The 57,358-nt window shown below is 66.8% G+C and carries 50 protein-coding genes (1 of these 50 cut by a window edge); 13 read left to right on the forward strand and 37 right to left on the reverse strand.

Going from position 1 to position 57,358, the window contains the following annotated elements:
• Window positions 1–296 precede the first annotated feature (296 nt).
• The 7 genes from VGK20_04290 to VGK20_04320 form a co-directional block, all read right to left on the reverse strand.
• Entirely contained in the window at window positions 297–824 is a 528-nt protein-coding gene (locus VGK20_04290) for a hypothetical protein (GenBank protein HEY2773256.1), read from the reverse strand.
• Between the two features lie 149 nt (window positions 825–973).
• Complete coding sequence (locus VGK20_04295; GenBank protein HEY2773257.1) at window positions 974–1,789, reverse strand: SUMF1/EgtB/PvdO family nonheme iron enzyme; 816 nt, start codon at window positions 1,787–1,789, stop codon at window positions 974–976.
• Window positions 1,790–1,933: 144 nt separating this feature from the next.
• Window positions 1,934–2,962, reverse strand: a complete 1,029-nt coding sequence (locus tag VGK20_04300) for a PEP-CTERM sorting domain-containing protein (GenBank protein ID HEY2773258.1) — start codon at window positions 2,960–2,962, stop codon at window positions 1,934–1,936.
• A 433-nt stretch (window positions 2,963–3,395) separates the two neighbouring features.
• Complete coding sequence (locus VGK20_04305; GenBank protein ID HEY2773259.1) at window positions 3,396–4,088, reverse strand: NrsF family protein; 693 nt, start codon at window positions 4,086–4,088, stop codon at window positions 3,396–3,398.
• Window positions 4,085–4,624, reverse strand: coding sequence for an RNA polymerase sigma factor (locus VGK20_04310; protein HEY2773260.1), 540 nt, complete (start codon window positions 4,622–4,624; stop codon window positions 4,085–4,087). The genes VGK20_04305 and VGK20_04310 overlap by 4 nt, the downstream gene beginning before the upstream one ends.
• A 468-nt stretch (window positions 4,625–5,092) precedes the next feature.
• Window positions 5,093–6,781: an FAD-dependent oxidoreductase gene (locus VGK20_04315; GenBank protein ID HEY2773261.1), complete on the reverse strand. Its 1,689-nt coding sequence runs from the start codon at window positions 6,779–6,781 to the stop codon at window positions 5,093–5,095.
• A 50-nt stretch (window positions 6,782–6,831) separates the two neighbouring features.
• A complete protein-coding gene (locus VGK20_04320; protein HEY2773262.1) occupies window positions 6,832–8,976 on the reverse strand; it encodes an Ig-like domain-containing protein in 2,145 nt (714 codons plus the stop codon).
• 261 nt (window positions 8,977–9,237) lie between these two features.
• Between VGK20_04320 and VGK20_04325 the strand changes: the two genes are divergently transcribed.
• Entirely contained in the window at window positions 9,238–9,672 is a 435-nt protein-coding gene (locus VGK20_04325; protein HEY2773263.1) for a CBS domain-containing protein, read from the forward strand.
• 4 nt (window positions 9,673–9,676) lie between these two features.
• Here VGK20_04325 and VGK20_04330 read toward each other — a convergent pair whose 3' ends face one another.
• Window positions 9,677–10,381 (reverse strand): cytochrome b/b6 domain-containing protein, encoded by a 705-nt coding sequence (locus VGK20_04330; protein HEY2773264.1) that lies wholly within the window; start codon window positions 10,379–10,381, stop codon window positions 9,677–9,679.
• A complete protein-coding gene (locus tag VGK20_04335) occupies window positions 10,378–11,331 on the reverse strand; it encodes a cytochrome c3 family protein (GenBank protein ID HEY2773265.1) in 954 nt (317 codons plus the stop codon). The genes VGK20_04330 and VGK20_04335 overlap by 4 nt, the downstream gene beginning before the upstream one ends.
• 468 nt (window positions 11,332–11,799) lie before the next feature.
• On the opposite strand from VGK20_04335, the gene VGK20_04340 reads away from it, so the two are divergent.
• Window positions 11,800–12,114 carry a DUF3303 family protein gene (locus VGK20_04340; GenBank protein ID HEY2773266.1) on the forward strand — a complete coding sequence of 105 codons (315 nt, stop codon included), beginning with the start codon at window positions 11,800–11,802 and terminating at the stop codon, window positions 12,112–12,114.
• A gap of 55 nt (window positions 12,115–12,169) precedes the next feature.
• On the opposite strand, the gene VGK20_04345 is transcribed toward VGK20_04340, so the two are convergent.
• From VGK20_04345 to VGK20_04365, 5 genes are all read right to left on the reverse strand, one after another.
• Window positions 12,170–13,033: an enoyl-CoA hydratase/isomerase family protein gene (locus VGK20_04345; GenBank protein HEY2773267.1), complete on the reverse strand. Its 864-nt coding sequence runs from the start codon at window positions 13,031–13,033 to the stop codon at window positions 12,170–12,172.
• A complete protein-coding gene (locus VGK20_04350; GenBank protein ID HEY2773268.1) occupies window positions 13,030–13,683 on the reverse strand; it encodes a TetR/AcrR family transcriptional regulator in 654 nt (217 codons plus the stop codon). Before VGK20_04350 ends, VGK20_04345 begins: the two co-directional genes overlap by 4 nt.
• 82 nt (window positions 13,684–13,765) lie before the next feature.
• Window positions 13,766–14,596, reverse strand: a complete 831-nt coding sequence (locus tag VGK20_04355) for a hypothetical protein (protein ID HEY2773269.1) — start codon at window positions 14,594–14,596, stop codon at window positions 13,766–13,768.
• Window positions 14,597–14,664: 68 nt separating this feature from the next.
• On the reverse strand, window positions 14,665–17,748 hold the full coding sequence (locus tag VGK20_04360; protein HEY2773270.1) for a DUF4215 domain-containing protein: 3,084 nt from the start codon (window positions 17,746–17,748) through the stop codon (window positions 14,665–14,667).
• Window positions 17,745–18,584: a hypothetical protein gene (locus tag VGK20_04365; protein HEY2773271.1), complete on the reverse strand. Its 840-nt coding sequence runs from the start codon at window positions 18,582–18,584 to the stop codon at window positions 17,745–17,747. Before VGK20_04365 ends, VGK20_04360 begins: the two co-directional genes overlap by 4 nt.
• Window positions 18,585–19,367: 783 nt before the next feature.
• Between VGK20_04365 and VGK20_04370 the strand changes: the two genes are divergently transcribed.
• Window positions 19,368–19,658, forward strand: a complete 291-nt coding sequence (locus VGK20_04370) for a hypothetical protein (protein ID HEY2773272.1) — start codon at window positions 19,368–19,370, stop codon at window positions 19,656–19,658.
• 190 nt (window positions 19,659–19,848) lie between these two features.
• On the opposite strand, the gene VGK20_04375 is transcribed toward VGK20_04370, so the two are convergent.
• From VGK20_04375 to VGK20_04390, 4 genes are read right to left on the reverse strand one after another with little or no spacing between them, the layout of a single operon-like run.
• On the reverse strand, window positions 19,849–20,997 hold the full coding sequence (locus VGK20_04375) for a serine hydrolase domain-containing protein (protein HEY2773273.1): 1,149 nt from the start codon (window positions 20,995–20,997) through the stop codon (window positions 19,849–19,851).
• Window positions 20,994–23,057: a glycosyltransferase family 39 protein gene (locus VGK20_04380; protein HEY2773274.1), complete on the reverse strand. Its 2,064-nt coding sequence runs from the start codon at window positions 23,055–23,057 to the stop codon at window positions 20,994–20,996. The genes VGK20_04375 and VGK20_04380 overlap by 4 nt, the downstream gene beginning before the upstream one ends.
• A 3-nt stretch (window positions 23,058–23,060) precedes the next feature.
• Window positions 23,061–24,041 carry an MBL fold metallo-hydrolase gene (locus tag VGK20_04385; protein ID HEY2773275.1) on the reverse strand — a complete coding sequence of 327 codons (981 nt, stop codon included), beginning with the start codon at window positions 24,039–24,041 and terminating at the stop codon, window positions 23,061–23,063.
• A gap of 18 nt (window positions 24,042–24,059) precedes the next feature.
• Window positions 24,060–25,058 (reverse strand): phosphotransferase family protein, encoded by a 999-nt coding sequence (locus VGK20_04390; GenBank protein ID HEY2773276.1) that lies wholly within the window; start codon window positions 25,056–25,058, stop codon window positions 24,060–24,062.
• A 223-nt stretch (window positions 25,059–25,281) separates the two neighbouring features.
• Between VGK20_04390 and VGK20_04395 the strand changes: the two genes are divergently transcribed.
• Entirely contained in the window at window positions 25,282–26,892 is a 1,611-nt protein-coding gene (locus tag VGK20_04395) for a carboxylesterase family protein (protein ID HEY2773277.1), read from the forward strand.
• 58 nt (window positions 26,893–26,950) lie between these two features.
• Here VGK20_04395 and VGK20_04400 read toward each other — a convergent pair whose 3' ends face one another.
• From VGK20_04400 to VGK20_04435, 8 genes are all read right to left on the reverse strand, one after another.
• Window positions 26,951–27,415, reverse strand: coding sequence for a hypothetical protein (locus tag VGK20_04400; GenBank protein HEY2773278.1), 465 nt, complete (start codon window positions 27,413–27,415; stop codon window positions 26,951–26,953).
• Window positions 27,416–27,435: 20 nt separating this feature from the next.
• On the reverse strand, window positions 27,436–28,335 hold the full coding sequence (locus VGK20_04405) for a hypothetical protein (protein ID HEY2773279.1): 900 nt from the start codon (window positions 28,333–28,335) through the stop codon (window positions 27,436–27,438).
• A gap of 152 nt (window positions 28,336–28,487) precedes the next feature.
• Window positions 28,488–29,456 carry a fatty acid desaturase gene (locus VGK20_04410; protein ID HEY2773280.1) on the reverse strand — a complete coding sequence of 323 codons (969 nt, stop codon included), beginning with the start codon at window positions 29,454–29,456 and terminating at the stop codon, window positions 28,488–28,490.
• 24 nt (window positions 29,457–29,480) lie between these two features.
• Window positions 29,481–30,869 carry an NAD(P)(+) transhydrogenase (Re/Si-specific) subunit beta gene (locus VGK20_04415; GenBank protein ID HEY2773281.1) on the reverse strand — a complete coding sequence of 463 codons (1,389 nt, stop codon included), beginning with the start codon at window positions 30,867–30,869 and terminating at the stop codon, window positions 29,481–29,483.
• On the reverse strand, window positions 30,866–31,186 hold the full coding sequence (locus VGK20_04420; protein HEY2773282.1) for an NAD(P) transhydrogenase subunit alpha: 321 nt from the start codon (window positions 31,184–31,186) through the stop codon (window positions 30,866–30,868). The genes VGK20_04415 and VGK20_04420 overlap by 4 nt, the downstream gene beginning before the upstream one ends.
• A 31-nt stretch (window positions 31,187–31,217) precedes the next feature.
• On the reverse strand, window positions 31,218–32,348 hold the full coding sequence (locus VGK20_04425; GenBank protein HEY2773283.1) for a Re/Si-specific NAD(P)(+) transhydrogenase subunit alpha: 1,131 nt from the start codon (window positions 32,346–32,348) through the stop codon (window positions 31,218–31,220).
• 159 nt (window positions 32,349–32,507) lie between these two features.
• Entirely contained in the window at window positions 32,508–32,936 is a 429-nt protein-coding gene (locus VGK20_04430) for a hypothetical protein (GenBank protein HEY2773284.1), read from the reverse strand.
• Window positions 32,937–33,125: 189 nt separating this feature from the next.
• Window positions 33,126–33,521 (reverse strand): RNA-binding S4 domain-containing protein, encoded by a 396-nt coding sequence (locus VGK20_04435; protein ID HEY2773285.1) that lies wholly within the window; start codon window positions 33,519–33,521, stop codon window positions 33,126–33,128.
• A gap of 168 nt (window positions 33,522–33,689) precedes the next feature.
• Between VGK20_04435 and VGK20_04440 the strand changes: the two genes are divergently transcribed.
• The 6 genes from VGK20_04440 to VGK20_04465 all read left to right on the forward strand — a co-directional run bounded on the left by VGK20_04440 (window position 33,690) and on the right by VGK20_04465 (window position 39,654).
• Entirely contained in the window at window positions 33,690–34,124 is a 435-nt protein-coding gene (locus VGK20_04440; protein HEY2773286.1) for a rhodanese-like domain-containing protein, read from the forward strand.
• A 36-nt stretch (window positions 34,125–34,160) separates the two neighbouring features.
• Complete coding sequence (locus VGK20_04445; protein ID HEY2773287.1) at window positions 34,161–35,360, forward strand: GNAT family N-acetyltransferase; 1,200 nt, start codon at window positions 34,161–34,163, stop codon at window positions 35,358–35,360.
• 86 nt (window positions 35,361–35,446) lie between these two features.
• Window positions 35,447–35,788, forward strand: a complete 342-nt coding sequence (gene clpS / locus VGK20_04450; protein ID HEY2773288.1) for an ATP-dependent Clp protease adapter ClpS — start codon at window positions 35,447–35,449, stop codon at window positions 35,786–35,788.
• Window positions 35,789–35,854: 66 nt separating this feature from the next.
• The gene (gene clpA, locus VGK20_04455) at window positions 35,855–38,242 is read left to right on the forward strand and encodes an ATP-dependent Clp protease ATP-binding subunit ClpA (protein HEY2773289.1); all 2,388 of its coding nucleotides are present in this window, start codon (window positions 35,855–35,857) and stop codon (window positions 38,240–38,242) included.
• 135 nt (window positions 38,243–38,377) lie between these two features.
• Window positions 38,378–38,758 (forward strand): NFACT RNA binding domain-containing protein, encoded by a 381-nt coding sequence (locus VGK20_04460; protein ID HEY2773290.1) that lies wholly within the window; start codon window positions 38,378–38,380, stop codon window positions 38,756–38,758.
• An 11-nt stretch (window positions 38,759–38,769) separates the two neighbouring features.
• The gene (locus VGK20_04465) at window positions 38,770–39,654 is read left to right on the forward strand and encodes an MBL fold metallo-hydrolase (protein ID HEY2773291.1); all 885 of its coding nucleotides are present in this window, start codon (window positions 38,770–38,772) and stop codon (window positions 39,652–39,654) included.
• A gap of 48 nt (window positions 39,655–39,702) precedes the next feature.
• On the opposite strand, the gene VGK20_04470 is transcribed toward VGK20_04465, so the two are convergent.
• A complete protein-coding gene (locus VGK20_04470; GenBank protein ID HEY2773292.1) occupies window positions 39,703–40,347 on the reverse strand; it encodes a hypothetical protein in 645 nt (214 codons plus the stop codon).
• A gap of 196 nt (window positions 40,348–40,543) precedes the next feature.
• Between VGK20_04470 and VGK20_04475 the strand changes: the two genes are divergently transcribed.
• Window positions 40,544–42,091, forward strand: a complete 1,548-nt coding sequence (locus tag VGK20_04475; protein ID HEY2773293.1) for an MATE family efflux transporter — start codon at window positions 40,544–40,546, stop codon at window positions 42,089–42,091.
• Between the two features lie 51 nt (window positions 42,092–42,142).
• On the opposite strand, the gene VGK20_04480 is transcribed toward VGK20_04475, so the two are convergent.
• The 3 genes from VGK20_04480 to VGK20_04490 form a co-directional block, all read right to left on the reverse strand.
• Window positions 42,143–43,828: a transporter substrate-binding domain-containing protein gene (locus VGK20_04480; protein ID HEY2773294.1), complete on the reverse strand. Its 1,686-nt coding sequence runs from the start codon at window positions 43,826–43,828 to the stop codon at window positions 42,143–42,145.
• The gene (locus tag VGK20_04485; protein ID HEY2773295.1) at window positions 43,825–44,676 is read right to left on the reverse strand and encodes a class I SAM-dependent methyltransferase; all 852 of its coding nucleotides are present in this window, start codon (window positions 44,674–44,676) and stop codon (window positions 43,825–43,827) included. The genes VGK20_04480 and VGK20_04485 overlap by 4 nt, the downstream gene beginning before the upstream one ends.
• Before the next feature lie 155 nt (window positions 44,677–44,831).
• A complete protein-coding gene (locus tag VGK20_04490) occupies window positions 44,832–46,196 on the reverse strand; it encodes an FAD-binding oxidoreductase (protein ID HEY2773296.1) in 1,365 nt (454 codons plus the stop codon).
• Between the two features lie 137 nt (window positions 46,197–46,333).
• On the opposite strand from VGK20_04490, the gene VGK20_04495 reads away from it, so the two are divergent.
• Window positions 46,334–47,797, forward strand: coding sequence for a serine hydrolase domain-containing protein (locus VGK20_04495; protein ID HEY2773297.1), 1,464 nt, complete (start codon window positions 46,334–46,336; stop codon window positions 47,795–47,797).
• Window positions 47,798–47,810: 13 nt separating this feature from the next.
• On the opposite strand, the gene VGK20_04500 is transcribed toward VGK20_04495, so the two are convergent.
• The 3 genes from VGK20_04500 to VGK20_04510 all read right to left on the reverse strand — a co-directional run bounded on the left by VGK20_04500 (window position 47,811) and on the right by VGK20_04510 (window position 51,803).
• A complete protein-coding gene (locus tag VGK20_04500; protein ID HEY2773298.1) occupies window positions 47,811–48,962 on the reverse strand; it encodes an acyl-CoA dehydrogenase family protein in 1,152 nt (383 codons plus the stop codon).
• A 9-nt stretch (window positions 48,963–48,971) separates the two neighbouring features.
• A complete protein-coding gene (locus VGK20_04505) occupies window positions 48,972–50,183 on the reverse strand; it encodes an acyl-CoA dehydrogenase family protein (GenBank protein ID HEY2773299.1) in 1,212 nt (403 codons plus the stop codon).
• Between the two features lie 78 nt (window positions 50,184–50,261).
• Window positions 50,262–51,803, reverse strand: a complete 1,542-nt coding sequence (locus VGK20_04510) for a glycosyltransferase family 39 protein (protein HEY2773300.1) — start codon at window positions 51,801–51,803, stop codon at window positions 50,262–50,264.
• A gap of 175 nt (window positions 51,804–51,978) precedes the next feature.
• Here VGK20_04510 and VGK20_04515 point away from each other — a divergent pair, with 175 nt between their 5' ends.
• Window positions 51,979–53,301 carry a glycosyltransferase family 39 protein gene (locus VGK20_04515; protein HEY2773301.1) on the forward strand — a complete coding sequence of 441 codons (1,323 nt, stop codon included), beginning with the start codon at window positions 51,979–51,981 and terminating at the stop codon, window positions 53,299–53,301.
• Here the strand turns inward: VGK20_04515 and VGK20_04520 are convergent.
• The 4 genes in view from VGK20_04520 to VGK20_04535 are tightly spaced (at most 51 nt apart) and all read right to left on the reverse strand, a layout consistent with a single transcriptional unit that may run on beyond the window.
• Window positions 53,267–54,073 (reverse strand): endonuclease/exonuclease/phosphatase family protein, encoded by an 807-nt coding sequence (locus VGK20_04520; GenBank protein HEY2773302.1) that lies wholly within the window; start codon window positions 54,071–54,073, stop codon window positions 53,267–53,269. The genes VGK20_04515 and VGK20_04520 overlap by 35 nt on opposite strands.
• A gap of 19 nt (window positions 54,074–54,092) precedes the next feature.
• Window positions 54,093–55,502: a dihydrolipoyl dehydrogenase gene (gene lpdA, locus VGK20_04525; protein ID HEY2773303.1), complete on the reverse strand. Its 1,410-nt coding sequence runs from the start codon at window positions 55,500–55,502 to the stop codon at window positions 54,093–54,095.
• A gap of 51 nt (window positions 55,503–55,553) precedes the next feature.
• Window positions 55,554–56,879 carry a 2-oxoglutarate dehydrogenase complex dihydrolipoyllysine-residue succinyltransferase gene (gene odhB / locus VGK20_04530; protein HEY2773304.1) on the reverse strand — a complete coding sequence of 442 codons (1,326 nt, stop codon included), beginning with the start codon at window positions 56,877–56,879 and terminating at the stop codon, window positions 55,554–55,556.
• Window positions 56,869–57,358, reverse strand: partial view of a 2-oxoglutarate dehydrogenase E1 component gene (locus tag VGK20_04535; protein HEY2773305.1) — the 3' end only. Its footprint extends 2,312 nt past the window's final position; only the last 490 of its 2,802 coding nucleotides appear in the window; its start codon lies off the right edge, out of view; the stop codon is at window positions 56,869–56,871. The genes odhB and VGK20_04535 overlap by 11 nt, the downstream gene beginning before the upstream one ends.

The raw sequence follows: 57,358 nt of genomic DNA on the forward strand, positions 1-57,358 counted from the left end.
AACGAGGGGGATACGTGCGAAGTGCCATTCATTTTTTGCAGCCTTATCATTCCTGAGGGATGTAGTTCATCTTGCCGTCCTGCAGAACACCGCCCGAACGATCCGCATCGCCTTCCGATGCGACCCTGACCCCGCCAACCGTGTAGTGCCGTTCGACCCCAACGGAACAGCCGGACATGAACTCCTCGAGCGGAATCTCTCCCGGGTGAATCGGATCCAGAAACAACCTTCGCGTCGCGGCTGCCTGATCACAAATGTGATCGGCCTGGTGCGACAGGACGTTACTCCGTCGCGCTTCAAGCAAACAGAGGCCGGGGAATCACACGGATCAAGATCAGGAACGGCGCGACGACGTCGACGATGTTGTCCAGCAACAGCAGTCCTGGATTCGTCGAAGGTGGATGGCCAAACACCGCACGAACGATGAACAGTCCCATGAGCAGCGCCATGGAGCTCCCGACCATGATTGCCGGCCCTCGGATCGCCTCCTTCTTGCGCCAGAGCGCATAGACCAGCATCACCATGAACGGCGCGACGCAGACGGCGTAGAAGCCCATCATGAAACGGATGTGCAGTCCCAGCTCCGACGAGACGGGATCGATCCCGCTCGCAAGATAGTCTGCCAGGTCGAGGCGAAGCAGCTGTCGCAGCTCACAGTTGAAGGCACACAATCCGCTCGAGCAGGCAGCCGCGCACCCGCGGAGCGTCGGCGGATAGCCGAGCGCGACCGCCAGGTCGACGGTGTAGCCGACAACGACTCGAAAGACGGCGATGGGCACCAGGAGGATGTCGATTGCAGTCTTCCAGGTCGGCTGTCGGCTCATATGCGTGTCGTTGTACGACGCTCACGGCGTCGTCCGGTGCAGTGCCAGCCCTTGCGGATACCCTTCAGTGCGTCCCGTCGGTTACCCGGCGGAACCATCTTATCGAAGCCGCAGCTCCCTGCATCGGCCATTTAGCCATCGAGTCCCAACTAGCGCACGCAGCGAAACCCGATAAGCCCCGACGCGAAGGACGGCAGCCTGCCGCCGGAGACCGCGAGTGGGCCGGCTTTCGTCCCGGAGACGAGGGAGCCGCCGCGCGTCAGTGCACCGGGGCCTTCGCCGGTCGTGCTCGCGCCGACGAGGCACATCGCGTCGTCGCTGAAGCTGGCCCAGTCCGCGCATTGCGTAGAGCGCGGTACCCAGTCCGCCACCCACTCGTCGAGATTCCCGACCATGTCGAAAGTGCCGCGTGACGATACGCAGTTGCTGCGCGTACCGGTGGCGATCAGACCGGGACCGGCTGCAGAGGTATTGCAGTCCGTCGTCCCGTCGTCGGGACCGGCGTCCGGCGTGCCGTTCGCACCCACCTGCCACTCCGCGCTCGTCGGCAGACGCTTGCTCGAGTTGGCGCACGCCTCCTGGGCCTGGAACCAGCTGATGTGCGCCGATGGCAGCTCCGACGCCAGGCTCACGGCGTAGATGTCGTTTGCGCAGCTCTGGCCGTTCTTCGTGCACGGCGCATAGTCCTCTCCCGCCGTGCCGAGCTGCACGGCGCCGGCGCTCGTCAGCTCGTTGCGCGTGGCTCTGCCAAGTCGAATGTCGTTCACTACCATCGTGTTCGTGGCGGTCGGATCGGGCACGCGCCAGACGCTCTCTTCGTACTTGTCGATGCACACCGTTCCGGCCGACACGGCGTCCGCACCGCATCTGCTGCCGGGAAGTCTCGAAGAGCCGGCCGCCGTGCCCGCCACGCCCATCACCACTGTGCCGGCGAGAAAAATCTTCATTGCGTGCTGCTTCATCATCGTCGTGGTCCTCCTCGGTCGATCGTCATCTGTCCGCGAAATGTTTCCTCTGGACTCGTTCCATCTGGCCGGCAGTCCGGGCTGCCGCCGGTGGGCCTGCCTGCTGCGGCAGGCCCACCTTGCGGTTCGCCCCCGTGAAGCGCGCTAGTGCGATGTCCGCGACGCTCCCTGGTCGCAGAAACCCTTGAAGGTCTGCTGGAGCGACTTCACACTGGAAAATCCCAGCCCTTGCGCCGCCGCTTCGAGGCTCCCGAACTGCTGGACCAGCGCGAGCACGCTCTGGCCGTGACAGTTCACGGTACCGGGTAGTCCGACATCGGGAACGGTGTTGCCGGCGAGCGAGACGGTCATGTTGAACGTCCGCAGCGGAGAGTCGACGACGATGTCCGTGCCGATTCGCAGCCAGTCCGGCTGCAACGCCGAGTTGCGGATCCACGCCTGCAGGTCACCGACGAACGGCGTGCCCGGCGCCACGAGCGGCTTCGGCGCCGACAGGAACAGGAACTGGCCGCCGCTGACATCGACTTCGGGTCGGAAGAAGTAGTGATCCGCCGGCAACACGATCGGAGGCGTGAAGGTGATCGTGATCTGAACCGCCTGGCCACGCGCGACTCCGTCGCCATGGGTCACGTTTGCCGGTGCCGGATGGATTCCGTCCGTGACGGTGTTCAGGGCCTGGAAGCTCGGGTTCAGGACTTCTGCATGGAAGGAGAGGGTTTCCCTCTTGCCATCGCGAGTCGCTGCGCCGATCTCCACGTCCGCCGGCGAGTTGGCCCGCGACGGCACCTGGATCACGGGGAGCTCCACGGAGTCCCTGGGGAAGACGTGGTAGAGCTCGACTTCGACGTTGTCGATGTCCGTCAGCGCAGTCCCCGTCGGAATCAGCCCGACGATGGTCGCCCGGGTGATCGCCGTCGTGTCGCTGAGGATGAAATCATCGGCCGTTTCCGTCTCAAGGCTGTCCTTGCCGGCAGGCTGCGACAGCGTCCCGAGCAGCCCGTCGGGTGCACCGGTACTGAAGAAGTAGGGATCCGCCGACGCGGGCGTCGACAGCCACATCGATGCGATCACCGTGGCCGCCGCCACAGCGATACGAAGAGGGGACGGCGCAAACGCGGGCATCCGGTCGCCGGAGATCGTCCGCGTGGTGATGGTCATGTGTGATCGATTCATGATGGTCTCCTTCTGATCGCATTGGGTTGGAACTTGCAGGGAACTGAAAACTGCACGGCGCGGGCCGACTGCGGTCGCGAGCTCTTGCAACTCGCGGCGAGTCCACTCGAGAACGTGAGAAGCAGGGCACGGCGCGCGGCCTGGTACTCGTCGGCATCGCATTTCTTCATTCTGTCCTTCCTTCCTGCACGGCCGCTCGACCGCTCGACGCGCGGGTCCTGGTGCGAGCGTCACGCCGTCTCATCGACCGTGCCTTCGCACAGCCGAGCTGCGGCCGTCGTACCCGCGTGTCTGGTGGTGGCGTCTGCCAGTGCAGAGCCCGTGCGACGCCAGATCTGTTCGATCCTGCGTCTATGAAGAACTACGGATGGAGGGTCGGAAGGTTTCGCTCAGCTCGACGACGCGGCGCCGACTGCCGCGCGCTGCAGCACAGTCAGCGGCTTCGCGGCGAGAGCAGCACCTGTCCCAGCAGCGCGCCGACAGCAGCGAGTACGCCAAGCGGTAGCAGGTGGCCGATCAAGAGGTGCGACACGGACGCAACCGGGCACCACAGATCCACTCCGAACCACGCACACGCACCGGATGCGACGCCGATCGCCGCGCCATTGAGCGCGGGATGCTCCGGCGCGCTGCGGCGCGCGGCGAGAAATGCCAGCAGCGGACCGGCGGCGACGAGCAGCGACAGCGACAGGCATCTCAGCCCAGGCCGCGTGGGCCATGCAGTCATCGGATCGGCGAACACCAGGTCGCAGCCGACTTTCCATGCGAACAGCGCGAGCGGGATCAGGACGATCACGGAAAGAAGCCGGCTGCTCGATCTTCCGAGCATCGATCCGCCTCTGCGAAGTGCGAACCATAGTGCGGTCGCGGCAACGCCCAGCGCGCCTGTGGCCGTTGCCACGAGCAGCGAGACCGGTCGCTCCACGTACCGATGCGGGGCGATCTCGCCCGAGAGCCTCACGAGCTCGCCCTGCGACGTGAACATCGCAAAGATCACGAAGGCACTCACGCCGCTTGCGACTGCAACGATGCCGATGATCACGTTGCGGCGATGAACGGCGGCGCGCGTCGGCGAAGGCTCGGCAGCCACCGTTGCCAGCACCTGCGCCTTCAAGTCGGTGCTCACGATGCGCCTCCGTCTTCTCGAATCAGCGCACGCAGTGCCTCGTACGCACGGTGAGTCCTGAGCTTCACGGCGGGTACCGTCGTTCCCAGGAGCTCGGCGGCTCGTTTGAGGCTCAAGCCTTCCTGTTTGACCAGTTGGTACGCGGTGCGCTGCGACTCCGGGAGCGAGTCGAGGCGCTCCTGTACACGACGCTCCGTGCGCCGCGCGTCCACGACGTCGTCTGTGGAAATCGTCGCCTGGGACGTCATCCGGTCGTCGTCGGTTGGCACGTCCGCGAACACTGCCAGCTCCACGTGCTTGCGTCGGGCCCTGTCGATCATGAGTCGCTTGGCTACCGCGAGTGCCCAAGGCATCACGGGGGCGCCCGGGATGAACGACCCGCGCGCCCTGTGTATCTGCAGAAACGTCTGTTGCATCAGATCCTCGGAGGCAGCTTCGTCCCGTGTCGCCTTGCGCAGGTATCCGAGAAGGCGTGGCGCAAGCGCGTCGTACACTTCGGCAAATGCGGAATCGTCGCCATTGGAGTAGCGCTCCATGGCCGCGTCCGCCCTCTCGGCGCCCGGTTCTGTCGCAAGCGGCACAGGAGCCTCGCCTTTGTAAGACATACGGATCCGAGTCTCGGAAGTTTCGCTGCCAGCCGGGACAAAGCCCGGTCGGGGACCCCGGCGGGTTCTCTCGTTCCCATTTCCGGACCCGGGTGACCGGTGCAAGCCCTTTCGGATCGAGGGGAAAAGGCGGCCAATTGGAATCGAGGCCGGTGACCGTTCCGGTGTCAGTTGGCGATTGAACCCCGACCTGCATCCTTGGGCTCGACAGGAGCAGGCTCTCCGGGCACAACGTTCCGGCTCAGGGCCGGCAAGAAGTGGCTGCGGCCCGCGCGTTTTCAGGCTTTTTCTTACGCTCCCGACAAACCGGAACTTCGTTCGTCGCGGAAACAGGGACGAGCGGGCTGAGGGCTCACGCGAGTCGGATAGTCTCGGGCGATAGCCGGCTCGCCGAGGATCTTAGTTTCGGAGCGACCCGCGTACGCCCGCCTTCTCCCTCATTTTCCACGTCGTGAACCCGCCGCTCAGGTTGCGCGCATCGCGGCCGTTCTGGCGAAGAAAGCGCACCGCGTAGTACGCGCGCTGCCCGACGCCGCAGTACACGTCGATTTTATTCCCGCTCGGCACATCGGCGAGCCGCCGGCGGAGCTGCGACAACGGCACGTTGATCGCGCCGGGAACTGCCCCGGCAGAGAACTCCGACGGCTCGCGCACGTCGAGGATCACGTGGCCGTCGTGTCCGATGGCATCCCAGTCCGCCAGCGGCATGTCGCCGCTGAGCACGTTCACCGCGATCATGCCCGCGAGATTGACGGGATCCTTGGCTGCTCCGTATTGTGGCGCATAGCAGAGCTCGGCTTCGGCGAGGTCCTCGACCGAGCCTCCGAACTGCAGCACCGTCGCAATCACGTCGGTGCGCTTCGCGACGCCTTCGAGGCCGACGGCCTGGGCCCCGAGTACGCGCCCGTCGGGCACCGAAAACAGGAGCTTCAGGTGGATCGACTTTGCGCCCGGATAGTACGCGGCATGATGTCCGGGATGCAGGTAGACCTTCTCGAAACTCGTCACGCCGGCGCGGCGAAGACCTCTCTCGCTCGCGCCGGTCGTCGCCGCCGTCAGACCCATCACTCCGACGACCGCGGTGGCCTGTACGCCGCGAAAACGGACATCGCGTCCTGCAATCGACGCAGCCGCAACCCGCCCCTGGCGGTTTGCGGGGCCGGCCAGCGGAAGGATCACCTCCTGGCCGGTGATGACGTCGCGTACTTCGATCGCGTCACCCACGGCCCATATGTGCGGATCGTCCGTGCGCATCTGCGAATCGACGACGATGCCGCCGCGCGGACCGATTTTGAGGCCCGCTTCGCGCGCGAGCGTCGTCTCGGGCTTCACGCCGATCGCGAGAATGACGAGGTCGGCCTCCAGCGCGCTGCCCGACTCAGTGACGACGCGCAGGCCGTCGCCACCAGCCTCGATGCGCGCAAGGCCGTCGCCGAGAACCAGGTGCACGCCGTTGCTGCGGAGATGTTCGGCGATGGGCGCGGCCATCTCGGCATCGAGCGGCGGCATCACTTGTGGGAGCTTTTCGAGCACCGTCACGTCGATGCCGCGGTGCACGAGGTTCTCGGCCATCTCGAGACCGATGAATCCGCCACCGATGACGACGGCGCGCGCGGCGCGGTGCTGGTCGATCCAGGCGCGGATCCTTCGCGTGTCGGGAATGCTGCGCACGGCGAAGACTCCGTCGAGGTCGATTCCTGGCAAGGCCGGCCGTACCGGGACTGCGCCCGGCGCGAGCACGAGCGCGTCGTAGTGCTCTTCCCGGACCGCGCCGCTCGCGACGTCGCGAACGGTTAGCATCTGCCGCCCGCGGTCGATGGCGACCGCCTCGGTGCCGGTACGCACTTCAATGCGGAAACGGTCGCGGAACATCCCCGTCGATGCGACCAGCAGGCTTTTTTCTTCCGTAATGACGTTGCCGACAAAATACGGCAGGCCGCAGTTGGCGAACGAGACGTGCGGCCCGCGGTCGAGCAGCACGATCTCGCATGTCTCATCGAGCCGCCGCAGCCTGGCGGCGCAGGAGGCGCCGCCGGCAACGCCTCCGACAATGAGCACGCGGCGAAGAGGCGCAGCGGTTAGCGACATGACTGGTCGGCACTCCTCGCCGTTGTCCGGGATCGGGGCGCCATCGCTCCCTACGGACAGTTGGGACTGGAAGGCAGGCCTACGGCTGCTCGCAGCACCGCCAATGCATCGGACGCGGTCACGGCTCCACTTCCGTTGAAATCGCAAACCTGCAGGGCGCAGTTGAAAATGCCCACGGCGGCATGAAGCACGGCCAGCGCATCACCGGCGGAAAGCCGGCCGTCGCCCGTGCAGTCGCCGCACATGCGGCCGGCGACGTCGATCGTCACGGTGGCCAGATTCGAGTCGGTGGACCCGTCCCATGCAGCGAACGTAAACGAATCGGCGCCAGCGTAGCCGGGCTCCGGAATATAGGTTGCCAGGGTACCTTCGAGACCGGTCGTGCCGTGCAGCGGCTGCGAGACGATGCGCAGCGCGAGCGCATCACCGTCGGGGTCGTTTGCAACGAGCGGGACCTTCAGCGCCACGCCGGCAATGGCAGAAACAGAATCGCCGGTCGCGACGGCCGGCCTGTTCGGGTTCGCGGTGTCGTTGTGCGGACCGAGGTGACAAGTGTAGCAGCCGACCTGGAAACCGGCCCAGAGGCGCTTGGTTCCGAACTCGCCGTTGATCGTGCGATCGGTCTTCGTGCGAGACAGCACGGTCCCCCGATAATCGGTTCCGTGGCAGTCTTTGCATGGCGTCGTGTCCCCGCCGTCACCGATCAGATCGGGGTGGGCATTCACCCACGCCTGCCCGAGCGGATGCAGGCCATGAGGACCGCCGCTCATGGTCGCAGGCTGGTTTCCTCCGTGGCACGCGGCGCACTCCACGAGCATGCCTTCGTGCCCCTGGTGTTCGACGCTCTGCACGTTGTCGTTCGGATGGATCGATGCGAACTCGGCGTGCGTGGAGCCGTGGCATGCCTCGCACTTGAGGCCGCCATGCCCGGTCGAGAATCGGTACAGCGAGAGGCCAGCTGCGGGTGCATCGGCGGTGGTAGCAAAAGTTCCGTCGACCGCCTGGCGGACCTGCCCCGGCGACTCGAATACCGAGGTGTAGCGGAGCGCGCCGTTGTTGTGCGTTGCATTGCCGGTATGGCAGCTCTGACAGAGGGGCTCCTGCAGCCAGCCGAGGCGCCCCGCAGCACCGACAGCGTTCATCGGGCCGTGACACTCCTGGCACTGGATCGCGAGCGAACCGTCCGGTGCCACCGATGCTCCCATCACACCACGCAGACAGCGCGTCTCGGCCCCGGGATGACAGCGGTAACATGCACCGCGGTTGGTCGAAGCGTCGAGAGTCTGGCCGGATTGGGGATCGACGACAGTCGCATGCCTGCCGTGAACGGCCTGCGTCAGCGGCATCACACCGCTCTGGCCGGTGGTGCCGAGCGCGGCGGACGCATGACAGCTTGCGCAAAGAATCGGCTTGCCGTCGCTCGTCACGGTCGCGTACAGGCCGCTCGCATTGTAGCCGCCGGCGGTGAGCGCAGCCTGGAACGTCAGATCAGCCGCCTGCAGCTCGTCGTGCTTGCGAAGGATGTTCAGGCGCGTCTCGCGCTGGGCGTCCGGGTCGGTCACCCAACCTTGCAACGGCATGGCCGGCGCCGGAGTCCCGGCGGCCGGGCTGTGACAGCTGCGGCAGTCCATCTCGTCGGAGACCGGCAGCACGATGTCGATGAAAGCGAGCATCGTTCCTGCGCCGTCGCGCGCGACGAGACGCATCATCGGGTAGGCATTCCTGTTCATGGCATCATCGTACGGCGTCAGTGGAACGCCTTCGGCGATGAACCATCCCGACGCCGAATCCCACCTCATTGGCTGCGGCGTGTTGGCCGGGCCCGGCATGCGAACTCCGGTCAGCCCGACATCGATCGCCGGAGACGCGCCGAATAGCGGCTGCACGTACTGCCAGAAATTCGTCTTTCCCTGCGACGTCGTATTGATCGAGCCGGTGCTGTCCGCAACCGCCTCGTAGGTCACGGAAATTCCCGCAGCGGGCGGATCGGCGAGCATCACCCCCGCAGGATCGATCACCTGGGCATGAATGGTGTTGTACGGCGGCAGCAGCGAGAGGACGGAAAAATCCCCGTCCATGCAATGCATGCCGAGATTGTTCCATCCGACAATCGTGTAGTTGGCGGCGCCGGCAGATACGGCCACACCGACGAGAGAACTACCGAGAAGCAGCGCAAAGCTTCTTCGCCATGTCATGGCCTCTCTCCTGTCCTCCGCGCCCGTCCAGTCGCGATGCAGCAATCGTGCCGTGACCGTGGGGAACTTCCGGGTGAGAAAACCCCTGTTCTAACAGCACGTCAGGCGATTCCAGGCCGCCGGGGTCGCGATGCCTTACCAGGTTCGAGAAACGAGCCTCACCGGCTTTCGCAGTCACGCGAACTACCGTCGGAAGGACGCCGCCTCGCTTTCGCGCGAGGCCCCCCTATCCTCTCCCCGTCCACGTCAACGGAGGGAACAATGCTGCTTGTCCGTGACTGCATGACGAAAACCGTACGCACACTCGGTCCGCGCGACACGGTCGCGCATGCTCGGGAAGTGATGGTGCGCGAGCGGATCAACCAGCTCCCGATCGTTGCCCACGGCAAGCTCGTCGGGATCGTTACCGATCGCGACCTGCGCGAGGTGATGCCGACGGTTTTCGAAGCGGCGTCCCATGCAGCGCACCGGGATCGCAAGTGGACGGATCCATCCGAGCTGGCCGTAGAGGAGATCATGACTCCCGACCTGGTCACGATGGGTCCGGCCGATTCGGTTGCCGACGCGGCATCGCGCCTTCGGGCCGAACGCATCGGCAGTGCACCGGTCCTCGAGGACGGCAAGCTCGTCGGGATCCTGACGCGAAGCGACCTTCTCGACGCGCTCGTTGCCATCGAGCGCAAGCGCGGAGCGTGACTCGTCAGAGCTGATCGCTCGCGTCACTGCGAGAGACCTGCGCAGCAGGCGACACTGGTGGCCGCTGCGGCCCCTCGGCCGGCATGAGCGCGTCGCGCGGTATCGTCTGACCCCTCAGCATGCAACGGAACAGCTCGCCCGGCGTTTCGCCGGTGGTGCCGAGGTACGTGTGGATGATCATGAACACGGAGGCGAAGTAGCCGAGGTACGTGTGGACGATCGCCCAGAGCGCGATGCCGGGAAGGCCGAACAGGTTGCGTGGCAGGAATTCCGGAAACAGCAGCGCCCAGCCCGCAACGATGATCAGAGGAACGAGAGCAAACATGACGGCGAGATAGCTGAGCTTCTGGAGCGGGTTGAATTTCCGCTCGGCCGAGTGCGGGAAGGGGTGCGGCTCACCGAGGAACATTCCGAGCAGATAGTAGCGCACCTGGCGCAGCGCGCCCCAGGTTACGTCGTCCAATGACAGCCGGTAGAAGCGGCCGTTGCCGGTCCGGTAATTTCCAACGAGAAACACGACGTAGCCGGCGGTCAGAAGAATGCCGGCAACGTTGTGGCTCAACACCGACGCCCGGTAACCCGCCAACGGGTAGCCGGGAGTGGAATAGTGCATGGACAGGCCCGTGATGAGCAGCACCACGAAGAGCAGCGCGTTGGTCCAGTGCCAGATGCGAAGCCAGAGAGGATAGAGGACGACTTCGCCTTTCATGACATTTTTCTCAATCGCATGGCGATCCAGCGACCGCCACCGTGGGCGGCGACGCCGAGCACGACGAGGACGGCCAGGCCGAGCGTCGCCCAATCGAGCCAGACCTGCCGCGTCGCGCCGGTTACGTACGCGGTATTGAACAGCACCGAGTTCAGCCAGCCTTTCTCGCTGCGTTGGAGGGTGGCCTCGTGGGTGTAGAGCTCGGTGGCAAGCAGCGTATTGCTGGCATGGCACGCTACGCAGTCCGCCAGCGCCTCCCTGGCCGGCAGGATCTTGTGCATCGGCGCTTCCAGCGAAGACGTGGTGGGGCGACCCTTCAGGTCGGTGTGGCACGCGATGCACGGGCTGCTGCGCAGGTGGACCTCGGCATGGATCAGCCGCGTGTGTTTTTTCGCCAGCGCCGCCAGCGCGAGCTTCGGATCGTCGCGCGAGGCTTCATCGACGTGACACGCCACGCAGCTTTCGTTGGCGATCGTCATGCCGGCGAGCAGGTTGGTCACGCGGCTGGCCGGACTGAAGTAGTGCGGCGAATGGCACGTGGTGCATCGAAGCAGGGGGACCTTGTTCTCGTGAACGCTCCCGGCGACTGCGCCGGCGATGCCGTCCCAGTCGTGAGGCTCGGACCCCTCGTGACAGTCGGTGCAGTCCTTGACCGTGGACTGATCCGAGTCGTGGGGGAAAGTCGAAAAGCCTTTTTCGTGACACAGGTCGCAGGCCTGCTGACCGTGGACCGACGACAGGTAACGGAACTGATCGACGACTTCCTTGCGAGGTCGATGGCAGCCGATGCAGGTTGCCTCTTTTTGTACCGCCGTCGTTTGTGCGAGGGCCGCGGTCGCTGTGCCGCCCGAGGTGAGCACGAAGACGAGGAGGATCAGCCAGCCGATGACGCGACGTGATGCCGTCGCTTCTCCGGTCATGCTTTGCGCGAGCAGTGCCGACGCGCCCATGATGCTCCTCTCGATCCTCGTCCCTCTCCATGTGGAGCATTTTCCGTGCCGGAAGTTGCAGGCAACGCCGCTGCGCGGGAAGAACGTGCCGCGAACGACGAACGGATGGTTGTTGCAGCGGGTCCGAAGCGTTCCCGGGTCCTCGTCGCCAGGTTTCGAGGTGACGCAAAGTCGGCCGCGCCTTCGCAAAGCCGGGAATTCTGCCCCACGACGTCGTCGATCATGAGAACTCTCAAATCCTGACCAGTCTCGAGCGCGACCACGCACAGCGCTCGGCGCGATGGGTGATGGGGCGCAAGCGGGTCCTGCGGGGCTGCGTCGTGATGGATCGCGAGGGAATCGACCAGTCGTTCCCGGGCGCGCCGCTGCCGGACTGGCGGTGGCGCCGGCCGTTGGCTATTTCGGACGACAAGCCGCCAAAGCAGCGGCCGCTGCTGTATCCATCAACTCGACCAAGGAGAGAGGCCCATGAAGTACATGATCAGCTGGTACGAACGGTCACAGGGATCACCGATCGAATACGAGAACGCCCAGAAGCGGATCCTGGAGGTTTTCCGACCGTGGAAGGCGCCGGCCAATTTCAAGATCGAGGTCTTCGTCATACGGGTGGGCGAGTGGGGCGGCCATATGCTCGTAGACTGCGATGACCCGGCGGCGGTTCACAAGTTCTGCTCGATGCTCCCCGCATTCGAGTTCCAGGCTCGACCCGTGATTCCGGTCGAAGAGGCGATCCGCGTCGAGCTCGAAGCGATGGCCTGGCGCGACGGGCTGCAGGGCAAATAGCCACTGGACGCATGCCTCCGTGCGGGCGATCCGCTCGCGCCGAGGCTGCCGGCTTCTACTCCGCGGCCTTCGCCGTCTTGTCGAGCAGCGCACGGATCGTGCGCTGGTGATACTGCGTCGTGAACGTGTTCGGCTCGGCGAACTCCTCGGCGAGCATTGCCTGGTCGAATGTCATGTCCGCCGCCTGCCGCATGAGAGGCTTCGTCATGGAAACGACGTAGTCGGGCAGGCGGCAGATGCGCTCGCACCACTCGAGCGCAACGGCGTCCAGCTCCTCGCGCGGCACCGCGGCGTTGACGAGTCCCATCTCTGCAGCTTCCCTCCCCGTCACCGTCCGACCGGTGACGAACAGCTCGAATGCTTTCTGGTAGCCGATGCGCCGCGTGAGCACCCAGTTGGTGCCGACTTCCGGCACCAGTCCGATGCGGCCGAACGCGGTGACAAGGCGCGCATCCTCGGCGGCGACGATGAGATCGGCGTTGAGGGCCCACGCGAGCGCCACGCCCGCGGCATCGCCGTTGATCGCGGCAATGACGACCTTGTCACAGTGGACGATCGTGCGCGCGATGCCGCCGAACTGTTGCCGGATCCAGCGCCAGAGGTCGGCGGTTCCCTCTTCTCGATCGGCGAACGTGTGCGCGCGCTCCGTCATCAGCTTCCAGTCTCCGCCGACCGAAAACACGCGGCCGCTGCCGGTGAGCACGATGACGCGGACCTCGTCGTCGGCAACCAGCTCGCCGAGCGTTTGCTGCAGCTCGACGGTGAGCGGTCCGGAAAGGGCGTTGTTGTTGGCCTCGTCGACCATTCGCAGCACTGCGACGGCAGGCCGGGGCCGCTCCACTTTCACGCGCGTGCGAGGCTCGGCGCGAAGCGCCGCGACGTATTGTCTGGTGCCGATGCTGGTCGGGATCGTTGTCATTTGCGCGTCCTCCTGCTGGCCGCTGTCCGGCGTTTCGCTTCCATAGTGGTGGTGCTGCCTGTGGCGGACTCGGCGCGTACGGCGCGCCACACTGCCTCGGCCAGCGCATTGCTCTGCTCGGCGGCATCCTTCGGACGCGGGCCGCGTACCCATGCGGCCGCCAGGGCGGCGCATGGCGCCGCAAGCAGCGCCGTCAGCACGGCCGGCGAAAGCTCGCGCATCTCTGCGCTGGCGACGAAGCGCGCGAGCCTGGCGTGCACGAGCGCGAGGAATCGCCTGGTGGCCGCGCGGATTTCCTTCTCGGATTCGGCCACCTGCGGGGACTGCCTCGCCTCGAGAAGAAGGCGTGCGGCATCATGGTGCGCCGCCACCCATTCGAAGTAGTGGAGCACCGTCGTCTTGACCGCAGCTTCGCCGCTGGTGCACGCATCGAGCGCCTCCAGGTAGCTGTCGTGGTAGCGTTGGAGGACCTCGAGGTAGACGCGGCCGGCGATGCCGTCCTTGTCGCCGAAGTGATGGTAGATGCTGCCGACGCTGGCGCCGGAGACGGCGCGAATCTCGGCGATCGTCGTGTTGCCGACGCCGTGCTTTGCGAAACAGACGATTGCGGCGTCGAGGATCCCGGCGCGGCGATCCGTTCGTGGCGCCACCCGCGGCATGGGCGGATAGGAGACTAGAACATTATTCTAGTCAAGCCGCATCGCCCGTGCAGAAGCGCTGCCCGCCCGTGACTCAGCGGCAGGCGCAGATGCGACCGGTATCCGCGTTCGTGCTCGAAGCATCGGTAGGCGGCGTCTGACAGCGGGCGCGGAAGATGACGTCTCCGGGTGCGGTGAGCACGGCGCAGCCGTAGCCGCCCCCCGCGCAGTCGCCGGAAGCATCGAGCCCCGAGCTTGGAGCACCGGTTGCGTCGAGCAGTGCAATGCAGTTCGCGTCCGAGCCGTCGCTGCCGGCAATGATCGTGGTAGCATCGTCGTAGACGAGGCCCCTGGCGCCGCAGGTGCTCGTACAACTCGCGCCGTTGGCGCCGAGGAACCAGCATGCGTCGCCGTACGGAACGCCCGGAGACGGACACGCCGTACAACCCGTCAAGTTGAAGTCGCAGCCGCCCGTGCAGGCCAGCGTTCCGTGAAGTCCGAACGAGGCGCAGGAAAGTCCGCCGAGATCGGCGCCGTCGCATTTCTCTCCGGCGACGTCGATCGAGCCGTCGCCGCAGGCCGGGATGCTCCCGGTACCCGCGATGATCGCGGCCGCTGCCGTCGCTTGAGCGGAGAGGTAAGTGTCCATGTCTGCAGAGGTGGCGATATGGTCCGGACACATTCCGCCGCCGGCGGTATCGGCGGTACCCCACTTGTCGCCGAATTTCGCAATGCACGTCGAATAATCCGGCGTTGCGCTCTTGCTGGCCGCGACCGCGTCGGCCTTCTGCCGGCATGCGTAATAGGAGCCCGCGACCTTGTCCTTGGCTGCCGCGCACTTCTCGCCCGGAGTCGGCGCGGCGATGGCGGTAGCGGAGCTCCACACGATCGCGATGGCCATTGCTGTCCGAAACATCGTTTCCATCGGTTGTCCTCCGGCTGTTCGTCGTCCTCGGTCAGTTTTGCGGCAGCCGCCGGTCGTTTGAGGCCCGGTCATTTTGTCTGCGCCTTGAAGATCGCGGCGCTGTTGGTGCCGGTATCGGCCACCGCGAACTGGCTCATCCAGCACATGCCCGCGTCATTGACCAGCTGAACGGTGACGTTCGGCTCTTCGTGGAAGAACGTGGCGCCCGCGGGAGAAGGCAGCGTGAGGTTGGCGTGACCGGCAAGGACCTTCGCCTGGGTGCGACCCGCATTGCCGGAGCGCAACTGCACCTTCAGGACGCCCTCGGAGCTTCCCGTCTTGTCCTTGTACTGCAGGAGGGACGGCACCTTGCTTATCCAGTGCGTGGACGGGGCGATATCGATGGACGCCTTGAGCGAAGAAACCGTTGACGCCTCGTCGTAGATGCACAGCGTATAGTGCGTGTCGGTCCCGGGCGTGCCGAAGTCTTCGGGCGCGAAGGCATCGCCGTGGCTCCACTGCCACGACAGCTTGTCCTTCAGCTGGCCGTTCGAATTGTTGATCTGGAGCTTCGAAGCCGGCGCGACCAGGCAGGCGGCCGCGTCGCGCGGGACCGGTGCGTGCACGCAAGCAGCCAGATCCTCGCTGCACGAATCCTGGGTGCACGCGTCGGTGTCGGCACAGCTGTTCGGAACGCCGGTGACACAGTCGCCATTTCCGTCGCAGGTGTCGTTGATCGTGCAGAAATACCCGTCCTCGCAGGAGCTGCCGGCCGCTTCGAACTTGCACGTCGAAGAGCAGCAGTCGCCGTTCTCGTTGTTCCCGTCGTCACATTGCTCGCCCGCGAGCGGGTTGACGAAGCCGTCGCCGCAGAACAGGCACCCGTTGATTCGCGTACCGTGACAGGCCTTGTTGCTGCAGACGTCGTTGTTCGTGCAGCGGTTGTGGTCGTCGCACGGGCTGCTGTTGGCCGTATTCGAGCACCCGCTCGTCAGCGAGCAGAAATCATCCGTGCAAGGGTTGCTGTCGTTGCACGCGGAGTCGTCGGCGCTGTGCCGGCACGTGCCGTCGCTGGTGTTGCAGGAGTCGGTCGTGCAGGCCACGCCGTCGTCGCAGCTTTTGGGCGTGTGCTGGCAGGTCCCGTTGTTGACGGACGTGTTGCAGATATCCGTGGTGCACGGGTCGCCGTCTTCGCACAGCGGAACGGCAGGGTAGCCTGGCGCGGCTGTCTGCGAGAGGCAGTTCTCGTTCTGGCAGTCGGCGCTGCATCCGTCTCCGTCGACTGCGTTGCCGTCGTCGCAGGATTCGCCGGGATCGATCCTGCGGTTGCCGCAAAGCGGGCAGGGCGCCAGCGTGGCATCGGCCACGAGCGTCGCCGCGGGAGCAACCGTACCTTGCACCTGAGGCGGGTTGGCGACGCTTCGGTAGCGCAGCGTGTTGCTGCCGCTGGCGCCGGACGTCACCGTGCTTCCTGCCAGCAGCTTCATCGTGTCGTGGGAGATCAGCGTGTTGGCGCCATTGTCGACGTTGTTGTCGAGACTGCTGCCGCTCTGGAGCGTCAAACCGCAGGCTTCCGCACCAAGGCTGCCGCCGCCGGTTCCCGCCACCGACATGGCTCCGCTGATACTGGCGTCCTGCCGGGCGACGAGCACTGCGCTGCCTCCGGCGCCGCCGCTGCCGCCGCTGACGTCGGCGTCGCCGGCGAAGCTCAGATCTCCGCTGATCGATTCGAGGTCCAGGACGCCGCCGCCGGCGCTGCCGCCGCTCAGGTCGAAGGCCGCGGCAGGGCCGATGGTCGCGGTTCCGCCGTCGGCGGTGATCTGTGCGAAGCCGCCGTCGCCCTGGGCTCCTGCGGCCTTCGCGGTGACGTCGCCGTCGATTTCGAGGCCGGCGCCCGACTCGATCGTAACGTCCGAGCCCTCACCGTCCGGAGTAGAGCCATTGCCGATCAGCCGCGTGTTCGCGTCGAGCAGCACGTTGCGCAGGGCCTCGAGATCCTGGCTGCCACCGTCGCCGGAATCATTCTCGGAGTCCATGTGGCCGCTGGTTTCGATCGTGCTTTTGTTGGAAGCCGAGACACCGTGAAACGAGAAGTCCCGCCCCGCGGTGACCGAGATGTCGCCGCCGAAACCGGCGCCCGCCCCGGAATTGGCGATCAGGCTGCTCGTGACGGTGACGTCCCGCCGGGCGGTGAGGTCGATTGTTCCACCATCGAAGTCTCCTCCGAGAACGTTGATGTCGGACTGAAGCACGACGTCCGTTCCGGCGTTGAGCTCGACGTCGCCACCGGTCGAAGCGCCGCCACCGGTAGCGTTGATGTTGTTGCTTATCGTGATCGAGCCTGTCCGCGCGTCCACCGACAGGCTGCCGCCGTCGGAGTCCACCGACGTGCTGTTGAGGGTGACCGGCTTGGCAATCGAGACGGAATCGGCGGCGCGGATGACGATCGTGGCCGGATTGTCCGAGCTCCCGGTGACAGAGCCTCCGAGGCTGATCGATGCTGTGCCGACGCTGCAGCTGCCGTATTCGCAGTCGCTGTTGTCCGCGCAGTTGACGGGATTGTCCCCCCGGCCCGTACACGTGATCTGCGAGGGGCAGGTACCGAGGTCGCAATCGGCGTTCGTGCTGCAGCGAAAGTACGTCGTCGAGCCCGAGCAGCGGTGGAGGGAACCACAGTGCCCGAGCTGACAGTCGGTATCGCCCGTGCACGTGCGTGTCGTCTTGAGGGAGCAGCGTCTCACTCCGCAAGGGCCGAGCTGGCAGTCGCCGTCGTCGAGGCACGGGACCAGGGGATTGGCGGAGGTGCAAAGGCGGCGGGCCTGCAAAAGCACCGAACCGCTGCTGCTGCCCGAAGAGGTCGCGCCTGCGGCATTCAGGAATGCGCTGGAAGTGGATGCGGTAAATGATCCGCAATCGATCCTGCCGCTTCCGGTGCCGAAGTTGAACTGACCCGCGCCGGACACGTTCACGGTGCGCGTACCGAAGTCCAGGACCGCATTGTTGGCGACGTCGAAGGTGCTCGTCACGTTGCACGGATTGGCGTTGCTCGCACAGACGTCGGCGGAGGTGGTGGCGGGAGTTCCCGCCCTTGCCGTCGATGCCGCGCACATGCAGACGGCGACGAAGATCGCTGCAACTGCCTGCGAGCTCTTGATCCGGTGACCGCCGCTCATCGACCCGCTTCCGTGCGTCCTTTGATGTCGGATCCGCCGTTGCCGGTGGCCTGCACCCCGTCGGTGGCCGCGGCCTTGCCGGGGGCGACCACGCCGGCTGCACCGTTGCCGGAAGTCACCATCTTCTCGATGCGGTTGTCGCGACCGGCGATGACGGCTCCGTTGCGACGATTGTCCGTCGTCTTTGCGTCGATCCTTCCGGCGCTTCCGTGCACTTTGAGGCCGTCGCGCGCGTTGGCGCTGGAAGTCACTCCGGTGATCCGGTTGCCGTGGCCGGAAAGCGCAACGCCGTCGCGCCCGTTGCCGTTGCTGAGCACGTCGTCGAGTGCGACACCGCTGGCGTGAATCGACAGTCCGTTGGCGGAGCAGTCGTGCACATCGATCGAGCGGACTTCGCGAAGCGCATCGCGGCCCGACGCGCGAATGCCGGTGGCGAAGTTGGCGATTTCGGCTCTGGCATCGTCCTCGTCGCCGCCGACGATAACGGCGCCGAGACGACCGCCGCGAGCGACGCGTATGCCGGTACCGTAGCCACGGCCGAGGATGCTCTGGCCGCCCAGGTTGAGGGTGAGACTGGCGGCGCGGGGATCGGCAAGCAGCGTGAGGCCGTCACCCGAACAACGCTCGGTCGCCACGGGATCGGTGGGCCAGAGCACGGTATCGACGACGACGATGTCACCGCACGCGCATGCGACCCGCACTCCACCGACGGTGTCGCCGCAATCTTTGGCCGTTGCGGCGCTGGCCGTCGCGAGCAACAACGCCGCCGCCGCTGCCAGCGCCGACAGTCTACTCGGGGGCGATGAAACTCGACACGTCAGCTCTTGCTCGTCCATAGTCCTCTTCCGCACTCGAACGAATACCCGAATCGTCCGGTGCGGTGCCCGTTCACAATATTTGGACAGCCGGGCATACGATAGCGCCGATCAGCGGATCGCGAGTCTTTGGCCCGCGCTCGTTCGAGTTGACCGCCGGGATTGTCGTACTCCGCGTGGGATGGCTTGCCTCCTGTACGGGAACCCAATGACGAAATCTTCACTTGGCGCGAAGTTGCCGACCGGATGTCGCATTCTGAAACGGGCGTTCAGGATGTGGCCTGCGTATCGTGCCCGAGGTCACAAAAATTCCGAACGCGCGGGGGACGTGGACCGCCCCCGGGAGAGTTGCCGCCGCCGACTTCGGCGGCGTCGGAACACCATTCTAGAATAAAGTTCTAACCGGTCGCGCGGTTTTTGCCGCCGGTAGGGTTCAGCCGGCCTCGCACCGCTCCAGCCCAGGTGGACCCGAGGACGGACAGGCACGGGAAGGCTGGTGCCTGACCCCATTCCTGTGTGCCTGACCCCATGCTGACCCCATGCTGACGCACTTGAGTTTAGTGGGTAGTCAGTTTTCTCGAGATTTCTTTGTCCTAATGGGGGGTTAGCGTGTTTTTGAGGTTTCGCATCCCATTTTTAGCCGTTAATGTCCCCCTTGCCGGTCGTTCAGCGGGACGGCCTTCCGAAGGGGCTTCGCCAACGATTCCTCGTCTGGAGCCGAGCGGGAAACCGCCGACTGGCACGCAGCTCGCAACGTTCGGCGGGACGGACGCTGACGAAGCAAACAAGAGGGGAAGGACCCAGATGAAGACCAGCTATAAGGCCTGCCTCGTTGCGCTCGCGCTCGCCCTGGTGGCCGGCACTGCCGATGCCGCCAAGAAAGGTGGCGGTGGTGGTGGCGGCGGCGGCGGCGGAGTGCCGACGAACTACGGTTGCCAGACGTTCGCTGCGGGAACGACGTTCACGAGCCCGGACGGGAAGACGCAGAAGCACCTGCTGATGTCGACCTGGACCTGCTACCTGTGCAACACGACGACGCACCTTTGCGTGATCCAGTCGCCGTCGACGCTGTTCGGCTGGACGTTCTACTACTGATCGATGGAGCCCGCGCCGAGCGGGCTTCGATCCCTGCTCACGTGGGTGCGCGAACCGGCGCCGATGTACTGGTCCGCGCACCGGAAATCGGGGCAATCGGGGCAGGGAGACGCCACGCCGCTCGTCGCAGGTCGGAATACCCGGCTGCGCGGATGTCTGCGGTCCTGGTCCCTGCCGGGGATTCCGCCGTTCACGCGAGCGACGCGTACACCGCCGAGATCAGCGCCAGCGAGCGCGGGTCGCCGCGCAGGTTCGCGAACATCTGGTTCATCGCGTAGCCCATCGCGAGGTGCGCATCCAGGTCGGCGCAGCCGAACGATCCGCCCCATCCCGAATGTCCGAACGTCTCGCGGTTGGGACCGTAGATCGCGCCGTCGTTGCGGGCGAAGCCGGCGGCCCACCGCATCGGGATGCCGAGCACCAGGTCGGTCGAGTGCACACGCGTGCGCGTCGCTTCGCGGATCGTCTCGAGCGAGAGATACCGGTGCCCGTCCGCCTGGCCGCTGCGCGCGAGCATGCCGTAGACGGTTGCGATCGAGCGCGCGTTTGCCTGGGCGTTGGCGGCCGGCAATTCGATCTCGCGCCACCAGCGCTCGTTCGGCGTGCGCGCATCCAGCGGAGGATTGGCCAGCGCGGCTCGTGCAGCAGGATGCGGAGGAAGCGCGACCGGCGCGCCGTCGGAGGTCGTCGGCGGTCCCGCGGCCGGTACCATCTCGGCCGCGCGCGCGTCGTCCTTTTCGGGCAGGCCGATCCACGCGTCGGCCCCGAGAGGTCCCGCGACTTCTTCAGCGAAGAAGCGGCCGAGGGATCTGCCGCTTACTCGCCGGACGATCTCTCCGGCGAGAAAACCGTACATCATCGCGTGGTAGCCGGACTGCCCGGTTGCAAAAAGCGGCTCCTGCGCGGCCAGCATCGAAAGGATCTTTTCGCGATCGGCGTAGTCGCTTGCGCGGATTTTCGTCGTGACGCCGGAAAGCCCGCCCTGATGGCTGAGCACTTCGGCGACGGTGAGGTTTTCCTTGCCTGCAGCTGCGAACGCCGGCCAGATGCTCGCGACCGTCTGGTCGTACGAGAGCTCGCGCCTGTCGACGAGCATGGCGATGCAGAGCGCGGCGAATCCCTTCGTCGTCGACCACACGTTCGCGAGCGTGTCTTTCTGCCACACTCTCGTGCGCGCGGCGTCGGTGAAGCCTCCCCACAGGTCCACGACCATGCGACCGTCGATCTGGACGGCGAACGAAGCGCCGACCTCGCGGCCCTCGGCAAAGTTCGCTTCGAAGGCCTGGCGCACGCGATCGAACGCGGGGTCGACGTGGCCGTGGATCAATACGTCGCTCATGGCTTCTTCCTTCTTGCGCGATCGCTTGGGCGATCGCTCGGGCTTGCGCGATCGCTTGGGCGATTGCTTGGGCTCGGGCGATCGCTGGCGCGATCGCTCGGGCTTGCGCGATCGCTCGCGCGATTGCTTGGGCTCGGGCGATCGCCTGGGCTCGGGCGACCGTTTGGGCGAGCGGGCGGCGAAGGAACTGGCTTGCTTGCCGGCTCCGCGACGGCTTCTTCGTCGCTCTGGAACAGAAGAATCAGCAGCACCGTCGCTGCAAGCAATAGCGGAAGCAGGCTGAGCCGGCTTGCGGGGAACATCAGCTCGCCGAGATTGAAGGAGTTGCCGAGGGTTTCGGGACTGTTGGCCGGAAACAGGCGGTAGTAGTAGCCCTCGTAGATCCCGATCGGGTTGGCCGAGACCGGCCCGACTACGCCGGCAAGCTCGAACGGCGTCGCCTGTCCCTGCTCGATGCGCGAGCGCAGATCGGCGCGCACGCTCGACGACTTGTTCTCGATGTCCGCCGTCGCATCGCCGCGCTGCAGCCCGGCCTGCACCGTCTTCGCGACGCTGCGGTTGATCATTTCGTCGAGGAGAGGCCACGCATGGCCGGTCGTAAACAGCGGCACGACGTAGCGCTGCATCGGATCGAGCCCGAAGACCGACGATACCGGCAGCCCCGCCGCGCCTGCGTCTCCCATCGGGACCTGGGGATCGACGATGGTCATCGTGAGCTGGATCAGCAGCGAGACGGCGGCAAGCCCGCTCGCGAGGCCCTGCCAGCGGTCGAACGCGACCGCGATCGGCAACGAGAGCAGGCCGACGGCGGGAGCGAGATAGCGGGGCACGGCGATCCAGCCGCCGTCCCAGCCGTTGAAGCTCGCGTTGACGGCGACGACGAATGCGGTGACCGCCGCGATCAAAAGCACCAGCGGCCGTCGCTGCTGCGCGCGCCACAGGCCGACCATCGCGGCGACCGACAGCAGCAGGATCGGCGACGAGAAGAACAGGCCGCGGTACGGCGAGACCAGCAGTGCGAGCAGCACATCCGTTCGCGGAAGCGCGAACACGCCGAGAAAACGGCTCTCGGCGGTAAACGTGGGGCTTTGCCACGCGTAGTTCGTCGTCAGCGGGGTTCCGAAGCACGTAATGTTGTAGGCGCAGATCACGAGGAGAGGGATGAGCACCCCGCAGCCGAAAGCCAGCGCATCGGCTTGCAGGCGGCGCGCCCCGCGTCGCTTCCAGTAGAGGTAGATCGCAAACATCGGCACGACCAGAGCCATCGTGTAGTTCGTGATCGCGGCGTAGCCGGCACAGAAGCCGGCAGCGGCGAGCCTTCGCGCAGCGGCGTCGGCGGAGCCGTCGCCGGCCGTCTCGATGAAGTACAGGCACGCGAGAAGCGCGACGGCGATGATGTCGTGTTCGTGGAGCATCGTGCCGAGCGGCAGCGCCATCGTCGCGAATGCAAAGCACAGTGCCGCCAGCCTGGCCGAAAGCTCCGAGGCCATGCCGCGCGCGAGCCTCAGCACCAGCACGGCGCCGATGGCCATCGCGACGCCGACGCTGAGCAGGCTCGCGAGCCACGCGTTCCAGGTCAGTACGGACCACGCGTCGGGATCTGCACCGAAAAGCGCTTCGACCATGCGCACGAGCGCATATCCCGGCACCGCGAGCAGCGAAGCGCCGGGGGCCTTGTTCGGATAAAAATGACCGTCCTTGTACGCGAGATCGCCCGTCGCGGCGATGTCCTCCGCAGCAACGAGCTTGCGGTTGCCGGCCGCAGCACCGTCGATCGGGACCAGCGAACCCGCGGAGCCGCGCCAAGCCAGCGCGACTTCACTCCCCGATCTCGAAAGATTCGCGCTTTGCGCGGGCACGCGCTCGAGGCGCTGCGCAGTGGAGGGATCCTTCCGGTAGATGATGTAGTCGTCGATGCTGAGGGTGTGACCCTCGACAACCGCGCGGACCATCGCGAAGCGCGAGTTCTGGTTCCATCCTCCGCCCTGGTGGAAGTACCCGGCTCCGACGAGAGCGAGCGCGAAAACGAGGGCGTCGCTGCGGTGGGAGGCGCGCAACACCGCTCAGAGTCCCGCGAAAGGATCGGCCGCGACGCCGAGGACCGGCCAGCGTACCTCGACATGCTCGGTGGCCGCTCTCGCCATGACGAACGACATCGAGACATCCAGGTCGTCGAGCGCGTGGACGATCGGCAGCAGCGGCTCGTCGAGCGCGCGCGTGAAATCGTCCCAGTGGATCGGGACGACGCGGCGCGCGCCGACGGCGCTGACGACCTGACGCCAGTACGCTTCGCGATAGTCGCCGTCTTTTTCGCCGAGAAGGCCGACGCCGAGATAGACGACATCGGCATGGCGGCCGGCCAGCGCACCGGTCACGTAGCCGGCGCTCGACTGCACGAGGACGCTGCGGCCGGCGCGCTCGATGAGGATCGAGAAACTTCCTCCTTCCTTGTAGTCGGTGGCTGCGGCGGGCGGGACCAGCGGTGCGGTGATTTCGCCCATCGCGATGCCATGAGGAAAGTGCATCGAAGGAACCAGCGTCACCTTGAGGTCGCCGAAGCGCAGCGTGTCGACGCCATGGACGACGTGGACGTGCGCGTCGTCGAGGCCCCAGCCTTTGGCGATGTTGGCCGTGCTCGGCGAACCGACGAGCATCGCCCCTGTCCGCTTGGCGACTTCGGGCGCGTCCATCGCGTGGTCATAGTGGGAATGCGCCGTGACGACGGCGTCCAACTCGTGGATGCCGCCTAGCGCGAGCCCGGCCGTGATGCGGTCGCTGTCGGGCCCGATCGTTCCTCTCCACGTCTGGAGCGCCGCAGGCCTCGTAAAGAAACCGTCGACCAGGACGGCGGCGGTAGCGTCGCGGAACAGGAGGGTCGAGACGCCGAGAAAGGTCACGCGAAGATCGGGACCGGGCGGCGCCGCACCGAGCTCGATGGCCTCGTAACGATCGAGCGAAGGCCGCGACAGCAGGTGATACGCGGCGACGGCGACGACTCCAACGACGCCGAGCAGCACGAATTTCCACGGTTTTTGCCTGCTCATGTTGGTGCGCGACGTATCTCAGTTGGCGCCGACGATGCGAAGCGCACGGCGAAATAGCCCGAGCGTGATCGCGTGAAGAAGATCGCCGATCTCGACGGGCGCCTTGCCCGCAAAAGCGCGTGCATGGGTGCCCTCGAGCACGATGCCCAGCTTGAAGCAGGCCATCGCGACGTACCAGTCGAGAGCGTCGAGATTTCGCGTGCAGCCTTCGGCGTAGGTGGCGACCAGCTCTGCGCGCGACGGAAGGCCGCCGGCCTGCACGTACAGCGACGTCGATCCGACGGAGACGTCTTCGGCATCCGGCCATGTCGCAAGCAGCCAGCCGAGATCGAGAAGAGGATCGCCGATCGTCATCATCTCCCAGTCGACGATCGCGACGAGGCGCGCGCTGTCGCGCGAATACATGACGTTGGCCAGGTGGTAGTCCCCGTGCAGGATGCCGGTCGGCCCCTGCGCGGGACGGTGGCGCTCCAGCCACGCGGCCACGGCGTCGATGCCGGGAATGTCGGGCCCCGGATAACCTTCGTGCCGCGAGTACGACTCCAGCTCGGAAAGCCATCGCGGCACCTGGCGCTCGAGGAACCCTTCGGGCCGGCCAATGTCGGCCACGCCGAGGCTCGAGGGATCCAGACGTGCCAGGCGCGCCAGTGCCGCCGCCGATTCCAGGCCCATCGCGTGGCGCACGCCGGAGTCGCCGGCGTGCAGTGCCGGAAGCTCGGTAGTCGCATTGAAGCCGTCCACCGGCTCCATCAGGTAGAAGACCGCGCCGTTCATCACGGTTTCGTCGAAACAGCCGGCGATGAAGCCGGGATGGGGCACGTCGGTACCGGCCAGCGCGGCAAGGATGCGCCCCTCACGCCGTAGCGCGTCATTGCTTTTCGGCCTCAAGTGTCTCGGCGGTCGCCTGAGGACGAATTCCCGTCCGGCACGCCGAAATCGAAGCAGCAGGTTCTGCGTGCCGCCGGCCAGCACCTGCACGTCCTCGATCGGCCCCCGCGCAAGGCCTTGGCGGTCCATCCACGCGGCCAGGATGGCGAAATCGAGCAGTTCCCTGTCGATTCCCGCTTCCCTTCCCGGGTCTTTCGCGCTTTGTTGACTGGTCGGCGGCATCCGAAGCCAAGGTGGTAAAGGATGCTCGCCTGCGAGTCGAGTCACGTAGCCGGGGCGGTAACATCGGCTGCACGACCAAGCCAAACGTCAGGAAGGGGACGGCCGCCAGCGCCGTCGGGGAGAATCACGGATGAAACAGCATCGAATCGGGATGCGCCAGCGGGCGCGTTTTCTCGCAGTGGCGGGCATCGCAGCGGGAAGCATCCTGGCGACAGTCTCTGCCGCATCGGCCCAGCTCGTCCCGACCGACAGCGGTCCGGTCCAGGGCCACGTCAACGACGGCACGCAGGAGTTCCTCGGCATTCCGTATGCAGCGCCGCCGCTCGGAAGCCTTCGCTTCAGCCCGCCGCAGCCTCCGGCTTCGTGGGTCACTGCGCTGCAGGCAACAGACTATCCGCCCGCGTGTTCGCAGCTTCCGATCCTGACCAACGGCAACAACCACGTCGTCAACGAGGACTGCCTCTATCTCAACGTCTGGACTCCCAGTCCGGCGCCGACGACGCCGCTGCCGGTAATGATCTGGATCCACGGCGGCTCGAACACGTCGGGATCGACGGCGGACTTCGTTCCGTTCCCCGGCTTCGAGACCGACCGCCTCTACGACGGTCACACGATCTCGAAAGTGGGCAACGTCATCGTCGTCACCGTCAATTACCGCCTGAACGCGTTCGGCTTCTTCGGAATGAGCGAGGTTGCCGCGGAAGATCTGTTGTATCCGTACGCAGGAAACCAGGGGCTGCTCGACCAGCGCAAGGCGATGCAGTGGGTGCAGACCAACATCGCAAACTTCGGCGGCGATCCGGCCAACGTGACGATCTTCGGCGAGTCGGCCGGATCGTGGGACGTCTGCAGTCACGTCGTCTCGCCGATGGATGACGGCCTGTTCGAGCGCGCGATCAGCGAGAGCGGCGGCTGCTCGGTGGGCGTCAAGACCGCTGCCGAAGAGCAGCAGGCGGTCGATGCCGTGGTTGCAGCCGTGCACTGCGACACGGCGATGGATCGCCTTGCCTGCATGCGTGCGGTCCCGGCGTCCGATCTCCTGGACGCCAGCCCGCTGCTCTCCACCGAGACCACCGATCTCGCGATCAGCGTGGACGGCGGCTTCCTGCCCGAGCTGCCCAAGACGACGCTGACCAACGGCAGCGCGCGCAAGGTTCCCTACATCCTCGGGTCGAACTACGACGAGGGAACCCTGTTCACGCTCAACACCCCGGACATGACCGAGGACGAGTACACGGCTACGCTTCTGGACCGTTTCGGTTCCTTCGCGCCGCAGGTGGAGGCGCTGTATCCGGCGGGCAACTTCGCATCACCAAAGGCCGCGCTCACGCGCGTGGTCGGCGACTCGACGCTGACGTGCTCGACGATGGACGTCGCCAAGCGCTACGCTTCGGCGCACAACCACGTATGGACGTATGAATTCAAGCGCGCTCCCAACCTCGGCGGAGCGATCGGTACGTTCCTCGGCGCCTTCCACGGCTCCGAGATCGGCTACGTCTTCGCTTCGGTGCAGCCGGCGCCGACCCCGGCCGACGCGATGCTCAGCACCCTCATGGAGGGCTTCTGGACGTCATTCGCAAAGTACGGCAAGCCCAAGCCGCAGTCCCACTTGCCGTGGGCCAAGTTCAATCCGAAGAGCTACAAATCGGTTCGTTTCGACGTAACTTCGCAGAAGTTCTCGGACTACCGCCGCGCCGAGTGCGATTTCTGGACGCAGTACTACGACGCGACCAACCCGTAGGCGTCGCGCTGCAGGTTTGACGGCAAAGGGCGGGCACCGCAGCGGTGCCCGCCCTTTTTCATTTTTCGGGCGCGGTCATGCAGGTCGCGGCCGTCGCGGCCACCTTCCAGGTCTGCGCGCGCGGATCTTTCGCGGTTGCCGAAAGACACCCGGTGATCTCCATCGCCATCTTCGCGACGTCGAGCTTGCTCGCATCGGCGGCCAGCCGATTTCGCGCAAGCGCGACCGCGATGCGGCTGCGATCTTCGGCCGGGGACTGCTTCCAGCGCGCGAGAGTCGACTCGCCCGTCAACTCGTCGGTCGGCGGTGCAGTTGCAGCAGGAGGAGCGGCGGGCGCGGCAGGAGTAGAAGGGTCCGCCGGCGGCGCGACGGCCGCCGGTGATGGCGCCGGCGCCGCCGCGCGTGATGGCGGCGGCGCCGCCGCCGTGCGTGATGGAAGCGCGGCATCCTGCGGGAGCTGCGAGCTCTGCGCGAACGACCGCGGCGTGACGAGCAGCAGCGCGATCGCCGCCGCCGCAGACAATGGTCGTGGATGCCGGAGCGTCACTGCGCTTGGCTGAGCGAGCCGGCTGTCCAGTTGAACTCTCCGCTGGCTGTGCGCCCGGAGCCCCCGCTAACGGCAGCGTGGGGGCCCGTCGCCTGGTTCTGGAAGCCTCCGGTCACCGAGGACCATTGGCCGCTGGCTTCGCCGGACTGTCCTCCACTGACGGAGGCGAACGTGAAGCTCGCGAGGTTCTCGCAACCGCCCGAAACGGAGGCATCGATGCCGGTGGCCTCGTTGCTGAACCCGGCGCCGACCGCTGCGTAGGGGCCGGATGCCGTGTTGCTCGATCCGCCGCAGACGGTGGAATCGAGTCCGGATGCGGTATTCTGGCTGCCGCCGAGCACGCTGGCCGCGCGGTTGCTGATCTCGTTCTGTTCGCCGGCAACGATTCCCCCGAAGCTCGAATACGCATTCTCCGGGCCGACGACCAGGTTGTGGGAACCTGTGTGCGCCTGGTTCCCCGTTTTCTCGTTGTAGCCGATGATGACGTTGCCGAGACCGTTGGTCGGACCGACGGTGTTGCCGCTGCCGTCGACGACCTGCAGGTTCATGCCGCTGAAGAGCAGCGTGCCGTTCGCGCGCGTCACTCCGGCCAGCATCGACTGGAGCTGGGAGACGGTGTCCTGCATGGCGGCCAGGGAGTCTTCGAGAGTCTGGACGCGGGTCTCGAGCGCGGCGCAGTCGCCGGTCGTGCAGACCAGGCTCACGTCTTGTCCGACGGCGAACTTGAGCACGGAAAGAGCATCGCTGGCCGTCACGGTGTCCGTCTGGTTGACGTCGCCGCAGACCTGGGCGGCCGCAGGTACCGCGCCAAGTGCGAGGAGCGCGAGAGCAGGAACGCTCGCAGCGAAACGGCTGCGGCGTGATCGGGATGCGTCAGGACGTGACGGTTTGCTCATGGTCTGCTCCATTTTGTCGCGACGGCGCGGATATTTGCCGCGACGGCGCGGATGTTCGCCGCGATGACGCGGATGCGACGGCGCGGCATCGACGTTTCTAGCCCAGGGGCCGGCGGGCGGCCACCGCACCATCGCCGATCCGCGCAGTCGCCTCAGGCCGCTCGCTGCCCGCGTGCCCCGCTGCGGCCGAGGCTTCGCCTCAGCGCTTCGGCGTGGAAGGCGACGTAGCCGTCGATCGTGTTCTCGAGATCCGCGTCGATGCGCGAGTGAAGCTCCGCCAGCGCATGGAACGGAACGGCCGGGAACGCGTGGTGCTCGGCGTGCCACGACATGTTCCACATCGCCCAGTGCACCAGCGCGTTGCTGCGCATGCTTCGCGTGCGGTGAATCTGCGAACCGGAAGTCGCAAGGCCCGTGTGCTCGGGCATCACGAACAGTCCGAGCGCGACGTGCGCCACCGGCCATGCCAGCAGCAGCGTTCCGAAGCCCGGGACACGCGCGAGACCGTACCACGCGGCAGCAATCCACAGCGCGCTCGCGATGCGGCTCTCCACGACGACGCGGCGCCTCAGCGGCGGTCGGACGTAGGGAAAAAAGCGTCCGACCAGCTCTTCGCGCGGCAGGAGCGCCGCGACCAGCGTAAAGAACGCCTTGCCCACCATCAAGTGCTGGCCCGATGCGACGGCTGCGTACAGCACGGGATTGGAAGGCCAGGGCCCGAGAACCGACGGAGCGCCGGAGATTTCCGGATCGCCGTCGGGCTCGGAAGTACGCCGGTGGTGCTCGAAGTGGAATTCGCGGAAGAACGCCGGGGACTGCAGCATCAGCACTGCCGAGACCCACGTGACGGCGCGCGCCAGCGGCTGCGAGGCGAACGCGGTGCCGTGCCCTGCTTCGTGCATCGATGCGAAGAACGTCAACAGCAGTACGCCGTCGACGGCCGCCGCGACCAGGCGCAGCGGACTGCCGGCGGCAGCCAGCCTGAGCGTCAAGAGAGAAACGAGGATGAACGCAGCGAGTTGCAGCGAGAAGCGGACCAGGCCCGGGCCGTCCCTGCGAACGAGCAGCCGCTTCATCTCGTCGCGTGACAGGCGGCTCGTCGTTTCGAGGTTTTCGTCCACCTCGTTCCGGCTCCCTGACGCAGGTCAGCCGAGGGCCTGGTTGATCTTCTCGAGCGTGTCCTTGGCGTCGCCGAAGACGAGCACGGTGTTCGGCATCGTGAACAGCTCGTTCTCGATGCCCGCGAAGCCCGGGTTCATGCTGCGCTTGAGCACGATGCAGGCCTTGGCCAGGTCGGCGTTGAGCACCGGCATCCCGTAGATCGGGCTCGATGTGTCGTGCTTGGCGGCCGGGTTGACGACGTCGTTGGCGCCGACGACGAGCGCGACGTCGGCCTCGGCAAACTCATCATTGATCGCTTCGAGCTCCTTCAGCGAGTCGTAGGGAACATTGGCCTCGGCCAATAGCACGTTCATGTGCCCCGGCATGCGGCCGGCTACCGGGTGAATCGCGTACTTGACCTCGATGCCGTCCTTCTCGAGCAGCTCGGCCATCTCCTGGACGGCATGCTGGGCCTGGGCCACCGCCATCCCGTAGCCGGGGCAGACGATGACCTTGGTGCCGCTCGAAAGCAGCATCGCTGCATCGCCGACACTCGCTTCTCGCACGGTGACGCCGGCAGCCGTGACCGTCTGGGTCGAGCCGCTGCCCTGGCCGAAGGCGCCAAACAGCACGTTGGCGAAGGAGCGGTTCATCGCCCGGCTCATCACGACTGACAGGATGAAGCCGGACGCGCCGTCGAGGGCGCCGGCGATGATCAGCACGTTGTTGCCGAGCGCGAAGCCGGTGGCCGAAGCGGCAAGGCCGGCATACGAGTTGAGCAGCGAGATCACGACGGGCATGTCGGCGCCGCCGATCGGGATCACGAACAGCACGCCGAGAATCAGCGCGACGAAGAACATCAGGTAGAACAGGAACTGGGCGTAGGGCCAGATCGTCAGCAGCACGAGGATCGTCACCGCCAAGGCGAACGTCGTGATGTTGGACTGGTTCTGGTACGGGTACGTGATGTTGCGTCCGGGCACGACGCCCTGCAGCTTGCCGAACGCGATGAGGCTGCCGGTGAACGTCAGCCCGCCGAACAGCACCTCGAAGCCGAGCGCCGCCATCGTGCCGTGCGACAGCACCACGTGGTCGTGCAGGTCCGCGTGGTAGAGCGAATACTCCGAAACGCCGACGAGCGCGGCCGCCAGGCCGCCGAACGCGTGCGACAGCGCGATTCGCTCGGGCATCTTCGTCATCGGGATCAGCGCGGACATCGCGATGCCGATGGCCGAGCCGATGCCCGCCGAGACGAGGATCCAGCGGTAGCTGACGATCTCCGGGTTGACGAGCGTGCCGACCACTGCCGCGATCATGCCGATCTCGGCGAACACGACGCCGCGTCGCGACGTCTCGGCGCTGGTCAGGCCGCGGATCCCCAGGATGAAGAAGATCGACGCGACGAAATACAGGAGTTCTGCGCCGGTGCTCACTTCTTCTTCGCCTCTGCACCTTTCTTCGCGCCGCTGCCGCGCTTGCGGAACATCTTGAGCATGCGGTCGGTGATCAGGAAGCCGCCAACGACGTTGATGCTGGCGCAGAGCACGGCGATGAACCCGAGAACCGTGCTGAAATTGCTCTTCTCCGCGCCGGCGGCGACGATCGACCCGACGAGCGAAATGCCGGAGATCGCGTTCGTGAAGGCCATCAGCGGCGTGTGCAGCAGCGGCGGAACGCCGCGAATCGTGCCGTAGCCGACGAACGCAGCCAGGACGAAGACGTAGAGGCCGAGGATCATCTCGTGCGTCATGGAAGGCTCCTCCGGGAAAACAGGCGGCGCCTCAGGCGCCGATGGACTCGGCGACCTGCGTGTCGACGATCTTGCCGTCGTGCGTGACGACGGAACCCTTGACGATCTCCTTGCCGAAATCGATGTCGAGGCTTCCGTCCTTCAGAAGGTAGCTGACGAGCTTCTCGACGTTGCGCGAGAACATCTGGCTCGCGTCGCGCGCCGCCTCGCTGGCAAGGTTGGTCGGTCCGACGACGACGACACCCGAATCGACGACGACTTCGTCGGCGCGCGTGAGCTCGCAGTTGCCGCCCTGCTCGGCGGCCAGGTCGACGATGACCGAGCCGGGCCTCATGCGCCGCGCCATCGCGGCGGTGACGAGCCGCGGCGCGGGCCGCCCCGGGATCAGCGCCGTGGTGATGCAGGCGTCGGCCTTCTCGAGATGGGTCGCGATGACTTCGTTGGCGCGCTTCTGGAAATCCTCGCTGACTTCCTTTGCATAGCCGCCGGCGGTAGCGGCATCGGCCTGGACGCCGACATCGATGAACGTCGCGCCGAGGCTCTCGACCTGTTCCTTGACGACGGCGCGCACGTCGTACGCTTCGACGACGGCGCCGAGGCGGCGCGCGATGCCGATGGCGACCAGTCCTGCGACGCCGGCTCCCAGAACGACGACACGCGCCGGTTCGATGCGCCCGGCGGCGGTCATGAACAGCGGGAACAACTTGGGCAGGTAGTTGGCTGCCGTGATCACCGAGCGATACCCGGCGACGGTGGCCTGGGAGCTGAGCACGTCCATCGACTGCGCCAGCGTCGTGCGGGGGATGCGGTCGAGAGAGATCGCCGTCAGCGAGCCGTCGCGGCACTCGCGGACGATGTCGTGCTGGGTAAGCGGGAACAGCAGGCTGATCGTGGCCGCACCGCGGCGTAGCCCTGCCAGGCTGCCCGGCTGGGGGACGTTGACCTGCACCAGCGTATCACAGGCCGCCAGTACGTCGGCGCGGGAGGCGACCACCGTCGCGCCTGCGCTTTTGTAGTCGTCGTCACTGAATCCGGCCTCGCTGCCCGCGCCTGCCTGGACGACGAACTGCACCGATTTCCTGCCGAGGCGGCCCAGGCTCTCGGGGACAAGAGCCACGCGGCGTTCCCCCTTGCGAGCTTCCGTCACGATCCCGATTTTCATCGGGGGGGAACGTAGCGGAGGCGCCGAGAAATCCAAAAAGAAGAGGACGCAAGCGCGCTTTGCGCTGCCGTCCTCTCATCCATCCGGATCTGTCCCGGAATTGTCGGAGTTGGCGGAGCCGGGACCGGCACCAGCAAGCTGGTGCCGGTCCCGATCCGGTCAGCTGGCTGCCTCGAGCTCGTACTCGGGAGCGTCGTTGGGGCCCTCGCCGACAGCGGCCGGCCGACGCCCCGCAAGCCCGACGATGCGGGGAGACTTGCGGATCTTGCGCCGGCCGCGCTTCTGCAGCGGGGCCAGTCCCAAGCGTACGTATTCGGCACTGACGCCGAGCACATCGCAGATGTTCTCGAACGAAAACGGCCAGTCCCTGTCGTGGGAGAAGATCCACTCGGCGGCGTCGCGGTGGAGATCTTCGCCCTGGGGATCGCGGGCGAGGGCGTATTTCTGGTAGCACTCGACCGCATCCCGAAGGATGGCCAGCATCAGCCCGCGCTCGTTGGTCGCACCAGCTTCCTTGCCGAGTCCGGCAAAGTACTGTTCGGGCATGAGGGCGTCGGGTTCGAAGAGCTTGGCGGTGTTGTCGGCCATCGTTTTCCTCAGGGGGCTAGACGAGGCCACGGTCCGAATATTCTGGGGATTTCGATGCAGAGCGGCAGAAAATCAGGAATCGGGCGGCTGACGGTGCTGCGGCGCGCCGAAAAGCCCATTTTCGGCGGCTGACGGCCGGCTTCGGGCCCGTTCAGCCTGCCGGAGCGCCGGGCGGCGGGCTTGTCTGTCTCAGCGCCCGCGGAACCGGTCGATGGCCCGCCGGTCCCTCTTGGAGGGGCGGCCTGGCGCGGGCTGGAAGGCCTCCCGGTTGGCCCTGAGGGCCATCACCAGGGCCTGGCGGGCGTCATGGCTGGCAGCATCCTCTTCATAGAGGAGACGCGCTTCCGGAGCCCCCCGCCGCACAGCCGAAACGGCCGTGACGGTGACGTTCCAGGTGTAGGGGCCGATCGTGATCGAGAGGGATTCTCCAATCTTCACGAGATGGGCTGCTTTTATGCGCGAACCCCTTGATTTTACATGGCCTGCGTCGATCGCGTGCGCGGCGAGCGAGCGCGTCTTGAAGAATCGCGCGGCCCACAGCCACTTGTCGAGCCGGACCGGTTCGGGGGCGCCTGGCTCTGCCATCGCTGCCGATGGTACTGGCCGGGCGGGCAGGGGACCAGAGGAATGGGCGCTGCGGCCGACACCCAGTGCGGCCGCTTACGAGGTGCTGTGAGGCGGTACCGTTTGACGGACCGCTGACGCGGTACCGTTTGACGGACCGCTGACGCGGTCCTATGTCACCACGCCATCATGGCTGTGCGTAAGGTCGAGCCGGACGAAGCCGCGCTGCTTCTCGAGAAGGGTTGGAGCTATCTCGACGTGCGTTCGGTCGCCGAATACGCCGAGGGTCACGTGCCTGGCGCGTACAACATCCCGTTGCTGGATTTCGCGCCGGGCCAGGGCCTGAGGCCCAACCCGAATTTTCTCGTCGAGGTGCTCGCCGCCTTTGAGCCGGACCGGCCCCTGGTCATCGGGTGCAAGGCCGGCCCCCGCTCCGCGAAAGCCACTGCGATGCTCGAAGAATCCGGCTTCACGAACATCGTCGACATGAGGGGCGGCTTTTACGGCGAGGTCGATCACCAGGGCCGCGTCGCCTGTCCGGGCTGGGCCCAGCGAGGGCTTCCCGTCACCACCGATGACGAGCCGGGCCGCAGCCACGTCGACCTGCGCAAGACTCCTTCCTGACAACGCTGCGCCTATCCCTGCGCGAACCGGCTGCGCATGCCTGACGCGCTGCGAGTCGAGGCTCGTGACAGCCTCGCAGGCATCGATCCCGCGTCGTGGAACGCGATGGTCGCGGCGGACGATCCTTTCGTAGAGCACGAGTTCCTCGTCGCGCTCGAAGAGACCGGGGTCGTCGGCCCAGGCTCACCGTGGCAGCCCCGCCACATCGTCGCATTCGACGGCGACCGCGTCGTCGGCGCGATTCCGTTCTACCTGCGCTGGGATTCGTACGGGGAGTACATTTTCGACTTCGGATGGGCCGAAGCCTACGCGCGGGCCGGGCTTCGCTACTATCCCAAAGGAGTCGCCGCCGTGCCGTTCACACCGGTCACCGGCGCCCGGATTCTGCTCGCGCCCGGCATGCAGCTGCCCGGCACGGGGCAGGCAGGCGATGCGGAGGCCGAGCGCGGCGCAGTCGTTGCCGCCGCGATGGTCGACGCGCTGACGGGCGTAGCGACGACGCTGGACCTCTCGGGCGTGCACGTGCTTTTCCCTCGCCGCCTCGAGCACGACTTTCTCGTGTCGCGAGGCTTTCTTTCGCGCATTACGCACCAGTACCACTGGGAGAACCGCGGCTACGCGGCTTTCGACGATTACCTGGCCGACCTGCGCTCGAAGAAGCGCAAGCAGGTGCTGCGCGAGAGGCAGGAAGTGGCCTCGCAGGGATTCGTCATCGAGGTGCTCGACGGCGACTCGATCCGGGACGAGCACGTCGAGGCGATCTGGCAGTTCTACCTCACCACGGCGGAGCGCAAGTGGTCCCAGCCCTACCTCGTCCACGAGACCTTCCAGCGCCTGGCCCGCACGTGGAAGCACCGCCTGCTGCTCGTGCTCGCAAGTCTCGATGGCCGCTACGTTGCGGGCACTTTCAACGTGCGCGGGGCAAACGCGGTATTCGGCCGTTACTGGGGAGCCGTCGGGCATTTCCCGTGCCTGCACTTCGAATGCTGCTACTGGACGCTGATCGACTACGCGATCCGCCACGGTATGCGGCTCGTCGAGGCCGGCGCCCAGGGGGAGCACAAGTTCCTGCGCGGCTTCAACGCGAGGCCGACGTACAGCGCGCACTGGATCGCGCATCCCGGCGGTCGCCGGGCGATCTCGGAGTTCCTCGAAAGGGAGCGGGAGCAGAACGAGGCGATGATCGACGGCTACAACCGCGTTTCACCGGTCAAAAGCGAGCGCTCCCGTTCCTGAACCGGCCTCGGCGCAGCTGTTGCTTCGAGCCACCTCCCCGCAACCCCCTCATTGACCGAGGTCAACCCGGCATTACAATCGACCCCATGTCCGAGACCGGCACTCCAACTGGCACGCCTGCCCGGCCTTCCGAGGGGCAAATCGTCGTCCAGGAACGCAGCCGTGTGAAACGGCCGCCGATGTACGCCGTCATACTGCTCAACGACGATTACACGCCGATGGAGTTCGTGGTCTGGATCCTGCAGACGCTTTTTTTCAAGGCGCATGAGGAAGCCACGCGGGTGATGTTGCAGGTTCACCACGATGGGAAAGGCGTGGCGGGCGTCTACACGCACGACGTGGCCCGGACCAAGGCCGTGCAGGTCGAGCAGGTCGCGCGGAAGCACGAGCACCCTCTCGCCTGCCTGATCGAGGCGTGCGAAGGATGAGCTGGTGCAAAGGATAGTGAGCACGAGAGTGCGAACTTCTGACGGGACGAAAGCAGTGGTGAAGCGATGTTAATCTCCGAAGAGCTCGAACACACCCTCCAGCGCGCCGTGGACCGCGCCAAGCGCAGCCGCCACGAGTTCGTCGCGCCCGAGCACCTCCTGTTCGCGCTGACCACCGACCGGGTGGCCGCGGACATCCTCCATAATTGCGGCGCCGACCTCGACGCGCTGCGCACCGCGGTGGACTCGTTCCTCGAGAACACGATGCCGGCGTTCCCGGCTGGAGTGTCGGGGCCCGACGGCGGCACACCCGACCCGAGCTACACTCTCGGTTGCCAGCTCGTGCTCCAGCTTGCCGCCTCGCACGTGCAGTCCTCGGGCAAGCAGCAGATCGACGGCGGCAACGTACTCGCCGCGCTGTTCCGCGACGAAGAGTCGCACGCCGCCTACTTCCTGAAGAAGCAGGGCGTGATGCGCCTGGACGTCGTGCGTTACATCTCGCACAAGGTCACGAAGATCGGCTCGCGAAACCTGCCGTCCGAAGGCGACGGCGGCATGGGCACCGGCTCGCGCGAATCCGAAGGCGGCGGTCGTCCGGTCGAAGATCCTCTCGATGAGTTCTGCACGAACCTCAATCGCAAGGCCGCCGACGGACGGCTCGACCCGCTGATCGGGCGCAGGAGCGAGCTCGACCGCACGATCCACATCCTGGCCAGGCGGCGCAAGAACAACCCTGTTTTCGTCGGCGACGCCGGGGTCGGCAAGACCGCGATCGTCGAAGGGCTGGCGCTGCGCATCCATCGCGGCGAAGTGCCGGAGTATCTCAAGGACGTGACGATCTACGCGCTCGACATGGGCGGCCTGCTGGCCGGCACGCGCTACCGCGGTGATTTCGAGGAGAGGCTCAAGGCCGTCATCGACTCGATCAAGGCCGACAACGACCATCGCATCCTTTTCGTCGACGAGATCCACAACATCATCGGCGCCGGCGCGGTCTCCGGCGGCGCGATGGACGCGTCGAACATGCTCAAGCCGGCCCTGGCCAGCGGTGAGATCAAGTGCATCGGCACGACGACATACAAGGAATATCGCCAGATCTTCGAGAAGGACCACGCGCTGTCGCGCCGCTTCCAGAAGATCGACGTCGCCGAGCCCTCGCAGGGCGAATCGATCGAGATCCTGAAAGGACTGCAGGCCCGCTACGAGGAATTCCACGCCGTCACGTACACGCCGGCGGCAGTGCGCGCCTGCGTCGAGCTGGCCGCCAAGCACATTAACGACCGCTTCCTGCCCGACAAGGCCATCGACGTGCTCGACGAGGCCGGAGCCGAGGTGAAGCTGAGGACGGCCAGGCCTGTCGTCGAGGTCGCGTTCGAGAGCGCGATGCTTGCCGCTCCGACCGAGGATGACGCAGCCGTCGCCGCCGAGGGCGAAGCCGCGGAAACGGTCGATGCAGAACCGCGCAAGATTCCGCGCGTGACGACGCGTGACATCGAGAATGTCGTCTCGCGCATTGCCAAGGTGCCCACGCGCAGCGTCAAGGTGGACGACCGCAAGCGGCTCGAAACCCTCGGCCGCGACCTCAAGCTGATGATCTACGGTCAGGACAGCGCCGTCGAGCAGGTGGTCGCGGCGATCCAGCTCGCGCGCGCCGGTCTTGGCGAGCCCGACAAGCCGATCGGCAGCTTCCTGTTCGCCGGTCCCACCGGCGTCGGCAAGACCGAGCTCGCCAAGCAGCTCGCGGCCGCGCTCGACATCGGCTTCGTGCGCTTCGACATGAGCGAGTACATGGAGAAGCACGCGGTGTCGCGCCTGATCGGCTCGCCGCCGGGCTACGTCGGTTTCGACCAGGGCGGCCAGCTCACCGAGGCCATCCACCGCAACCCGCACGCGGTGCTGCTGCTGGACGAGATCGAGAAAGCGCACGCGGATATCGACAACATCCTGTTGCAGATCATGGATTATGCGACGCTGACGGATAACAACGGCCGCAAGACCGACTTCCGCAATGTCATCGTGATCATGACGACGAATACCGGCGCGCGCGAAGGCATGGCCAACGCGATCGGCTTCGAGCAGATCTCCGACTTCGCGAGCAAGTCGGACAAGGCGGTCGAGAAAGCCTTCGCTCCGGAGTTCCGCAACCGGCTGACGGCGATCGTGCAGTTCCGTTCCCTCGGATCGGAGATTGCCGAGCAGATCGTCGAAAAAATGGTCGCCGAGCTCGAAGGACGTCTCAAGGCGCGCGGAGTGCACCTGACGCTGGACCCGAGCGCGCGCTCGTGGATTGCGCGCAAGGGCTACGACCCGAAGTTCGGCGCGCGGCCGATGCGCCGCCTGATCGAGGCCGAGGTCTCGCACAAGCTCAGCCACGAGATCCTGTTCGGACGGCTGGCAAAGGGCGGCGACGTGCTGATCAAGGCTGGAGACGACGGGCTGGTGTTTGAGTTCTGATGGGGTCAGGCACCAGGCGACGGGCGGGGAGTGGGGTCAGGCACCAGACGACGGGCGGGGCATTGGTGTTCGATTTCGACCTCGGTGGCTGATTGAGCGCCTGGTGCCTGACCCCTGCCTGACCTCTTGGTACACGTGGAACAACGCTGGCGAGAATATCTGCTGCCGGGTGGGTGGATCGTTCTGGCGGGGCGTACCGAAGCCGACAATGACTACTTGTCGCTGAAGGTCGCCGGCGCCAAGGACTGGTGGTTTCACGCGCGCGCGGTGGCCGGATCGCACGTCGTGCTGCGCGCGCGCGACGATGCCGAGCCCGACCGGGCGACGATCGAGGCCGCCGCCGCGATTGCCGCGTGGCACAGCAAGGCCCGCGCCGGTGGCGTCGTTCCGGTGTCCTGCACCCTGGCAATCAACGTCAGCAAGCCTCGCGGTGCCGAGCCAGGCACCGTGACGATCCGCAAGGAAAAAGTGCTCAAGGTAAGGCCGTCGCTTCCGGCCGCTTCGCGCGAGGAGTAGGAAGCGCGGCCATGGCCGAAGCCGCCGGTAGCGGGCCCTCCCGCGTCGTCACCTCGTCGATGATCGGCATGACGATGCCCGACATTGCGCGCTGGTCCCCGCGCGTCGTCGTCGTGCTCGGCCAGAACCCCGGGCCGTTTACCGGGCCCGGCACCAACACGTACATCGTCGGTGCCGGCCGCCGGCGCATTCTTCTCGACACCGGCCAGGGCATCGCGCAGTACGACGACCTTCTCGAGAACGCGCTCGGCGAGCACTGCGACGGTGCTTCGATCGAGCGAATCGTGCTCACGCACGCGCATCCGGATCATATCGGCGGAGTCGATGCGGTGCGCGCGCGTCACGGCGACCTGCCCGTGTTCAAGATGCCGCTGCCTGCGAGCGATCGCGGCATCGAGGTGACGGCACTGGCCGACGGCGACGTCGTGCGGACCGAAGGCGCGACGCTCGAGGCAGTCTGGACGCCAGGCCATGCGCGCGATCACCTGTGCTTCCTCCTTCGCGAGGAAGGTATCCTGTTCAGCGGCGACAACGTCCTCGGCGCCGGCACCACGGTGATTCCTCCCGACGGCGACCTTGGCGACTACCTCGACTCGCTGCGGCGCCTGCAGGGCCTCGGCGCGCAGCGCATCTTTCCGGCGCACGGACCTGCGATCGACGACCCCGCGGCCAAAATCGGCGAGTACCTTGCCCATCGCGCGCTGCGCGACGAGCAGGTGCTGGCCGGCCTGCGCGATGGTCTCGTGCGTACGGAGGACCTCGTCCGGCGCATTTACGCGGACGTGCCGGAGTTCCTGCACCGGGCGGCGGGAGTTTCCGTCGAGGCTCACCTGCGACGCTTCGCGGCACGCGGCATCGTGCGCCGCGACGGCGACCGCTGGCTGCTAGCCGGCTAAAAGCCCGCCGAAATCGGGTCTGCGCCAGCGCGAATCCTGCCACGCGCGCTAGCGCGAATCCTGACGGAACAGCAGGAGCTGGCGGGCTTTCTCGAGGATTCCGCTCGGTGTGAACGCGGCGATTCCTTCGGGCAGATCCTGGTCGCCTGCGATCGAATCCTTTCGCCGTTCGACCACCGACATCGCCGGAAGATCCGGTCGCGGAGGAATCGCCGGGATGCGATCGACCGCAACTCCCAGGCCGGCCCATGCGCGAAACTCGAGCAGCCACGAGAAGCCGAGGCAATTGGCCTTGGTCTCGTGGTCCCTCTTGCGCTGGCCGGTATGGCAAAGGAAGTGCCAGAACTCGTGGCCGGCGACGAAGACGAGAAGATCGTCCGGTGATTCGAAACGGTCCTCGTGCCAGACCAGGCGATAGGGCAATCCGCCGCGCCGCGGCGTCTTGCGCGGCATCGTACCCACGCCGTAGGCCGCCATGCGCGGGTAGCGCAGCCGTTTCTTGACGGCCAGCACCATGCGGCGATCGTCCCAGCGGTAGTAGCCGTTGATGTCGCGACCGCGGGCACGGGTGAACTTGATGTGGATGCTGAGCTCGTGCGTCTCGATCTGTGCTGCCTTGGCGCGCACGAACGCTTCGCCGCGCTCGAGCTGACCTGTAAAGTTGCGGATCTCCACGAGCTTCGAATCTAGCATGGACGACCGCGCGTCTCTCGCACGGCAGGATCGGTGGGGGGAGTTCTCTGCATTTCCTGGCGTGCACTGGTGCAACGTCAACCCGGCAACGGGTGCGCAGCTACGCGCAGCTGCGGCGGCGCCGTGCCGCGCGGGACTGCACGCACTCGGCCGCGCTTGAATGACTTGCCTCGCACGGGTAATCCGAATCGATTCCGTGAGAACAGGCACAGGCGATGACGGCGGCGGTGGCGACTCGCTCACGGCGGCAGCCGAGCGGGGGAGCTCCGCTGCGATCGAAGCTCCTCTCGGCGCCGGCGATCCCGTCGAAGGCCTCGACATCGAATTGCCTCCTCTCGATCCCGAGGAAGGCCTGGCCGCCGTCGCGGCCGCTCCGCTGTCGCTGCTGAGCCGCGTCAGCGGCGTCGGGCACGACACCGGGCGCGAGATCTGGCGGCTGGCGGTACCGATCATGATGTCGCAGGCGCTCGTCAGCGCCGTCGGCCTGATCGACATCGCGATGGTCGGTCGCCTCGGCGCCGCCGATGTCGCGGCCGTCGGCTACGCAACCCAGCTGTACTTCATGTCGCAGTCGGCCCTGTTCGCGGTCGGCTTTGCGTGCGTCGCGCTGATGGCGCGCGCAATTGGTGCCGGAGATCCAGCCAGGGCGCGCGCGGCACTGGCCGCCTCGGTCGCGATCGCGCTCGCGACGGCCGCCGTGGTCGCCGTTGTCGTGCTCGCTGCGCCGCGACTGGTGCTGCAATCGCTCAATGCAGCGCCGGAGCTGGTCGAGCTGACGATCCCGTACATGCGGCTGCTGTTCGCGTCGTCGCTGCTGCTGGCCGTATCGCTGACGCTCGAGCACGGGCTGCGCGCCAACCGCGACACGTCGACCCCGATGCGCATCTCGCTCGTCGTCACGGGCATCAAGGCTGTGCTCAACCTCGGCCTGATCTTCGGGATGTTCGGACTTCCGCGGCTCGAAGTCGCCGGTGCGGGCGTCGCCACTCTGCTGTCGCAAGTGGTTGCGGTGATCGCGTTCATCGTGGTCGTCCGGCTGGCGCCGGCATCGAGCCCGATGGCGCTGCGACGCAAGGATTTCGTCGCTGCGCGGCGCCTGTTGCGCGACGTCGTACGCGTGGCGATGCCGGGTGTGGGCGAGCGCGTGGTGCTGAACCTGGCGCTGCTCGGCTACTTTGCGACGCTGAGCGGCTACGGAACCGTCGCGATCGCTGCATACACCGTGGGCGTGCGCATCATGGCGTTTTCGTGGATTCCCGGAACCGGCTTCGGCGCGGCAGCGGCGACCCTGGTGGGCCACTCGCTCGGTGCGGGGGACGCGGAGCGAGCGGAGCGCACAGGATGGCTCGCGGCGCGCATCGCGCTGTTCACCGCGATGGTGCTCGGGTTTGCCGGCGGCGCGGCGCGCGAGCCTCTGGCGCGGATGTTCACGAGCGATGCGGCAACGATTGCGACGCTCGGGCCGTTCATGCTCGTGCTCGCGTTCGCGCAGCCGATGATGCAGGTGCACTTCACGCTGGCCGGAGCGTTTCGCGGAGCCGGCGACACGTGGACGCCGCTGGCCGGCGCCGCGCTCGGCAACTGGGGATTTCGCGTGCCGCTGGCGGGACTGGCCGCTTCGCGCCACATGCCCCTGGTCTGGCTCTGGGGAGCGCTGGTGTTCGATCACCTGGCGCGAATGCTGCTGCTCGCGTTCGAGTTCCGGCGGGGGGGATGGAAGCGCCGCGCGCTCGCACGAGGCTGATCGCGGGCCGACACGACTGCTACCGCGAAGGAATCGGATGTCCGCAGACTGTCAGCGGCGATTGCGGTTGGAAATTTCCGCGACTGCCGCCGAGATGTCGTCGATGCGTGAAACCGATACCTGCACGGGCAGCAGCGCTTCGGCCAGCGCTCGCCTGGTTTCGCCGATGGTCACCGGCTGGTCGATCGCGACGACGATGCGCGCGATTTTCTCGGTGACGCGGGACAGCGCAGGGCGCAACTCGCCACCGAGGTCGTAGATCTTTTTCGGAGGACCGGGAGGGCGCACCGCCTGCTGCTGCAGCGTCTGGGCGGTTGCACCCGCCGCGGAGGCAGCCGCCGGCTGGTTGCCACCGCTCACCGTGTCCGCCGCCTCTGCCGACTCCTGCTGCTCGCCTGCGGCTTGCTGTTTCGCGGCGCTTTTCGCATCGGTGCTTGCAGAATCCGCATCGCGCGCCGCCTCCCCGTCCGTGCCGGGCTGGGGCCGGTGGATCACGACGCCTGGTCGATGGCGCGAATCGCGGTCGGCCATCGACTGCTGGGAATCCTTGCCGGCCGCGATGAGCGCCTCCATCAGGCGTCGCGCGGCCTGCGGCGGCACCGCCGGCGCTCCCGCAGCCGACGCTGCCTCCTCGAGCGAGTGCACTGCCGCATCGACGACGACGGCCTCCTGCTGCTTGTCCTCGATCGGTTTTCCCGCCTTGGCCTTGGCGTCGTAGACCAGCGGCATCAGCGACATTCTCTCTGCGATGGCCGAGGCGAGCGCAGCCAGCGGCTGCGCGGACGCGACCGGAGTATCGTCGGAAGACGATGCCGCCGGCGCTGCATCGCTGAAATAGTGCAAACGCAGACGCTGCAAGGTTCCGTCCTTCTCGCGCTCGAGAAGCCAGCGGTCCAGCTCGGCCGCGAGCGCGCCGCGATCGGCCGGCAGGAGGTAGACTTTGCGGTCCTCGGTCAGCGGACCGGTTCGAACGATATCACGCAATCCGGCCGACCAGACCCTCGCCTCGAAATTGTCGGTCACGATGCCGTCGAACGCGCGATCGAGCAGCGCCATGCGCACCGCCTCGTTGTCGGCGATCGCGGTGACCTGCGCTCGCCAGAACAGTCGCCTGGCCACCCCTTCGAGATAACCGCCCGCGTTGACGGCGATGTGCCGGGCAGGGCGGTTCAGCTCGTCGAATGTCGTGGCGCCCGAGCCCTTCCACGTGAGCGCGAGCGCGTGGGAAATGGCGACCGGGATGCTCGTGCGGCCGGCGATCGAGCGCTCGGCTTTCTGCGTGACGCCGCTCATCGCGACGTCGAAGCTGCCCGCCGCCAGCGTGGAGGCCAGGTCGGGCCAGCGAAAACGCTGGAACTCGAGCTTGTAGCCGCGGTCGCGGGCGAACTCCCGCGCGACCGCGACGTCGAATCCGTCGAGCGTTGCATCGCTTCCCGCTGCAGCGGGGCTGGCCTCGAAGCTGAACGGCGCGTAGTCGCCCGAAGTCGCTACGCGAAGCGTCTTCGTCGTCGAGTCGTCGGCACGGACCCACGACGGCAGTGCGGCGGCCAGCAGCACGAGGGCGACTCCGGTGCGCAAGAGCGGCGCGGTGCGCAGGAGCAGCGCGGTGCGCAGGATCGGTGCGGTTCGCAGGAGCGGTGCGGTGCGAAGGAGCGGTGCGGTGCGCAGGAGCGGCGCGGTGCGAAGGAGCAGCGTGGCACACCGATCGCGCGGGCCAGCCTTCTCGTGCGGCCTCATTTCCACCCGACGAGGTAGACGACCCATGCCGGGTCGGCATCGCCCCGGTCGCGCTTGCGGTAGATGCCGTTGCCTTCGCCGGTCTTGCGATCGGTGGCTTCCCAGTAAACTTCCGAAGAGGAGAACCCGGCCTCGGCCAGAAGCTCGCGCAGCTCGGGCAGGCTCCACAGCCGCCACTCGTAGCGGAACGCGTTGCGAAGCTCGGATCCGTCGCGAAACCGGAAGTGGATCGCGTAGCTGCAGTGGTGGGAGACGGGATCGAAGTCGCGGTGTTCCCAGACGTAGCGGAACCGGCCGAACCTGGTTTCCTCCTCGCGGTCGTCCTCGATCACTTCGGAGCCGCCGAGGACGTCCATGACGAGCATGCCTTCGTCGTCGAGGCAGCGGCGAACGTGACGGAAGTACGTACCGAGCGCCTCGCGGGTCTCGAAGCAGAAGTACGAGAAGTTCTGCGCGGCGATGACTTCGCTCTTCGACCTCGTCGTGCGCACGTCGCCGTGCACGAGGCGGATGCGCGAGCCCTGTCCGTTCTTGAGCTCGGCCCCGAAGCGCTGCGCCCCCCAGGCGAGCGGCTCTCCGTCGATGTCGACGCCGATCGCGCGGCGCGCCGGCGAGCTTCGAACCCATTCGTAGCAGACGGCGGCTGTACCGCAGAAGTCCTCACGCAGGGTGGTCGGGCGGCGCCCGTAGTGGCGGCGGAACGTGCGGTCGAAAAACGAAACTTCGACGTCGGGCGACTGCACCGCACGAATGTACAGGTCGTACTTGTCGGCCTGGTCGGCCATCGTCGGGCGGCGGGCGCTCTTCGGCGCTTTTGTGGCGGTTTTGCGGACTGGCGGACGTCGCATCGCGGGGCTCTGTAGCGGGAGCAGGCCCCCAAGCATAGCCGGCCTGTGCCGGAGGATGATTGGGGTCAGGCACCAGTCGGAGATGGGGTCAGGCACCAGAGAGACACGGAGTACGATTGGGGTCAGGCACCAGCGAGCTGGTGCCTGACCCCGCCTCAGGTCAGCGAGCGGTCGACCCTGCGGTCGACGGCTTCGAAGAAGCCGTTCAGCAGATGGAACACGAGCCAGCGCAGCGGCTCGGGAGGAAGAGCCAGCGTGCGCCGCTTCCACAGCACCGACCCGGGGCCGTCGCGCCCTGCCTCGAGGTCGGCGAGCATGCGCCCGGCATAGCTGGCCATCGCGATGCCGTGGCCGGCGTACGACATCGAGTACAGGATGCGGCCGGACCTGCCGGTGCGGCCGACGACGGGCAGGAAGTCGAGCGCAATGCCGATGCGGCCTCCCCACGCGGACGTCACTTCGATCTCGGCGAGCTCGGGAAAGCGACACCGCAGCACCGCTTCGAGCTTGAGCTGGATGCGCGCGTCACGGTCCGGCAGCAGCTTGCCGCCGTACCCGTAGCGCACGTGCTTGGAGCCGCCGACGATGCGGTTGTCGCGGGTCAGGCGCCAGCTCTCGAGCGCTTCGTGCGCGGTGTAAATCCCTTCGCGTCCTTGCCAGCCGATGCGCGCGAGCTGCTGCGAGGTAAGCGGCGCCGTCGCCAGCAGCTGCACGTACACCGGCAGCAGTCGCGATGTGATCGCGCGCGGCAGCTCCAGCGACAGCCCGTAGGCGTTGACGGCAAGGACCAGCAGATCACCGCGCGCGGTGCCCTCGCGCGTGCGCACGCGTGGTCGGGAGTCGTCGTCGATCGCGATGACCGGCGAGCGCTCGTGGATCTCGACTCCCGCCTCGAGCGCGGCGCGGCGAAGCCCGCGTACGTACAGGCCCGGGTGCAGGATGCCGCCGTGCGACTCGTGGAACCCGCGCACGAAAGAGCGCGGCAGTCCGCGCCGGAGCATTTCCTCCGGCTCCAGCAGCGTCCCGGGAAGACCGAGTACTCTTGCCGCTTCCGCGAGGCGATCGATGTTGCGGTACTGCTTCGGATGGGTAGCGGCGACGACGTTGCCGACCGGTTCGTACTCGCACTCGATGCAATGCTCGCGCATCAGCCGTTCCACTTCGGCGATTGCCGTGTCGGCCAGCGAGACGAAAAAGGAGGTCCGCTCGCGACCGAACAGCTTGAGAAGGGTAGGCACGTCCTTGCCGATCGTCGCGGTGAGATGCCCGGCATTGCGACCGCTGGCGCCGAAGCCGCAGGTGTTTCCCTCGAGCAGCACGACGCGGCGGCCCTCGCCGCGAAACGCGAGCGCGCTGCTGAGACCGGTGTAGCCGCCGCCGACGATGACGACGTCGGCAGTGAAATCGCCCTGCAGTGGCGCGGCAGTCTCGTGCGCGGCTGCCATCCACGGGCTGACGATGGTGGCCGGCACCCGCGCATCCCGTCCCTGCGTGTCTTCGTGAATGGGATCTCCGGCCATGGTGGCCGGAGTCTAGCAGGTTGCGGAAAAACTGCGGACCGACGTCCGTGCTCACTGGCGCGGGTCAGGGCATCCAGCTGCACGCAGTGGCGTACGTTGCTGGCCGCGGCGACGGCCAACCGCTAGGGTGCGCCACCATGGATTCGTTCGGCCTGTCCGACTTCTGGTTCCTCCCGTCCCTGGTCACTCGCGCGCCGGTTCCCGAGGATCTCGGCTCGGTGCAGACCATCGATGCGAAGGCCGAAGTGGCGCCGGCCAGCGTCGGCCTGGCGCACGAAGCAGTCGAGGAGATCTGGGACTCCGCGCTTCGCTGGTATCGCACCGGGATTCATCCGGCGATCTCCATCTGCATCCGCGTGCGTGGCGAGATCGTGCTCAAGCGATCGATCGGCCTGTCGCACGGCGGCGGCCCCGACGAGATCCCGGGAACGCCCAACGTCGAGGTGACGCCGGACACGCCGTTCAACGTCTTCTCCGCGTCCAAGCCGATGGCCGCGATGGTCATTCACCTTCTCGACCAGCGCCACCTGCTGCACCTGGACGATCCGGTCTGCGAGTACATTCCCGAGTTCGTCGAGCACAAGAAGGAATGGGTCACGATCCGCCACGTACTGACGCACCGCGCCGGAATTCCCGTCATTCCCGACGCGGCGCTCGACCTTGCCTACCTCGAGGACATCGACAACGCCGAGGCGATCCGCCTGCTGTGCGAGTCGCGGCCGATTTCGCGCGCCGGCGGCCGCCTGGCCTACCACGCCGTTACCGGCGGTTTCCTGATCGGCGAAATCGTCCGCCGCATCACCGGCAAGAACATTCGTGACGTGGTCGACGAGGAGTTCTGCAAGCCTCTCGGCTGGCGCTGGATGAACTTCGGCGTCAAGCGGCGCGACGTCGAGCAGGTGGCGACGAGCTATTTTACCGGGCTCCCGCTGGTTCCGCCGATGGGCGCCATCGTGCGGCGGGTGCTCGGCATCGATTTCGAGGAAGCCGTGCGCCTCTCGAACGACCCGCGCTACCTGATGGGCGTGCTTCCGGCGGCCAACCTCATCGCGACGGCCGACGAGCTTTGCGAGTTCTACCAGCTTCTCCTCAATGGCGGCACGCTTCGCGGGGAGCGCATCTTCGAGCCGCGCACCGTGTGGCGCGCGACGTCCGAGCAGTCCTACGGCGAGCTGGATTTCACTCTCGGAGTGCCGCTTCGCTACGGCATGGGCTTCATGCTCGGGGGGGAATGGCTGAGCCTCTACGGCTTCGACAGCGCGCACGCATTCGGGCATCTCGGGCTCACCAACATCGTCGGCTGGGCCGATCCGCAGCGTCACTTGACGTGCGCGATCATGACCAGCGGCAAGCCGGTGTTCTATCCGGAAATGCACCGCGGCGGGATGCTCGTCTACACGATCGCGTCCCACTGCCCGAAGGACGAATCGGTGCCGCCGCGCCCGCGCGAGGAGGCGCGGAGTCGTACCGGGCGCGATGCGGTCGCGGGGACGGCGAAGAAGAAGGGCGAAGGGCAGCGCCGCGCCAAGCGCCGCGCCAAGCGCGAGAAAGACGCGAAAAAGCCGAAGAAAAAGCCGAAAAAGAAAGCCTCCGCGCGGTGACGCGTACCGTTCTCTAGTACGCCTCGGCCAGGCGGGCACGGTGCCAGGTGGCGTCGCCCCACAGGAACTGGCTGTGCTGCTGGCGCTTGACCCAGATGTGCACGTCGCACTCCCACGTAAAGCCGATGCCGCCGTGCAGCTGGATCGATCGGCCCGAAAGAAACTTCGCGGCGTCGGAGGCCGCAGCTTTCGCCATGCGCGCCAGTCGCAGCGCATCGGCCGGCTCGTGGTCGACCGCACAGGCTGCGGCATAGACGAGGGAGCGCGCACGATCGAGGTCGAGCATCATGTTGACGATCGGATGCTTGACGGCCTGGAAGAAGCCGATCGCGTGATCGAACTGCTTGCGGGTGCGCGCGTACTCGGTCGTCGTCTGGAGCTGCCACTCGCCGGCGCCGCAGATGTCGGCGGCCACCAGCGTGAGAATCGACGGCAGCGCTTTCGCGAGCGCTTCGTCGGCGAGCTTTGCCGGTGCGACCACGTGGTCCGGCTTCACGTCGACGCCCTGCAAGCGCACGCTCGCCTGGTCGCGCGTAAGGTCCGCGATGCGATCGGGGTCGACCGAGACCCCCGGCGCGTCGGCCGCGACGCGCGCGAGAATCGCGCCGCCCTTCGATTGCGCGGACACGACGAAGAACGCCGCCTTGCGAGCGTCCTGCACGAAATGGGCAACTCCGTCGAGCACGAAGCCGTGATCGATGCTGGTGGCGGTGACGTCCGCGTCCGCAGTCTCCCACGACGCAGCCTCTCCGGTCGTCGCCAGCGAGGCGGCCGCCCCGCCGGCGATCTCGGCGAGCGCGGCGTGCGCCGCGGCAGTCTCGCAGGCCTTGAGCACCTCGGTCGCACACAGCGTCGACAGCAGCGGTGACGGAAATGCCGCACGGCCGGCTTCCTCGACGACCGATGCCAGCGCGACCAGGGGCAGCGCGACTCCGCCGTCGTCTTCGGGGATCCCGAGACCGGTCCAGCCGAGCGCCACGGCGTCGCGCCACAGCTTCTGGTCCCAGGCAACGGGCTGCACCGGGGATTCGTAAGCGCTGTGGTGGTCGTGCGCGACGAGGGTGCGCAGGCGATCGACCGGGAGGTTGTCCTTGAGGAAGCGGCTCGCCTGGTCGCGAACCATCTGCTCGTCGGGTCCGAATCCGAAATTCTTCGGCTGTGCCATCGCTGTCTCCTACTTCGACTTGGCCATGCCGAGCACGCGCTCGCCGAGGATGTTGCGCTGGATCTCGTTGCTGCCGGCGGCGATCGTGAACCCGTACGAATTCAGGTACGCCAGCGGCCACTGGCCTCCGTCGGGCGCACGGTGATCGCCGAGATAGAGGCTCGCCCAGGCGCCCTCGATCTCGAGAGCCGTGGCTGCGATGTCCTGCATCAGCTCGCTCGTCAGCACTTTCTGCTGCAGCGGCAGCCTCAGCGGCTGCTCGCACAGCGACTCGACGCGGGCGCGGCGCGACGTCTGGCGGAACCCCTCCGCGCGGATCGCAAGCTGCATGACGTGGTCGCGCAGCACGGCGTCGTCCCATGCGGTCTTTCCGCCCGGCCGCCTGGTCGCCTTCGCCAGGCGCACGAGCTGGCGCACGCGCTCGTCGATGGAGATGCCGCCGCCCGAGCCGGCGCCCTCGGCGGCGCCGCGCTCGTAGGTGAGCGTCGTCATCGCGACGTTCCAGCCCTTGCCGACCTCGTCCAGGCGCATCTTGTCGGGAACGACGAGATCTTCGAAAAGCACTTCGTTGAAGCCGGTTTCGCCGGTGATCTTGATCAGCGGACGCACCGTGACGCCGTCGGTGCCGCTGATCGGCACGACGAAATACGTGAGGCCCTTGTACTTGTCGTCGCTGCTCGTGCGCGACAGCAGGATCATCCAGCTCGCGAAATGGGCGAGGCTGGTCCACACCTTGTGTCCGTTGATGATCCAGTTGTCCCCGTCACGCACGGCGGAAGTCTGCACGCCCGCAAGATCGCTGCCGGCGCCGGGCTCGGAAAATCCCTGGCACCAGATCTCGTCCGAGGAGAGCAGCGGCGGAAGGTAGCGCCGCTTCTGTTCCTCGGTGCCGTGCACGAGGATCGTCGGCGCGGCCATGTTGAGGCCGATGATGTTCAGCATGTAGGGCACGCCCGCGCGTCCCATCTCCTGGATCGCGATCGACTGCAGGCCCTTGTGGCCATGGCCGCCGTACTCCTTCGGGTAATCGGTGCCGACCAGGCCCGCGCCGTGGCACTTCTTCTGCCAGTCGTGCAGGTAGCGGAACTGATCGTCGGTCATCACCTCGATCGCCGAGATCGGCAGGCGGAACGACGGCGGGGCAGGGCGGTTCTCGGCGAGCCAGCGCCTGCAGTACTCGCGGAACTCGGCTTGTTCCTTCGTATCGGTTCTCTCGGCCATGTCGTGCTCCTGTTCGTCGGCTGCGAGAAGTCGTTGCGTACGAGCGGCCCGCAGAGGCTCCCGGTTGCGTCGAAGTGTCTACGATGCGCGCGGCGCCGGTGCACGCGCGGCCGGCCTGGCTGTCGTCGAGACGTCGTAAAGCACGCCGGAGCCGGTGCTTTCGCCGGAGACTTGCGTGAGCGTCGCTCCGCGCAGCGCCAGGGTGTGCTCGGTCCATCCCGGCACCGGAGAGTAGAGCAGGAAGCTCGCATGACTGCGCAGGAAGTCGTCCAGCGGTCGCACGGGCACCGGTGCCCAGCGGGCGAGGGCCACGTAGCCGGAGTCGATCGTGTCGCGCCCCGTGTCGCGAAGCTGGCCAACCGGATCGGCGACGTAGAGGACGCGGCCCTTCTCGTCGTCGGGAGCGTAGTACCAGTACGCCAGGTAATCGGCGCCGCCGGTAACGACGATCTCGCGGCCTGCCTGCAGCTGCTGCGCGAGCATCGGATGCGTCAGATAAGGATCGCGCCACAGCGGCGGATGGAAGGCCTCGATGCTCGTGCCGACGAACCCTGCCGCCACCGCGGCGGCAAACAGCGCAGTCCCCGGGCCGCGGTCGGACGTGAGCACCCATATTGCGACGGGAATCACGATGGCAAGACCAGCCGATGTGAACGTCGCGTAGCGCTGGTCGAAGACCTGCAGGAAGTATCCGAGCAGCGCACAAAGCGCCGGCAGCGCAAGGCACACGGCGCCGGCCGCGATCTCGTGAAGCGGCACGCGCAGCGGCCACGTGCGCGAGCGCAGGCGCCGCAACGTCTGGACTGCCGCGAGGAGGAGCAGCAGGGCGATGACGACGTGCGGAAGCCCGAAGTCGGCGTGCAGGTACGGGTAGATCCCGGCGACGCCCGGCTTCTGCGGGCGTGCCCAGAAGGCCGGCCGCTGGGACGCGGCGGCTTCTGCGAGCGGCAGCAGTCCGAGCATCGCGACGCCGGCGATGCCCATCGCCAGCCACGGCGCCTTTTCGAGGCGACGGCCGCGCAGCTGCCGTACGCCTTCGCCGACCGCGACCGGCAACAGCGCAAGGACGAAGTAGTAGTGCGTCCAGACTCCGGCGGCCAGGGCGATCGACATCAACGCCAGGTTGGCCGCTGCGCGACGGCCGGCTGCAGCCTCCGACCAGCCGAGCAGCACGAGTGCGAACCACGCGACGGTCAGGCTGTAGCCGCGGGCTTCGGTCGCAAAATGCCAGGCCTCGGTCGACGCGAGCGCGAGCACCGCCGCAAACGCGACCAGCGCGCCGGCTCGTCGCCGAACCATCGCGAACACGACGACCGCGGCGACCAGGAACGCGGCCATCGACGGCAACCGGGTCGCGATGTGTCCGACTCCAACGACAGGCCGGACAAGGTGCGTGAGCGCGGTGAACAGGGGCGGGGAGAGATCCACGCCGTCGATCGAAGCCCGCCACAGCGTTGCCGGCGGCATCGCCGATGCGAGCACGGTGTAGATCTCGTCGTGCCAGAACGCCTTGTCGCGGGACGCGACGACCATCAACACGAAGAGCCAGCCGACGAGCAGCGCGAGCAGCACGCGCTGCCACCACTGCAGGGCACCGGTCATCGCGCGAACATGCGGCATCGAAAAAGCGGCTGCAGCGCGGTGCGCGCAGGAGCAGCGCCAACTGGCAGACAGTCCCCCTCCTGTCAACCGCAGCGGTGGGGGCAGCCAGCGCCAGGGCCGGGTACCGCAGTGCCGGGCACCGGCATCAGCGTTTCAATTGCTTCTCGACGAGCTTATGGGCAAAGCGGCCGCCATGCCGATGCGCCGCAGCGTCGTTCTGTTCCTGGTGGCGGCGCTGGCGCTGCGCCTGGCGTTCGTGCGCTGGCTCACGGTGCCCGCGCCGCAAATCTACGCCGACGCGATGTGGTACCACGCCGCCGCGGAGCAGCTCGCGGCCGGGCTCGGCTACATCCATCACTTGACGCGACAGCCGACAGCCGCCTGGCCGCCGGGTTATCCTGCGATCCTCGCAGCCGTCTATCGCGTGTTCGGCTCCGACCCGTCACGGGCCTATCTGCTCAACGTCGTTGCGGGGACGGCGACGTGCTGGGTGGCCGGTCGCATCGCGGTGGCAGTCTCGAGACCGGCAGCCGCTGCGGTCACGGTCGCGCTCGTCGCACTGTTCCCGAGCCAGCTGCTTTTCTGTTCGCTCGTGATGAGCGAGACGGTGTTCACGCTGCTGCTTTGCATCCTGGTGCTCGCGGCGATCCTGCTCGTGCAGAACAGTGGCGCGCGACTCGACGGGCGCGCGCTACGCGGCTGGATCGTCTGGGGAATCGGCGTCGGCCTCGCCTCGCTGGTTCGCGCCGAGGCTGTCGTCCTCCTGCTCGTGCCTCCGCTCGTGCTGGTTACCACCAGCAACGTGAAGCATGGGGAGGCGACCAGCACGATAGATCCTCGCACTGCGGCGTCGCGCGCCGGCGCGGCCTTGGCGTTATTTCTCCTGACAGCCATCGGTGCGGCCACTGCCGAGCTGCCGTGGCTCGTTCGCAACGCGCTGCTGTTCGGACGCTTCGTTCCGGTCAGCACCAGTTTCGGCCGCACGCTGCTGATCGGGCACAATCCCGTCGCCGAAGGCGACATGAACCTTTACTCGCCGGATCCCGCAGCCGACCACCGCGATCTCGTCTCCGGCGGTGCGGCCGGCGAGCTTGCCGTCGACCAGCGGCGCGAAGCGGCGGCGCTCCAGTACATCCGCGAGCACCCCGGGCGCGAGATCGTCCTCGAAGGCAAGCGGCTTTTCCTCATGTATCGCGCCGACCGCGTGTGGGGAGAATGGTACCGCCCTGCACCCGGGTCGCCGGCGACGCCGTCCGTCGTCGATGCGCTGGGCCGCGCGAGCAACATATTCTATTGGGCCGTGCTGCTGCTTGCGGTGCCGGCTGCCGTCAGGATGCTGCGCGATCGCGACGGTCCGGAATTGGTGCTGATCGTCACGCTGCTGGTGTGGACGGCGTTTTTCGTGATCGTCCTTTACGGGTCCGAGCGCTTCCATTTTCCGCTGGTGCCGCTGCTGTGCGTGCTTGCCGCCGACACGATCGTCACGACGACTCGCCGCTTCGGCCTGCACCAGTGATCTCGATGTCGACGACGAGCCCGTGGTGGTCCGAGTACGGCTCGTCGGCCGCATCATTGAGGATCAGGCGCGTGCTCGAGCGCGCGGAGCAATTGCGTGGGAGCCGCGCGATCGCATAGTCGATCCACGCGGCGCTCGAACGCGTTGGATAGTTCGTGACGGCTCCGGTGCCCTGCGCATCCGTCGTCAGGTCGGTGCCGAGTGGAGCGACCAGCAGCGGGTATTCCTCGTCGGTCGCCGGAGTGTTGAGATCGCCGCAAACCAGGATCGGCGTAGCCGCGCCGATCTCGTCCATCCATCTGGCCAGCTCGCGAAGCTGCGCAACCCGCACCTGGCGGTACGGCTGGCCGGGATAGCGCGACTGCAGGTGCGTTGCCGCCAGGCAAAGGGGACCGCCGGGGCCGTCGAGCGCGACGAAAAGCGCTCCTTTTCCCGCTGCACCGTCGCCCTGCCACAGCTTCCACGCGGGTGCCTGCAGCGAATAGCGGCGAAAGCGCGGGCGCGCGGTTGCTCGCCAGTTTCCGTTGTCGCGCACGAGGCATAGCAAGCCTCCGGCTGCGACCGTCGCCGGCGCACGCACGAAGAACGGAAGATACGACGGCAGCTCGCGGCACAGCAGGCGCACCGAGCCGCCCCACGCTTCTTCGAACGTGACGAGGTCCGGCGCTTCGCGCGCGACTTGGGCGGCGATGCGACGAAGGCGCGCGCGACGCTTCCTTGTCAGTGGTGCAGGAAGACCGTGAACGTTCCACGCCAGCAGACGCAGGTTCACGGTGCTAGCCCGACCGCTCTCAGATGTGGATCGCGCGCCCGTCGACGCCGAGTGCCGCTTCCTTGATCGCTTCGGCCAGCGTCGGATGGGCATGGGCGGAGCGCGCGATGTCTTCTGCCGTCGCACCGAACTCGATCGCGACCGCGGCTTCGGCGATCAGCTCCGAGGCGTTCGCGCCGACGATGTGGATGCCGAGCACCGCATCGGTGGCCGCGTCGGCGACGATGCGCACGGCGCCGTCGGTCTCGCCGGTGCACCGCGCGCGCGGCGTCGCCGTGAACGGGAAGGTGCCGACCTTGACGTCGTGGCCTGCTGCGCGGGCGGCCTCCTCGCCGAGTCCCACCGTGGCCAGCTCCGGCCACGTGTAGACCACCGACGGGATTGCCGAGTAGTTGACGTGGCCTGCCACGCCCGCGATGCGCTCGACGCACGCGATGCCTTCTTCGGAAGCCTTGTGCGCGAGCATCGCGCCGGCGACGACGTCGCCGATTGCGAAAATGCCGGGTTTACTCGTCTCGAAATGCTCCGAGACGCGGATGCGGCCGCGCTCGTCCGCATCGATGCCGACCTCGGCCAGGGCGAGCCCGTCGGTGAACGCGCGTCTTCCGACGGCGACGAGCACGACGTCCCAGGTATCGTCGCTGCGCTTGCCGTCCTTGCCCTCGAGCGTGACCTTGACGCCCTTGCCGGAGACCGCGGCGGCCACTGCGCTGGTCTGCAGCAGGATCTCGATGCCCTGCTTCTTCAGCGAGCGCTCGAGAAGCTGGGCACTCCTGCGGTCGGTGCCGGGCACGATCTGGTCCATCAGCTCGACGATGCGAACGCTCGCGCCGAGGCGGCTCCAGACCGATCCGAGCTCCAGGCCGATGGCGCCGCCGCCGACGACGAGCATGCGCTGCGGCACGGCATCGAACGACAACGCTTCGGTGGAGTTCACGATGCGCTTGCCGTCCACCGGAAGATGCGCAAGCGAGATCGGTACGCTGCCGCTCGCAATGAGAATGTTCGCGGTTTCCAGCTCGGCGTCGTTCAGTCCCGTGACCTCGACGATGCCGTCGGGCGGCGCCGCCGCGATGGTCGCGTTGCCGTGCCAGACGTCGATCTTGTTCTTCTTCATCAGGCCCTGCACGCCGCGCGTCAGGCCGTCGACGACCGTGCGCTTTCGCGCCATCATCGCACCGAGATCCAGCGCAACGTCGCCGGCCTTGATGCCGTGCACGGCGAGGCCTTCGCGTGCCTGCGCGTACAGTTCGGAGGATTCGAGCAGCGCCTTGCTCGGGATGCAGCCGACGTTGAGGCAGGTGCCGCCGAGCGTGCCGTCTTTTTCGACGATCGCGGTCTTCAGGCCGAGCTGGGATGCGCGGATCGCGGCCTGGTATCCGCCCGGTCCGGCTCCGATGACGACGAGATCGTAACGCTGTCTGGCCATGTTTCCCCCGTTGGGGCAGCGAAACTGCCCGCTGCGGCGCGCAGGGCGCCGTCAGATCTCGAGCAGCAGTCGCGAAGGATCCTCGACACGCTCCTTGACGCGCACGAGGAAGGTGACGGCTTCGCGGCCGTCGACGAGGCGATGATCGTAGGAGAGAGCCACGTACATCATCGGCCGGATCACGATCTGGTCGGCAACGACGACAGGCCGCTTCTCGATCTTGTGCATCCCGAGAATGCCGCTCTGGGGCGGATTGAGGATCGGCGTCGACAGCAGCGACCCGAACACGCCGCCGTTGGAGATCGTGAACGTGCCGCCGGAAAGGTCGGCCACTTCGAGCTTGCCGTCACGGGCAAGGGCGGCCAGGCGCCCGATCTCGCGCTCGAGGCCGGCCAGCGTCATCGCGTCCGCGTTGCGGACGACCGGGACGACCAGTCCGCGCTCGGTCGATGCCGCAATGCCGAGATGCACGCTCTTCCTCGTTACAACCTCGTCGCCATCGATCTGCGCCGCGACCATCGGCACGTCGCGCAGCGCAAGGATGCATGCGCGCGCGAAGATCGACATGAACCCGAGCGAGACTCCATGGGCCTTCTGGAACGTTTCCTTGTGACGCGCGCGAAGCTCCATCGCGGCGCTCATGTCGATTTCGTTGAACGTCGTCAGGATCGCGGCGGTGTGCTGGGCCGCGACGAGGCGGTCGGCGATGGTGCGGCGAAGACGCGTCATGCGGGTGCGCTCTTCGCCGTCGTCGGCAGTAGAACGCTGCTGCACGGTCGCGGCGGGGGCCGGCGAAGGCGCAGCTTCGCGGCCCCGCGTTTCCACGGCGGCCGCAACGTCGCCCTTGGTCACGCGTCCGCCGGGGCCGGTTCCGCGTACGGAAGACGGATCGACGTCCTGCTCTTCGGCTGCACGCCGGGCGGCGCGGCCGAGGCGAGGAGCGGCCGAAGAAGCGGCCGCCGGTGAAGGCGTCGCCGCAGGCGGCGCAACCCTCGCGGCAGCGGCGCTCGCCGCAGCCGCAGCGGGAGCGGCAGCAGGCACAGCAGCAGGCATCGCAGAAGGCCCAGCCGTTGCCGGCGCCGCCTTTGCGCCCGCACTGTCCCGGCGCGCGGCCGCTGCCTTCGGGGCAGCCTTTGCGGCGTCTGCTTCCTCGATGCGGGCGAGCACTTCGCCGATCTTTACGACGGCGCCCTTGTCGCGAAGAATCCGCAGCACTCCGGCGGCGGGCGACGGCAACTCGACGGTGGTCTTGTCGGTTTCCAGCTCGACGATGATCTCGTCGACGGCCACGGCATCGCCGTCGGCTTTGCGCCACGCGAGGACCTCGGCCTCGGTGATCGACTCTCCGAGCTGCGGGACGACGACGTCAGCCGGCATGGCTCACCCACGAGACCGACTGTGCACGGCTCGGGCGAAACGCGTTGTCGAGCATCTGCCTCAGCTCGGCCTGGTGCTTCTTGTAGGAGCCGGTGGCGGGACTGGCCGCCGCTTCGCGGCCCACGTAGTAGAGCATGCGCTGGTCGTCGAAAATCATGTGGTTGCGATCGAAGATGAAGCGCCACGCGCCCATGTTCTTCGGTTCTTCCTGTACCCAGTCCACTTCGGTCGTGGCCGGATAGCGCGACAGCACTTCGCGGATCTCGGCGAGGGGGAAGGGGTAGAGCTGTTCGACGCGCACGATCGCGACGTCGTGGATGTTGCGCTCGGTGCGGTCGGCGACCAGGTCGTAGTAGACCTTGCCGCTGCACAGCAGTACGCGACGCACGTGCTCGCGATCGATGTCGCCGGTCTCGTCGAGCACCAGGCGGAAGTCGACGTCGGTGAAGTCCTCGATCGTCGAGACGCAGAGGCGATTC

It is taken from the genome of Candidatus Binatia bacterium, assembly GCA_036493895.1.
Classification (GTDB): domain Bacteria; phylum Desulfobacterota; class Binatia; order UBA1149; family CAITLU01; genus DATNBU01.

Bases quoted from the DNA above. Each gene is read 5' to 3' on its own strand.
- VGK20_04290 (HEY2773256.1), bottom strand. From the start codon at position 824: ATGAGCCGACAGCCGACCTGGAAGACTGCAATCGACATCCTCCTGGTG.
- VGK20_04295 (HEY2773257.1), bottom strand. From the start codon at position 1,789: ATGATGAAGCAGCACGCAATGAAGATTTTTCTCGCCGGCACAGTGGTG.
- VGK20_04300 (HEY2773258.1), bottom strand. From the start codon at position 2,962: ATGAATCGATCACACATGACCATCACCACGCGGACGATCTCCGGCGAC.
- VGK20_04310 (HEY2773260.1), bottom strand. From the start codon at position 4,624: ATGGAGCGCTACTCCAATGGCGACGATTCCGCATTTGCCGAAGTGTAC.
- VGK20_04315 (HEY2773261.1), bottom strand. From the start codon at position 6,781: ATGTCGCTAACCGCTGCGCCTCTTCGCCGCGTGCTCATTGTCGGAGGC.
- VGK20_04320 (HEY2773262.1), bottom strand. From the start codon at position 8,976: ATGACATGGCGAAGAAGCTTTGCGCTGCTTCTCGGTAGTTCTCTCGTC.
- VGK20_04325 (HEY2773263.1), top strand. From the start codon at position 9,238: ATGCTGCTTGTCCGTGACTGCATGACGAAAACCGTACGCACACTCGGT.
- VGK20_04330 (HEY2773264.1), bottom strand. From the start codon at position 10,381: ATGAAAGGCGAAGTCGTCCTCTATCCTCTCTGGCTTCGCATCTGGCAC.
- VGK20_04335 (HEY2773265.1), bottom strand. From the start codon at position 11,331: ATGGGCGCGTCGGCACTGCTCGCGCAAAGCATGACCGGAGAAGCGACG.
- VGK20_04340 (HEY2773266.1), top strand. From the start codon at position 11,800: ATGAAGTACATGATCAGCTGGTACGAACGGTCACAGGGATCACCGATC.
- VGK20_04345 (HEY2773267.1), bottom strand. From the start codon at position 13,033: ATGACAACGATCCCGACCAGCATCGGCACCAGACAATACGTCGCGGCG.
- VGK20_04355 (HEY2773269.1), bottom strand. From the start codon at position 14,596: ATGGAAACGATGTTTCGGACAGCAATGGCCATCGCGATCGTGTGGAGC.
- VGK20_04360 (HEY2773270.1), bottom strand. From the start codon at position 17,748: ATGAGCGGCGGTCACCGGATCAAGAGCTCGCAGGCAGTTGCAGCGATC.
- VGK20_04365 (HEY2773271.1), bottom strand. From the start codon at position 18,584: ATGGACGAGCAAGAGCTGACGTGTCGAGTTTCATCGCCCCCGAGTAGA.
- VGK20_04370 (HEY2773272.1), top strand. From the start codon at position 19,368: ATGAAGACCAGCTATAAGGCCTGCCTCGTTGCGCTCGCGCTCGCCCTG.
- VGK20_04375 (HEY2773273.1), bottom strand. From the start codon at position 20,997: ATGAGCGACGTATTGATCCACGGCCACGTCGACCCCGCGTTCGATCGC.
- VGK20_04385 (HEY2773275.1), bottom strand. From the start codon at position 24,041: ATGAGCAGGCAAAAACCGTGGAAATTCGTGCTGCTCGGCGTCGTTGGA.
- VGK20_04390 (HEY2773276.1), bottom strand. From the start codon at position 25,058: ATGGACCGCCAAGGCCTTGCGCGGGGGCCGATCGAGGACGTGCAGGTG.
- VGK20_04395 (HEY2773277.1), top strand. From the start codon at position 25,282: ATGAAACAGCATCGAATCGGGATGCGCCAGCGGGCGCGTTTTCTCGCA.
- VGK20_04405 (HEY2773279.1), bottom strand. From the start codon at position 28,335: ATGAGCAAACCGTCACGTCCTGACGCATCCCGATCACGCCGCAGCCGT.
- VGK20_04420 (HEY2773282.1), bottom strand. From the start codon at position 31,186: ATGACGCACGAGATGATCCTCGGCCTCTACGTCTTCGTCCTGGCTGCG.
- VGK20_04425 (HEY2773283.1), bottom strand. From the start codon at position 32,348: ATGAAAATCGGGATCGTGACGGAAGCTCGCAAGGGGGAACGCCGCGTG.
- VGK20_04430 (HEY2773284.1), bottom strand. From the start codon at position 32,936: ATGGCCGACAACACCGCCAAGCTCTTCGAACCCGACGCCCTCATGCCC.
- VGK20_04435 (HEY2773285.1), bottom strand. From the start codon at position 33,521: ATGGCAGAGCCAGGCGCCCCCGAACCGGTCCGGCTCGACAAGTGGCTG.
- VGK20_04440 (HEY2773286.1), top strand. From the start codon at position 33,690: ATGGCTGTGCGTAAGGTCGAGCCGGACGAAGCCGCGCTGCTTCTCGAG.
- VGK20_04445 (HEY2773287.1), top strand. From the start codon at position 34,161: ATGCCTGACGCGCTGCGAGTCGAGGCTCGTGACAGCCTCGCAGGCATC.
- clpS (HEY2773288.1), top strand. From the start codon at position 35,447: ATGTCCGAGACCGGCACTCCAACTGGCACGCCTGCCCGGCCTTCCGAG.
- clpA (HEY2773289.1), top strand. From the start codon at position 35,855: ATGTTAATCTCCGAAGAGCTCGAACACACCCTCCAGCGCGCCGTGGAC.
- VGK20_04465 (HEY2773291.1), top strand. From the start codon at position 38,770: ATGGCCGAAGCCGCCGGTAGCGGGCCCTCCCGCGTCGTCACCTCGTCG.
- VGK20_04470 (HEY2773292.1), bottom strand. From the start codon at position 40,347: ATGCTAGATTCGAAGCTCGTGGAGATCCGCAACTTTACAGGTCAGCTC.
- VGK20_04480 (HEY2773294.1), bottom strand. From the start codon at position 43,828: ATGAGGCCGCACGAGAAGGCTGGCCCGCGCGATCGGTGTGCCACGCTG.
- VGK20_04485 (HEY2773295.1), bottom strand. From the start codon at position 44,676: ATGCGACGTCCGCCAGTCCGCAAAACCGCCACAAAAGCGCCGAAGAGC.
- VGK20_04490 (HEY2773296.1), bottom strand. From the start codon at position 46,196: ATGGCCGGAGATCCCATTCACGAAGACACGCAGGGACGGGATGCGCGG.
- VGK20_04495 (HEY2773297.1), top strand. From the start codon at position 46,334: ATGGATTCGTTCGGCCTGTCCGACTTCTGGTTCCTCCCGTCCCTGGTC.
- VGK20_04500 (HEY2773298.1), bottom strand. From the start codon at position 48,962: ATGGCACAGCCGAAGAATTTCGGATTCGGACCCGACGAGCAGATGGTT.
- VGK20_04505 (HEY2773299.1), bottom strand. From the start codon at position 50,183: ATGGCCGAGAGAACCGATACGAAGGAACAAGCCGAGTTCCGCGAGTAC.
- VGK20_04510 (HEY2773300.1), bottom strand. From the start codon at position 51,803: ATGCCGCATGTTCGCGCGATGACCGGTGCCCTGCAGTGGTGGCAGCGC.
- VGK20_04515 (HEY2773301.1), top strand. From the start codon at position 51,979: ATGCCGATGCGCCGCAGCGTCGTTCTGTTCCTGGTGGCGGCGCTGGCG.
- lpdA (HEY2773303.1), bottom strand. From the start codon at position 55,502: ATGGCCAGACAGCGTTACGATCTCGTCGTCATCGGAGCCGGACCGGGC.
- odhB (HEY2773304.1), bottom strand. From the start codon at position 56,879: ATGCCGGCTGACGTCGTCGTCCCGCAGCTCGGAGAGTCGATCACCGAG.